The organism is Comamonas sp. SY3, assembly GCF_041730275.1.
Classification (GTDB): Bacteria; Pseudomonadota; Gammaproteobacteria; order Burkholderiales; family Burkholderiaceae_C; genus Comamonas; species Comamonas sediminis.
The window spans coordinates 1-50,430 of sequence record NZ_JBGTYN010000031.1 but is presented as its reverse complement, the minus strand read 5'-3'; the positions used below and the strand labels follow the sequence as shown (position 1 = coordinate 50,430).

Here is a 50,430-nt window from a genome sequence, read left to right as displayed (position 1 = left end):
ACGATGTTGCGAGACGGAGAGAGTCACTTCAAGATGGGTTCACCGCGCGCTTACGGGCATCCATCCCCCGGTACAACCAGTACTGGTGTAAAAGGTCGAACTTCTTGCCATCACGACGCCACGCCGCTATGGCATCGGCATCCACTTCGACGATCTCTAGGTGATCTCCACATCGTTCAAACCGAATAGAGTCGTCGTAGCTGAAGGCGTCAGCAGATCTATGCACAAATGCATTCAGTTCGACCTGTGCGCCAAGCAATGCAAGAAATGCCTGATAACAATCGTGTCGTGGCCTATCCGCAGACGGGAATAGAAATGGAATCAGATGCTGCCGCAATGATGAAGCGAGTGATGTTTCGCTCAATTGCAGGTCCGACTCATCGCAGCTGGCGAGTTTCCAGGCCAATATGTCGTCAATGGCATCCCATGCCTCTTGAACATCGGGCAAATTTGGTCGCGACCGACCATCAAGCAAATTTGGTATTTGGTGCTCAAAGGCGAACAGGCTGGCATAGATCAGCAAATCTAAAGGAGCGAGCTCACGCAAGGGGTTGCGTAGACGCGCCACTTCATCAAGCCGAACTTGGTGAGCTTCGCGGAATATGAGAAACACGCGCGTCAGTTCAGCGAGCGCCTCATGCTGATCCGCATCCAGCTTGCTGATCTCCAACCAACGCGGAGAGTCCTGTCGCATCACGAGGTCAGAATGGCGGGTAGCCCACATCAGCACATCGGGAGCGATGGCGGCAACCCGCGCCACAAGCTCGGGACAGGCAACTCGATCTTGCGCTAAGTATTGCGTTAAAGCTAAGCGAAGGGGCTCTTGGCTCCAAACATCAGCGGGTAAAGCCTTCAGGAACTCGGAGCTCCAGAGGGCTGTGTGTCGATCTCTACCACTCCACCTTTTCTTGCCCTGACCCATCGGCTTTCCGTCAAGAAATGCCATCGCTGCTTCGTCCGCTGCTGCTGAGATCGTCAAGCCTTTTTCGCGGGCTGCTGAGAACAATGTGTCGTAGTAGTGCTGGTTCATCACCTAATGCTATCTTGGCTTAGATCGCCGCTGTGAATCGAAAAACCCATTCTAGGCAGACATTGGACTGTTTTGTCCACGGGAAGATTTCTGCAGAAGCCTCGGATCAATGACTGCTCTGCGTATCAGCAGTCACGGGTACTTCAGAGTTGACTCACTGCAATCAGCCTTAAGCTGGCATCGAGATTGAAATGTGGTCGAAATGGTTTCTAGACGCCTCCTCTTCACACCACCCCTACGGGGTGAGTTTTCAAAATAAATATTTCTCAGCAATTTTGATTCGTCTGACGGATGTCAGAGTCACCGCCCGAGCACCCCCAGAAAAGACGCCATACCGATCCCTTGCATGTAGTCCAAAATTTTGCTCTCCTGTGCTTGCGAAGCAAGGCCAAGCATGCGATGCGGCTGGTTGTACTTCATCAGCGTTTGCTCCTGTCCCTTGACATCTTTAGCTTGTATCTCACCATATGTGATCACCGGCTGCCCTTCGGCATTAACTATCCACTGGAAGATTTCTGATGTGCCTTGGTACACAGGATGCCGTGCCATTGCTTCCTTTCTCAGAAGCTCTGTGTCATTCCGCTTTTGAGCGGTTAGGATGTCGTCTTCAGCGCTTTGTAGTTTTCGTTTTGCTTCGCGCCGACTTACCTCTAAACCCCTTTCATATTCTTCGATTTCGAACCGAAGGCCCATGATCTGGTCCCGTTGCAAAGATCGCTGCTCAGGTAGCGCTTGGATCCGCTCAATTGCTCGCTGCGCGCGTTCGATCAGATTTCTTTCATACGGAAAATCTTCTTCAATTCGCTTCGCCGCGCTTTCGCGATCTCTCATAGCGCTGACGACAGATTGTTCTGCAGCCTTCGTGATGCGCTGCAGATAGTCCTCTCTCATTTCTTTCTGAAAGTCTTCACCATCGATGATGGTGCATTTGTACTGCACCACCACGCGGCTCTTCCCATCCTTGAAACTATCCCAATCGATACTTTTACAAAGGGGCCGCTTGCCCAGACCGTTGGCAACTGTCGTGGTGCGAGCACCGTCGATAAAGCTGGACTTGACGATGTCAACGGGGCCCTTGCTGCAAGCAGAAAGAGCGATAGCGGAGCAAGCCACAACGAGGGTGAGATTTTTCATAGGTATGTGAAAGGTGAATGGGGCCACTGCCGCGGACCATGAAGCGAAGCCTTAGAGAGACTTCCAAGGGAAATAGCTGGCACGGATGAGGCTCATCCAGTCTCCCACGCACTGCGATAGGTCACTGTCGAGCCGAGCGGCATCGCATTGCCAGGCGCGGGCGTGATGCGGTAGGCGCACCCATAGCCCTTGAAGTCCTGACCCTCGGGTCCATGGATGGAGACCTCATTCGCTTTCAGACCTGCAGCACGTAGCCGCTTGTCGTACTCCATGTCGCACTGTCCTTCTTGCTGCGGGACCATGACCATGCCTGCGAGGAGAGTCGATGCTCCTGCCTTCGGTTCACTATTCGCTGCCACTTCTGCCGTTGGACACTTGGGGAACTCCAACTCGTCCCCAAAGCTGAAGAACTCGGGTTTGACAGCGTGCAGCGCCTGCGCGGCCACATTCCGGTATTTCTGAGGCTGGCAATTGAATCCCAGATCTCTCACCACCCAGTCTTCGGATTTCTTGGCCACCATGGCGTCAGCCCACCGCCCTGCTGCCTCCATGGCCGGATCCGTTGCCAATTCTGCAGTGATCATCACCTGCCTGAACTGCAATGCCCTGCTCCCTTGCTCTACCAGGTAGACATTGGGAACATAAGCATTGCCGCAGTCCCGAAAACAGTCCGCCAGGTACTGCCCTGAGCCCATGGCTTCATCAAACGCCCCAAAGGTCATTGCATTGAGTGGCTGCCGCTTTAACATGCCCAGCAATCCGCCAATATCCACATCACACCCCGGCGAGAGTGCCACCTGGACCGAGCGTATGGCTTTGTCCTGTCCATCACTCCCCAGCACCAGTTGGCAGCCTTGGACCATGTAGTGATGCCGGTGGTCTTCGGAACGAATGGCGGGTCCCGCCCTTTGCTGTACATAGGCCAAATTCATGCCGATGGCCTCCCAGGAGATCAGTTGGGTGAGCAAATCCGGCGTCGCTGGTGCTGGCTCTTTGGTGTCCTGGGAGCCAAAGACCGATTGGGCGCGTTCGACCAAAGAAGAGACGCGATCTCGTGCACGATCCGTGCACCCCACCAGAGCTACCGCCAGGAGTAGCGCGCCGCATGTTGTCAGTTTCATAGAGACGTCAGAGATGGATATTGGTGGTCAAAGGAGCCCGGCGAATCCAACGCACTACGGAAGATGGGAATCCGGTAAGCATGGCCACCACAGAGGTCGATCCGGTCTACCGAGGTGGTTTGCTGGATCAAGGGGGTCAGCCCTCCGCAATGACACCGATCATTCCGAACAAGACAAGCAGCGCGGCCACAAAGCCGACGGCTGCGCCGATGTTGGCACCACCCTGCCGAGCCAGTTCGATGCGGGCCTGCTCTGGCGCGTGGGATGCCAGGATCTGGTCCACCCGCTGATTCACATGCTGCTGGTACCAGGCATTGCCCTTCAGGCCAAAGCCGATCGCTATACCGAGGTTGATGCTGCTCGTAATAGAGCTGGGAACGCCAATGGCAAGTTCTGCAATCAGTTCAACAACCACTACGCTGATGAAGATCCAGGAATAGAGATACATCTTGCGATACCCCATCCAGCCAAAGCCGACCAGAAAGGCAGCCCAGTTCCAGGACAACTGGTGCTTGCGCTGCGCCGCCTCCTTCCACTTGCGCTCGAAGTAGCCATGGTTCTTGCCAACAAAGATGTGGATAGCCTCCTGGCGCGACAATGAAGAAGCTGGAGCAGATCGTGGTTGCACTGCCGGCGCAGAGGTCACGGCTGGAGGTTCAGCAGGAGCAGATGCAGGAGTGGATACCGCTACGGGTGCTTGTATGGCGTCAGCAGCAATTCCAGAAGCAATTTGCACTCCAACCCCACCAGCAGAAACGGACGGCGATGAAGATGTCGGAGTAGGAGCAGCAGCCGAGAGAACAGGCACCACATCAAAGTCCAACGGTGCCTCCTGAGGAGCTAACTGGATGATGCATTGGGCGCCCGTGCTCTCAATGGCCCGCTTGTACTTGTCAGCAACCTCTGCCGTCACACCCTTCTTGACCACACAGGACGGTTGCGACAGCAGGCGTCCGGCCTGCTCGGGCGTGCACTTGAACAGAGACGCCAGCTTTTGCGCCACCTGGTGGGCATCTGCTGCAGGGTGTCTTCCGCTCAGGACAACGTCGTATTTCTCTTGCATTTGTGACTCTTCCTCTTGTCGTTACTGGTGGCACCGTAGAAGGACATAACCGGCAGTGGTCTGGCCGCTACAGCGCCAGAAGCGAAGCAAACTCATCAAATCAGAACGCACCAAGGCCAGGGCTGGAGCAAGGAATGCATCCGGCAGTACTCTGTCAAGGGTGGCTCAGTGGGAGTGCCCCAGTGATGAGACTGGCAATGAAACTGCGATACAGCGACTCACAGATAGAAAGCCAAAGGCTGTTGCTGATCGTCCCGTCAGATCGATGCCCCTACCCATGATCAACTCAAATCAGAGCCGCAGTGCTTGCACTTCCTGGCTTTGACCAGAATGGGTTCTGCGCAATAAGGGCAGTCTTTGGTGGCTTGTGCCATGGGCTGGGCGATGGCGTGTGGACCGCCTTGCTGCGACTGTGTGCGCCCCAGGCCTCCAAAGATCATCTGGAACCAGAACTTCCAAAGCTTGATGAAGCCCCATACCAGGATGGGCAGAAAGATGATGAGGCCCAGGAAGATGCCTCCCCCGCCACCACCTGCCATGGCGATATTGGGCATCAACACCCAAGGCAACAGACGCTCCAAGCGCATGCGCGCACTCCTTTTCTTGGTATTCAGTACTCGGAGATGCCCCGCTGATGCCGGATTGGGTTTCTTTCCGCATTAATATGTGAAGCAAACTCCGTAGATGTAAATGTATCAGAAACCGATGCTAGGAGGGTGTCTGCCAAACCCACTCCTCCCACTCATCTTCCCGATCCCGACAACCTGCGCGATGTTTTTGCGTACTGGGTGCGTCTCAAACGGGTCGAGAAAGGCTGGTCGCAGGAGCGACTGGCACTGGAATGCGAATTGGACAGGACGTACGTATCAGCCGTGGAGCGATCGCGCTGGAATGTGTCGCTGGCCAATATCGAGCGCATTGCGCAAGCGCTGGACGTGAAGGCCTGGACATTGATCAAGCCGCCGGAGACGCACCGGTAGCACCGGCATTGCCATAGCCGCAAAAGAAAAAAAGAATCAGAAAGGATGGACCCGGCGCTAGCCGGGTTCATCCTTTTCTCTTCTCACGTCGCATGTTGCGAATGCTTGGGCACGATGGTCACAACCTCCACACACCGGCCTTGCAATCGCGCTCCGTCCACAGAGCAGAGAATGCATTGCCCAAGTGCGCCCCATAAGACACGAGCGCCAAACCCGCTACCCCACGGCGCGCTCCACGCGTGACTGGCAACCAGTGCGGCCCTGATGGTATGCCTGGGTCGGGATAAGCTACCCTCTACCGTTGCAGGCAACTCCATCATCTCCACACCCACCACCCAGACCCAGCAGACGGTGTCCTCCAACGTGCCACATTGCCTGCGATGCAATACCAGCTTGAGCAATGCACAACCACCATGCTCCAGAATTACTCCCAGACAATTCATCGACTCGGTTCCGGTGGCCGTGGCGCTCCGGATCTCACATACCGGAAACAGCTCTTTCCACCCACGACGGTCATCTTTGGGTGTGCTCAATGACGGAGAGACAGCAATGCTGCGAAGAGGTCGTTGCGTCATCACTGCCGCACAGCGCCTCAAGCACCATTCCAGGCCTCCCGGATTCGATACGCTGCCGCGATCCGTATCTGGAAACATGTAGCTCCAGCGCCTGCGCCCCGCCGGGCTCATTACCCTGTACTCCCACGGACCATCAAACCGGATGCCATGCATGTAGCGGTGGATGAGTCCCTTGTCTGCAGAGTCAGCCATGTTGCCTGCCCCCCCCTCTTTCGGGTTGACGCATCTCCTGCATATGCATCCCCTGCCCCGTGGGCTCTGCTGCCTGCGGATAGAACTCCTGAACGATCTCCGTCGCCTCCTGCTCCAGTTCCTCAAACAGGCCCAGCGCATAGCCTTCTCTGGCTGCTTGCTCCAGCGCTTCCTGGTCGTGACCGACCTTCTGCGCATATTCCGCAGCCTGCGCTGCCTGGCTGATGGCTGCGTCAAGCGGCATTCCATTGCGGATGCCCAGGTCCACGTAGTAGATGGGCGTGCGGTGCGACATGGCTGTGGACTTGGCGCGCAGGCGCAATTCCAGCGGGAGATATGCCAGCAATCCACCACTGGCCGCTTGCAGGTACTGCATGCGGGTCATCAAGGTGCGCAGGGAGTTGATGCCGGTGGTGCGCAGCACAAATGTGCTCATGGCGTCTGCCTGGTTGTCCGGATGGTCAATGCGCATGTGGAATCGGCCAAACGGTTTGCAGCCGCCTTCAATGGCCAAGGGACACAGGTCCGGGCCCTCGCAAGGGCCTGCCTCAATGCCCTTGGCTGTCATCCGCTTGCAGGTCCGTCCATCTCCCACACAGAGGGGCCGCGCCGTGGCCCGGTCGAACAAGGTGTAGTTGGCCCGCAGGTTCAGCGCCGGGTCGTTGAACAGCACGCGGATGGGGATACTGCGCAGCTTGGGTTTGGCAACGTGGGCATGGACTGGAGCATCGTTCCCGGCTGGATTGACAGCCTCCGCTATCGTTTTCTGCGCCGGGTTGGTACCTTGCTCGCCATCTCCCTGCGTGGCCTGAGATGAGTGTGTTGCTCGCGCCCGCCTAGCAAGCTTGTCCTGCAAGGTCTGCTTCGATTGCTGCATTGTACCTTCGAACTCTGGCGGCAGTGTCTGCAACTCCGTTACCTCCACGCCTGTTGTCATCAATGCCCGGTCGGTGATCTCCGTGCGCAAGATGGCATCCATGGGATGCAGTACCCAGCCTATGCGGCTTTGGACCTGGGTGGTGATGGTGAATTCGTCATCTTTCTGCGGCAATCGCTTGCCATTGCGCTCGATGACCTTGCCGATGGAGATGCGCCCCACCACAGGGGGCGTCATCATCAGTCCTTTGATCATGGTGTTTCTCCAGAAATGCAAAAGCCCCTTGCTCCAGAGAAGAAGCAAAGGGCGGATGGGTTGAATTGCTGACCGCTGATTGGCGATCGGATATTGGTGGCCAGTGATTACGGGGTGTTGAGCTGACTGCAAGTTCAGCCCAACTCCTGCAGTAGGAATCGCCGCGATCCGGCTTTGGCGCTCGTGTAGGCCTTGGCCAAATCCGGATGGTCTTTCTCGAATGCAGCGGTGTTGAAGGCCTTGCCGTCCTTGGAGCGCTTCCAGCTCACCGAGCCGCCGGGGAAGTTCGCGTACGACGCTGACCCCATGCGCTGCTGGATCTGGTGTTTCAGCAATGCTTCCTGGACCTCCCAGTCCTGCAGGAGCTTGCGAACATGAAGCAGCTTGGCAAATGCATGGCAAGCACTCTCGTCCTCGGACAGATCGACGGTGTCGCCACTGTCCTGCGAGTACAGGCTGCGCAGCGCAACTGCCGTGCTGTCCGACGCATCTGCGTCTGGCGCCTGTCCAGTCGCAACTCGTTCCCAGAATTGCGCCTCCAAGGCCATCAATTGGGTGATCATGGTCTCGTCCCGCTCGATGCGGTGGATTTGCAACTCCTGCCCGCAGATCAGGACGGCCACATCGGCGGCCTGCTTGCCTGTAACAGCCAGTTGGTGCATGACCTGCAGCTGGATGTATTCCGGAACGCCATCTCTCCAGAGCTTGGCACCGTTGATGCCTGCAGTCTTGGATTCCAAGATCTGGACATCAGAAGCTCCCACCACCTCCCGGTCGATATTGGCGAGCATCCAGGGAACCTGGGGGTGGCCCAGGACCGCATTGACCCGGCGCACCTTGTTGCCGGTGCGCTTGGTGTAGTGGGCGGCGACGATGGGTTCGAGCAAAGTGCCCCAGTACATGGGGCTGGTCTCTTCGTTGGGATCCACAACTGGGAGGAGATGGCCCTTGCCGGTCTTGTGCATCCACAACTCAAGTTGGGACTGGTAGGGATTGAGCCCTACGGCAGCGGCCGCATCGGAGCTACCGATGCCTTGGCGGCGTACATCCAGCCAGGTCTCGCGAGGCATGTCCCGGGTAGAAACGAGGCGCAGTGCAGGACGTCTGGCCTGTGAGGCCGGGATATGTGTAGAAACAGGTGTCGGCATGGTGCCTCCAGTGAAATGGGTGAAGAAATAGACAAAGAAACAGGCAAGGAAAGACCAAAGCAGGCGACTGCCCCCCTCCCCCTTCTTCAAGCCCCTGCCCTCAAATTCTCGAAAGCCCAAAGCACAAAGCCCTCATCGCAGTGGTGAGGGCCTATGGCGTTGGGAAGCTTTGAAGGAGAACTGAAGGGACCGAGGGAGAAGGCCAAGGGCCGAAGGGCAAAGGACGCGCCGCAAGCCCGTGGATTCAGGCCACCAGTTGCAAGGCATGCTCCAGTGCCCGCTGCTTGACCGCAGCCCCCACACCGAACCAGGCACTGTCTAGGCGGTTGTCCTGGCTGCGGGCCCGGCGTTCGTGGTCCACGTACTCGGTGATGGAACAGAGCAAACCCCAGGCCGTGCCCTGGGCCGCGGACAGGGTGGCACCGCGCCCATGGCCGTCAAAGAGCATCTGCGCCTTCTGCAAGGCCCGCTCGTTGGTGAGGCCCGTGGACTGCCCTGCTCCGCTGGAGCCCGGCTTGTCCGATGCGCACAGCACCTTCAGGAAGAAGTTCATGGCCTCGTGGCTCTTGACCTTGCGCTCTGCCAGGGTGCGCATCTGGTACATGAAGGAATCCCATTGGCCCACGGCAATGCCCAACTGGCGTTTGACGGCCTGGGCATCGAAGCGGGTGGAGTGGGAGACCTTCACGGCATTGGTTGCTCCCTGCAGGGCAATCGCCAGGGTGTTGTTGCAGACCACCCGCACGGTGGTGGGCATGGCGACCGTGGCCAGGGTGCCGTCACAGGAGGTCGCCAAGAGCAGATAACCGTTGACAACGTCATCGCCTTTGAGGGCCGCTGACTTACCGGTACGGGCCAAGGCCCAGAACTTGCGGCCCGCCTTGAGCACGCCAGCCGTCTCGAGCTCGTAGCCTGCGACCTCCGTGAGATCCCGGTAGAACTCCAGCACATCCCGGGGCTGCACCACCTGGTAGCGGTTGCTGACCACTGACAGGGGTGCCTTGGTGTCGCTGCGGTAGAGCACCTTCTGGTCGGGGAACTCCATGGGCTCGGCATACATGGAAGAAGACGCTTCCGAGTTGTCAGCCGCCAGATAGCGAACAGGTGTTTCGAGGATCTGCCACTGCATGCCTGCGGCCTGCGCCCAGACATCGAGGGATTGCTTGCGAGGCAGGTTATTGCCCAGTTGGTGCCAGGGGGCCTGCCCTGCGTAGGCCATGGTTTCGACGAGATGGGACATGGTGATCTCCTTGCATCAAGCCTTGAACGAATTGCCGCAGCTTTGGCATTCGTAGTTGTCCAGATAGGTCTCGTCGATCTGCTCGCCGATGCGGCCGCCGACTTCGTGACCCACGGTACCGCCGAGCACACCACCGATGATGGCGCCGAGCAAGGAACCGAGAACACCACCGACGGGGCCAGCCACAAACCCGACGGATGCGCCAGTGGTGGCACCTTGCATGGCACCTGCAATACCCGTGGCTGTACCAGCGGCAGAACCAACACGTTGGCCCAGCTCCTTGCCGATACCCTTGGCACGCACATTCAGAGAATGGCAGTGGGGACATTGGATAGACATAGAAACTCCTGACATAAAGAAAAGCGCCCCGGACTCGAAAGCCAGGGGCGCTAGATGGATGGAAGAGAGATGAAATCAATGCGAAACAGCTCGCTTTGCAGCAAACCGTTCCTGCATCACATCAGGGATATATGACTGAAGAGATTTGGGATCAGAGGAGCAGGGCTATTTCTTTAAACACGCTAGCCAGCAATGGCTCGCTTAGAGAACAGGCAAACCGAACGCTCCTAAAAAATGAGTAGAAAGTTCATATACGGCAAGCTACAGCGCAGAAAGATACGTGATACACGGTACCTCATCAATTTTTTATTGATACACGTGTTCTCCTGTGCTGCAGATGAATCCCGATACTCCGTTTCGTCAACAACCACTAACGGAGTTCAAAGTGAACCAATTTTCCCCAAATGAGCGCCCTTTCCGCGTTGTGCGCATGCAAAAAGTCAAGGAAATGACGGGACTTGCACACAGCACGCTTTTCGCAAAATATGACCCAACGAGCCCATGCTTTGATCCTACGTTTCCCAAACGTGTCCGGCTAGGTTTGCGCTCCGTAGGTTGGATTGAATCGGAAGTGGTGGACTGGGTTCAAAACTCCCGTGTCCACTAATGCGCCTATGCCTCATCGCTGCTGATCTATTTCTTGGCTAGAAATAGGTCACTGCCAACCTCAGCAATAGCATCTAGCGCACGTTCAGTTGTAAATAAACCAGCCACCCTTAATTTTCCACTCCAAATAGAAATGCACCCGATGACTCCTATGAGAATCGGGTGCAATGGGGGTTTTTATCCATTTATTTCCAAAAAGGCCAGAATCATGAAAAGCTACACAATCTCAAACAATGCCTCCCAAATAAGCATAGATACTTCTACTGTTTATATTGACGAGCCTGAGAAAATTACCAACTCGCTTGCTTCATTCAAACAAGCCATTCATGCCGTTCAATCCGAAATCCAGTCTCCGGTAGGCATGGTCTTTGGCTCAGCACTTTCCATGGCGGCTAGCTGCACTCAAGGCCTATTCGATGTCGCCTGTCCAGGCGGTGGCCGTAGCCCTACAAGCTTGTTCATTCTCACGATCGCCGAATCTGGTGAGCGCAAGACGTCTACGGATGCGAAGTTCATGCGCATTGTTTCCGATTTTGAGCAAGAGAAAAATGATGGTATTTGCTTAGAGCCTGCAGCGCATAAGGTTGAATACGACGTGTGGAAGTCCCAACGCAAGGCTTACCAAAAACTGCTCGACAGTGCAGTTGATCAGGGCAATGAAGCATCAATCTTGAACCACAAAACCAAGCTGCTCGCACACTATGAAAAGGAACCACGAACTACTCCAGCGCTTCGCATTATTTTTGAGGACACCACCATGTCGGCTCTACTGGAGAGCCTTGCTAATACCTCTCCCAATGCAGTTCTTAACTCCAGCGAAGGAGGAATTCTTTTTGAGAGGGCAAATTTGGGCTTTCTTCTTCGTGCCAATAAGGTGTGGGATGGTGGAGATGTCTTTGTAGACCGATCCTCAAAGCCAAGCTATACCGTGCGAAATGCACGCTTGACCATCTCCGCCATGATCCAGAAAAAAACATTTGAACATGCCCTCAAACGCAAAGAAAGTGGTGCACGCTCTTCTGGCTTTTTTGCCCGATTCCTCGTCACCGAGCCTGATTCGACACAGGGCACGCGTTTTAGTAATTTTGCACCTACTCAAGAGTCTCAGAAAACCAAAAACCAAGAGTACATTGACTGGCTCCGAAACCGAGCACTTGAGCTGCTGCATGAATCCTTGGAGACCGATGGTCAACCTAGAAAACTAGTTCACTTCTCACCTGCTGCTGCCAAAGTCTGGAAGAATTTCTATAACGAAGTTGAGTCAGCCCTCGCTCAAAACGGGGTTCTTTCAGACATCAAAGATTTTGCATCAAAGATTTCCAACAATATGTCCCGCATTGCTGCCGTATTGCATTGCTTCTGTGGTTTAAAGGGCGATATCAGTGCCGAGACTGCGCAGTTTTCTGCTGATCTTTGTAAGGTTTACATTGCAGAATTCAAGAAGCTATTCGGATTCAAAGATCCGATAGCAATCGCCCACTCGAATGCTACAAGGGTATACGAATTTCTTTGCAAAAATCACCAAAAATGGAAATATTACGGATTTCCAAAATCATGGCTACTTCGCCACGGACCATACGGCTGTCGCTCAAGCATTGAGCTTGATACTGCTTTGGGAATTTTGGAGAGTAAAAATTTAGTGCGTGTAGAAAGACAACACGGTGGACGTAGCAGCTGTAGTGTCATTCTCAACACCACGGGTTTCAATGGACAGATCTCAATCCCAAAGTTGAGTCCCCCAATGGAAGATGTCTGGAATAGTTTGCTCCAGAGTAAGACTCCCAACATTTCCCTGATCCAACTTCGCATCTGAGTTCACAAAGTGGCTGCTACACCTGCTACGTAGCAGGTGTAGCAGCCTTTTGCATTTGATAGAGCGATTCCCAAGCACGTCTATTGCTGAAGGATAGAAAAATTATAAAGACAGGAATCAGCATCATCTAGGATGTTTGTTTTACCGAGTGGATTTTAAAATGAAAATTCCACTTTATGGATGTACCCAGCAAGAATACCTATCACTATTAGTGACTTCACCCCAAGCAACAGTGTATGTTTAAGTATTATTAATAAATAAAATATTAATAAACAAGATCAAACTCAACTAACGAGATCAGTAAACAATCAACTCAATCGCATCAAAGGAGTGGTGAAATCAACTAAGCCAGTGAGCTCCTAGTGATTGGCACATCTACTCCCCAGCTGAACCCATCCAGTATAAGAAAATGAGAAAAAAATATTGAGATTTATAGAAAGCTTCGAAGGGTATGTCCTAATAACCGCAAGATACAACTCATGAAGCGTAATCCACTCAACACAAATCACCATCTGCATCATGAACCTTTCTATCAAGGACATGAAGTGCAAATCAATCATGGGCCATTAATTAAGGAAAATCTTGCGCGATCACTAAATTGCTTCGAAAAAGCATTAAGCAAATATCCCCGCGTATGCTCGATGCGATTCGATCTGCACATTCCCGACAACTATTTTTCAGCAGGATTAAATGACAATGACTTAATCAATAAATTCTTTTCATCTTTGCGCTCTCAAATCCAGAGCTCTCAAAGTAGAAGTCGGAAGTTGGGCAATCGCGTGCATGACACGGACGTACGATATACATGGGGTCGAGAAGTAAGTAGTACCGGAAGGGTTCACTACCATATAAACCTTCTATTGAATAACGATGCATATGCCCATATCGGGAAGTTCAATCTAGATAACGACAACATGTATAGCCGTATTCATAAAGCCTGGGCAAGTGCCTTAGGTGTTGTGATGAATGATCTGGTGGGATTGATTCACATTCCCCAAAATCCCACGTATTTGATCACAAAGGATGACGCTCAGTCTTTCGATGAAGCCTTCTTTCGATCCAGTTATTTGTGCAAGTTGGAAACCAAGGAGTTTGGGCACGGCTTCCACACTTTCGGATGCAGTAGGATATAGCAGCATTTAGACATAGAAGCACTACTTTTCACGCCAGCAGTGTTTTTCATTTGGTGGCTTTTAGTGCTTTAAGTTAATGAATTGCGATACTGCATTTCTATAAGCATCATCACTTTTCAGATATTTTTTAAAATTTCTATCAATATGCTCAATATCAAAATACTGCTGATCTACGTTGCTTTCCTGCATTAAATGATAGCGAATTTGAAAATCATTTTTAACTTCTCTTATTGCAGATGATATTGTTTTAAACCTCTCTCCGCGATGTTCATATTTCTCTGCCAGAAGCTCCAACAACACCTCTTTTACTTCTGCTTTATAATACAATCTTTCGGATTTTTTAGATTTGCGCTCAACAGTCTCCGCCTTGATTTTATTTTGTTCAAAATAGTGAGCTAGAGCATGCATCTTACCAATACTTATATACATATATCTCAGCAACACAAAGTAGTCTTCTTCGCAAATAAACCAAATTTTCTTTTTCTTTTTTTGTTTTTTATCGTCCTCTTTCTTTTCAGCTTCTTTTTCTTCTTTTGTTTTTTCGTCCTCAACTCCATTCAGGGAATCACCGAGGGTAAAGTAAGCTCGATAAAAACACTTTCTGTAGTAACGTATAAGCTCCAGCATCTCTCTGCATATACGCACTGCGTAGGACTTGGTTAAACAAAAATCCCTGAATACTCCGGACTCAAGCAAAAATTGAGATGTACGGATTCGCTCTATAAGAGCCATGCGGTCATCTTCAGAAAAAAAGACATTCAATTCTTTCTCTGTAAAGACTTGCAGTTCCATTAACTCAATACAAAGACTATTTACTTGATGTTTAATTTTAATTAATTTGTCATAGGGATCCGATGCATAGGGGTCCGCATTTTTTATGTTATCACCGTGAGAACTGACATCTGTATGGTTTACCTCTTCAATCTCGGCGCAGTATTCGACAACAGGGTCCAATGTAGCCTTCCCGATAACATCCGGCCGAGGCGATACAAGGCTTTCTATTGGAGGTTTGAAATTCATTTTTTACAGTATTATAAAGTTGATATTTCAATCAATTCATCGAAATAGCAAATCCTGGCCACAATGCAAATTCATACATCTATGCTGTCTTTAATGGTACTAGTTCAGCACCTTGCTTTAGGTGATCAAGATAATCTGCCCATTCACCCATCATCCGACGACGTTGATCCATGAATTCGGCGCGATCGTAAGCAGCTCCCAAAGGGCCAGATTTTCCATGCGCAAGTTGGGCCTCAATCACATCGGCATGGATGCCTGGTAAGCGCTCGATCATCATCGTACGAGCCATCGCTCGAAAGCCATGGGCGGTCATCTCTTCTCCACTGTATCCAAGGCGGCGCAACGCTGCGTTGATGGTCATATCTGACATAGGTCGCCCTTCACCCCTTGTCGAGGGGAACACAAACGTCCGGTACCCAGTGAGCGGCTGAATTTCTCGAAGAATCTCCACCGCCTGCGGAGCTAACGGAACAAAGTGAGGCCTTCCATTGAGCTTTTGCACTACCGTGCGCTTCATCGATGCCGATGGAATGGTAAGCATCCCAGCCTCAAGATTGATCCAGCTCCACTCCATTTTGCGGATATTGGCAGGCCGCTGAAAAAGTAACGCAGACAGTTGCAGTGCCGCTTTGGTGATCGGCTGACCGCTGTAGCTATCAAAAGCACGCAAGAGTTCGCCCACCTTCAAAGGCTCCAACACAGCAGGCATATGCTTGACGACAACTGGCTCCAGAGCCCCTTGTAGGTCAGGCATAGGGTTTCGCTCACAACGTCCCGTCTGAATGCCGTAGCGAAACACCTGTCCAGAATTCTGGCTCAGCGTATGGGCAGCATCTCGATTTCCCCGACGTTCTACCTTGCGAAGAGCATTCAACATCAGTGGGGCAGTGATGTCGATGAGTTGCATGCTACCCACATAGGGGAATATGTCTTTCTCTAGCCCACGTAGCCACTTGATGGCGTACTTTTCGCTCCACCCACCTTTTTTTACTCCATGGTACTCACGCGCCACTGCCTCAAAGGTGCTTTCGCCCGCCACAGCCCTCGCGGCTTTCTCCGCCTGCTTAGCAATGCTCGGATCAATGCTTTCCGCTAGCTTGATTCTTGCATCGTCTCGCCGACGTCTAGCTTGTGCGAGTGTGACCGCTGGATAGACACCAAGCGCCAATGTCTTTTGCTTACCGCCAAACCGGTAAGCCATGCGCCAATACTTGCCAGCGGCCATGATGTGCAAATACAAGCCCCCGCCATCGCTGTGCTTATCCCCTGCAGGCTTGCCGGAGTGCTTGGCCTGTTTCACGAAGGTGTCTGTGAGCGGCATTGTTGGTATGTGTCGTTGTTGGTATGAGAGATACCAGCAAAAATACCAACTTTGTCGCTAGATGTCCATAGACAAGGCAAGAGTACATTGGACAAAAAAAACCCGCAATGCTTGTAAACACGCGGGCTTGAGAGATTTCCTTGGACTACCTTGGATAGCAAAGTGGTGCGGCTGGCGGGGATCGAACCCACGACCCTTGGCTTCGGAGGCCAATACTCTATCCACTGAGCTACAGCCGCACAAGCTGCAGACGCAAGGCGCTGCAGATCAACCCGCTGATTATGGCATGGCTTGGATGCCCTGGCCGCTCAGTTGCCGCACAAGGGCCAGGGCGGCATCATGAGGGCGGCAGACCCCCAGTGCCTCAGCTCCCTGCAGGCAGCTTGCTGGGGCCAAAGCCCAGGCCGGCCAGATAGGCCTCTACGGCTTTCTCCCCCATGCTGCGCAGCGGAAAGTTGCCTTCATTGAGCACCCAGCCGTGGATGAGGCCCACAAACAAGGAATGCAGGCCCAGCGCCGCCTCTTGCGGCGTCATCTGCATCTGCACCTGGTCCTGAAGAGAAGCCTCCTCCAGATCGGCCGCAAATTTGCGTTGCGAACACGCGAAGCTCTCGACATGGCCTTCGCGTACGCTCTCGAGCTCGCCCACGTATTCGAGCTTGAACAGCGCCGTGTCAAACCCCTTGCGGCGGCGTTCGTCCCCATCCATACTGTCAAAAACTGCATAGATTGATCGACGAATTCGATCAAGTGGCGCCAGCTCGCCATATTTGTCGTCGCAAATTTCCTCAAAGGGCATGCAGATGCGATCGAGCATCGATGTAAAAACATCGACCTTGTCTTTGAAGTGCCAGTACACCGCCCCGCGCGTCGCACCCGCCCGCTGGGCGATTTCGTTGAGCGAGGCGCGCGCCACGCCCTTCTCGAAGAACACCTGTTCTGCCGCATCCAGCAGCTTGATGCGGGTTTCATCTGCCTCTGCTTTAGTCCGTCGGGCCATCGCTTGTTTTTCCGTTCTTGCAAGCACATGCCCCCTGTTTGTCAACCCAAAGGACATGCGTTATTTATCAAATTTCGACAATTATACATTTGCGCATGTATGTATAATCGCGCAGCAATTTCATGGGAATTGAGGATCATCCGCGTCCGGATGTGAGACAAGCCCTGCAGGGCCCCTGGGGCCTCCATCTTTACCATTTCTCACCTACCGAAGGGACTTTCATGCAGCAGATGTATGAAGCAAACCAATCTACCGGGAACCGCCCAGCCGCTACCAGCCCCCGCCGCAAGACCGGCGTGCTGGCCTTGACGCTGGTCGCCGCCCTGGTCTTGACTGCCTGCGGCAACAAGAAAGACGAACACGCAGCACCGCAAGGGGGCGCGCCCAAGCCTCCCGAGGTGAGCGTGCTGACGGTGAAGCTGGAGAGCATTCCCGTGGTCTCCGATCTGCCCGGCCGCCTGGAGCCCGTGCGTGTGGCCCAGGTCGGTGCCCGCGTCGCAGGTATCCTGCAAAAGCGCCTGTTCACCGAAGGCTCGGATGTGAAGGCCGGCCAGGTGCTGTTCCAGATCGATAATGCGCCCTACCGGGCCAACCTGGAAAGCGCACAGGCGACTCTCGCCCAGGCCCAGGCGACCCTGGCCCAGGCTGCATCCACCGCGCGCCGCTACAAGCCATTGGTCGAAGCCAATGCGATCAGCAAGCAGGAATACGACGTGGCCGTGGCCAACGAAAAGGCTGCCCAGGCCCAGGTCGCCGCAGGCAAGGCAGGCGTGACCAATGCCAACATCAACCTGGGCTATGCCTCGGTGACGGCACCGATCTCCGGCCGCATTGGCCGCTCGCTGGTGACCGAGGGCGCCCTGGTCGGCCAAAGCGGCGTGACCGAGCTGGCGGTGATTCAGCAGATCAACCCCCTGTATGTGAACGTGACGCAGTCTTCGTCGGAGATCCTGCGCATGCGCGAGGCGCTCAAGTCCGGCAAGCTGGCCAAGGCCGGTGACAACGCCGCCAAGGTCATCGTCTACACCGACGACGGCAAGCCCTACCCCCACCCCGGCAAGCTGCTGTTCACCGATCTGACGGTGGACCCTGCGACCGGCCAGGTCAGTGTGCGCGCTGAGCTGCCCAACCCCGAGAACCTGCTGCTGCCGGGCATGTATGTGCGCGTGCATATCCAGGAAGCCCAGGTGGAGAACGCCGTGCTGGTTCCGCAGCAGGCGGTGACCCGCAATGAAAAGGGCAACACGGTGATGGTCGTTGCCGCCGATGGTTCGGTCAGCCCGCGGCCCGTGCAGATCAGCCAGTCCAAGGGCACGAACTGGGTGGTGAGCGAAGGCCTCAAGGAAGGTGACCAGGTCATGGTCGATGGCTTCATCAAGCTGGGCATGGGTGCGACACACGTCACGCCGGTGCCATGGAAGAACCCGAGCGACAAGGCGGCATCACCAGCGGCCCCTGCGGCAGGGGCAGCGCCGCAGGCCGCAGCGCCGGCTGCGGACAAGCCCGCCGCTGCGGCCGACGCTGCAGGCAACGCCGCCGCCAGCAAATAAACAGGACACAGCGGAATGTCAAAGTTCTTTATTCACAGACCGATTTTTGCCTGGGTGATCGCGATCTTCGTGGTCCTCGCAGGTATCGTGTCCATTACCCGACTGCCGGTGGCGCAGTTCCCGAGCGTGGCACCGCCTACGATCACGGTGACGGCGACCTACCCTGGCGCAACCGCGCAAACGCTGACCGATTCGGTGCTGCAGCTGATCGAGCGGGAGATCAACGGTGCCGAAGGCCTGATGTACATGTCGTCGTCCGCCTCTGCCACGGGCAGTGGCGAGTTGACCGTGACTTTCGAGCCCGGCACCAACCCCGACCTGGCCCAGGTGGATGTGCAAAACCGGCTGGCACGCGCCACGCCGCGTCTGCCCAGCATCGTGCAATCGCTGGGGGTGCGCGTCGACAAGTCGATGAGCAACTTCCTGATGATTCTGACCTTCCAGTCGGACACCGGAGAGACCTCGCGTGACGAAATCTCCGATTACGTCAACCGCAACGTGGTGCCGGAAATCCAGCGCCTGAACGGCGTGGGCAAGGCCCAGCTGTTTGCGGCGGGCCGCGCGATGCGCGTCTGGGCCGATCCTGCCAAGCTGCAGGGCTACAACATGTCGATCGCGCAGATCAATGCGGCGATTGCCGCGCAGAACCAGCAGATCTCCGGCGGCGCGCTGGGCGATACGCCGAGCCTGCCGGGCACCATGATGAATGCCACCATCGTCGTGCCAGGTCAGCTGTCCACGCCCGAAGAGTTTGGCGAGGTGGTGCTGCGCTCCAACTCGGATGGCTCGACCGTGCGCCTCAAGGACGTGGCCCGGGTGGAACTGGGCTCCGAGAGCTATGCCACCAACTCGCGCCTGGACGGCAAACCCGCCGTGGCGCTGGCGGTGCAGCTGACCTCGACCGCGAACGCGATGGCGACCGCCAAGGAGGTCTACAGCAAGATGGACCAGCTCGAACCCTTCCTGCCTGCGGGCGTGAAGTGGGCCGCACCGTATGACACCTCGAAGTTCGTCAAGATCTCGATCGAAAAAGTGCTGCACACCTTGCTCGAAGCCATCGTGCTGGTGTTCATCGTGATGCTGATCTTCCTGCAGAACATCCGCTACACCCTGATCCCGACCATCGTCGTGCCCATTGCGCTGCTCGGGGCCTTTGCAGTGATGTACAGCGTGGGGCTGACGATCAACATTCTGTCGATGTTCGCGATGGTGCTGGTGATCGGTATCGTCGTGGACGATGCGATCGTGGTGGTGGAGAACGTCGAGCGGATCATGTCCGAAGAGGGCTTATCGCCCAAGGAAGCCACGATCAAGGCCATGGGCCAGATCCAGGGCGCCGTGGTCGGTATCACCGTGATTCTGGTGACCGTGTTCATCCCGCTGGCGATGTTCTCGGGCGCGACCGGCAACATCTACCGCCAGTTCTCGCTGGTGATGGCGATCTCGATCTTCTTCTCGGGCTTCTTCGCGCTGACCCTGACGCCAGCGCTGTGCGCCACGATGCTCAAGCCCATCCCCAAGGGCCATGCGCATGACAAGAAGACCGGCCTGCTGGGCCCCTTCTACAACTGGTTCAACCGCATGTTCGGCAAGGCCACCAAGGGCTACCAGAAGACCTTGGTTGGCGTCGTCAAGCGCACGTTCATGGCCTTCCTGGTCTACGCAGCGGTGATCGTCGGTGTGGTGTTTGGCTTCAAGGCGCTGCCAACGGCTTTCCTGCCGGTGGAAGACCAGGGCTATGTGATCTCCTTGGTGCAACTGCCCCCGGGTGCCACCCAGGAGCGCACCAGCGAAACCATGAAGCACCTCGAAGACTTTGCGCTGGCGCAGCCTGAGACGGCCAACATCGTGAGCATTCTGGGCTTCAGCTTTGCCGGTCAGGCACAGAACATGGGTCTGGCCTTCACCGTGTTCAAGGACTGGTCCGAGCGGACAAAGCCGGGCTCGGATGCCTCGTCGTTCGCCGGCCGCGCCATGGGCGCCATGATGAGCCTGCGTGACGGCTTCATCTACACCCTGGTGCCTCCGTCGATCTCCGAGCTGGGCAACAGCGATGGCTTTACCTTCCGTCTGCAGGACCGGGGCAACCACGGCCATGCCGAACTGCTCAAGGCCCGCAATGACCTGATCGCCAAGGCCAGCAAGAGCCCGATTCTGACCGGCATGCGCTTTGACGGTGTGGATGACGCGCCGCAATGGCAGGTCGATATCAACCGCAATGCGGTGTATGCGCAGAAGGTCAGTATGGGCGACATTGCCACGACCTTGTCGACGGCACTGGGCTCGAGCAACTCGACCGACTTCCCGAACAACGGCTACATGCAGCGCGTCACCATCCAGGCCGACGCGGCCACCCGCATGCAGCCCGAGGACGTGCTGAAGCTGACGGTGCCCAACGCAGACGGCAAGCTGGTCGAGCTGTCCACCTTGGTGACCGCCAAGTGGATCACCGGCCCGATGCAGATGTCGCGCTACAACGGCTATCCGTCGATGAGCATCACCGGCCAGGCCAAGCCCGGCTACACCACCGGTGACGCGATGGCGGAGATGGAGAAGCTGTCGGCAGAGCTGCCACAAGGCTTTGGCTACGAGTGGACCGGCCAGTCGCTGGACGAAAAGAAAGCCGGCTCGTCGGCGATGATCCTGTACGCGTTCTCGATCCTGGCGGTGTTCCTCTGCCTGGCAGCGCTGTACGAGAGCTGGAGCATTCCGCTGGCCGTGCTGCTGGTGGTGCCGCTGGGTGTGTTGGGCGCGGTGGCCGGTATGCACCTGCGCGGCATGCCCAATGACATCTACTTCCAGGTGGCGCTGATCACCGTGATCGGCTTGTCCGCGAAGAACGCCATCTTGATTGTGGAGTTCGCCAAGGACCTGCACGACCAGGGCATGAGTGCGCTGGATGCGGCACTCGAAGCCGGACACCTGCGCTTCCGCCCGATCCTGATGACCTCGCTGGCCTTCATCCTGGGTGTGGTGCCGCTGTACATTGCCTCGGGCGCCAGCGCCGTGAGTCAGCACGAGATCGGCACCGGCGTGTTCTGGGGCATGATCATCGGCACCTTCCTGGCCGTGTTCCTGGTGCCGGTGTTCTTTGTCGAGGTCTTCCGCCTGTTCGGCCGCAAGGGCGAGCAGGACAAGGGACCGCAAGGCAGCCCGCCCGCGCCGCATTCGCCTGACCGCGGACACGACGCTGTTCTGTCTGCCAATGTGGGGAAAGGAACCCACCATGAATAAGAAACTGATACCAACCGTCCTGGCTGCGGCCCTGCTGGCCTCGGGTTGCTCGCTGATTCCGTCGCTGGACAGGCCCGCCACCCCGGTGGCTGCGCAGTACCCGGTGGCCACCGAGCAGGCACAGCAAGCCGCTGCCGATATTCCCTGGCAGAACTTCTTCACCGATACGCGCCTGCAGCAGCTGATCCAGACCGCGCTGGACAACAACCGTGACCTGCGCGTGGCGGTGCTCAACATCGCCCAGGCCCGTGCGCTGTACCAGATCCAGGACGCCCAGCGCTTTCCGGAAGTGGGCGTCTCCGGCTCGGCCACGCGCCAGCGCAGCCAGATCACCGGCGGCTATGCCAATGCCTTCAGCGTGGGCGTCGGTATCCAGAGCTGGGAGATTGACTTCTTTGGCCGCATCAGCAGCCTCAAGGAGCAGGCCCTGGCCCAGTACCTGGCCACCGAAGAAGGCCGCAAGTCTGCCCAGATCAGTCTGGTGGCGGCAGTTGCCAATGCCTGGCTGACCCTGCAGGCCGACGAGGAGCTGATCGACATCTCGCGCCGTACCCTGGAGACGCGGGAGGAGTCGATCAAGCTGTCCAAGCTGCGCCTGGATGCCGGTGTGGCTTCGGAGCTGGACTACCGCCAGGCCCAGTCGCTGACGGAAAACGCCAAGGCCACCTTGGCCCAGCAACTGCGCCAGCGCGCGCTGGATGTCAACGCCCTGACCTTGCTGCTGGGCCAGACGCCGCCTGCCGAGCTGTTGACCAGCCTGCAGGGCAAGCGTCTGAGCGATCTGCCGGTGATGGCCGATGTGCCCGCAGGCCTGCCGTCGGACCTGATGCTGCGCCGCCCGGACCTGCGCCAGGCCGAACAGACCATGATCGCCGCCAACGCCAACATCGGCGCGGCGCGTGCGCTGTTCTACCCCGCCATCTCGTTGACCGCCAGCGCCGGCTTTGCCAGCTCCGAGCTGTCCGACCTGTTCGACTCCAAGTCCAAGGGTTTCACGATTGCGCCTTCGCTGTACCTGCCGATCTTCAATGCCGGCCGCAACCAGGCCAACCTGGAAGTGGCCGAAGTGCAGACCAAGATCGCTGCAGCGCAGTATGAAAAGGCCATCCAGACCGCGTTCCGCGAGGTGTCGGATGCCCTGGTCAGCCGCCAAACGCTGGCCGACCAGCTGCAATCGCAGCAGGCCCAGGTCGAGGCCGAGTCGGCACGCCTGAAGCTGTCGGACCTGCGCTACAAGAACGGCGTGGCCAGTTACCTGGACCTGCTCGATGCGCAGCGTTCGCTGTTCACGCTGGAGCAGGCCGTCGTGCAGGTGCGCCTGACCCAGCTGCAGAACCAGGTCGGTCTGTACAAGGCCCTGGGCGGCGGCTGGACCGAGCCCGCGCCGGGCGACACTGTCGCTCAGGCGGCGCCCACTGCTGGCAAACCATAGGTTCCTGCCCGCGACTGCGGCCCCACAATGGCTTGCCAGCCCCCTGGCAAGCCATTTTTTTATGCGCCGGCACCGCAGGTGTGGCAGTTTGCCTGCAGGTAGTAGCCCGGAGGCCCAGCCAAAAAACCCGTCGATATAATGATTTTGGCCTCTGCACGATGAACAACAAGCCCCCAGAGAATTTGAGGAAGCCATGAGCGACATCCAGCAAGAAGAAGCACATACAGGCCCCGTCAAATCACCCAAGCAATTTTTGTGGACGGTGATCTTTGCTTTTGTGATTCCGGTCTTCGCCATCATTGGACTCGTGACCTATGTGACCTCGGCCAACAAATCCGGCCCCGGCGCGGCCGATAACGCAGGCTCCATCGAAAGCCGGCTGCAGAAAGTAGGCTCGGTCGAAATACGTGATGCCAACCGCCCCCTCAAATCCGGCCAGGAGGTCTACCAGGCCCAATGCGCCGCCTGCCATGCCACCGGCGCTGCCGGTGCCCCCAAGTTTGAAGATGCCGCTGCCTGGGCGCCGCGCATCAAGACCGGCCTCGAAGCGCTGGTGCATTCGGCCATCGCCGGCAAGGGTGCGATGGCCCCGCAAGGCGGTGGTGACTTCGAAGACACCGAAATCGCCCGTGGCGTGGTGTACATGGCCAATGCCGCAGGCGCCAAGTTTGATGAGCCCCAGCGCCCTGCTGCTGCCAGCGCCGATGCAGGCAGTGCTGCCCCAACTGCCCCGGTTGCTGCAGCGCCCGCCGCTGCTGCCCCTGCAACTGCTACGGCAGCCGCTGCATCGGCACCTGCCGAGCCAGCAGCGGCTGCAGCCGCAGCACCTGCAGCCGCCCCTACCGCCAATGCAGCCGTCAACGGCAAGGCGCTGTATGACAAGGCCTGCTTTGTCTGCCATGCCGCTGGCGTGGCAGGGGCGCCCAAGTTCGGTGACAAGGCCGCCTGGGCGCCTTACATCGCCCAGGGCATCGACAGCATGGTGAAGATCGCCATCAGCGGCAAGGGCGCCATGCCCCCGCGCGGCGGCTCCAGCGCATCGGATGAAGAGATCCATGCCGCCGTGCAGTACATGGTCGAGCATGCGCAGTAAGCGGGCAGCCCACCGCGCACCTTAAGCGATCAAGCCTGGCCCGCCGCCTTCTGCGCGGCCGGTGAGCGCACAAAGCCATAGCGCTTTTCCAGCAGCACGCTGGCCACCTCGGTCGGCTCAGGCAGCAGGCCCTGCTCCAGCGCCTGCGACACATCCAGCACATCCTGCGTATGCACGATGCCCAGGCCCTGGCCGGTGTGCAGATAGACGGCACCTTGTTCATCGGCCAGCACCGCCTGCACCTGCGCAGGGGCAATTACCGCGCCGGTATGGGCATGCAGATGCAGGGTCTCGTCGCGCCACTGCGCGCGCCAGACCCAGGGGGTCGCCTCCAGCTCCACAAACACCTGCTGCGGGCCATTCTGGAAATACCAGCAGCCCTGGGCATCGGCGAGGTAGTTGCGTGCAATGAACTGCGCGAGCTTGTCATGCTCTACCCGCGACCCCTTGGCGCCCGGCAGGCCGCTGGTAAACGCCCCGGCGGCCTGCGCCTGTGCATCACGCAGCCACCAGTTGCCGCGCGCGTCCAGCGCCAGCCAGCCCCAGCAGGCGGGCACGTTCGGCCATTTGGCCATGGCTTGTTTCACGATATCGTCCATCCGCGCATCGTACTGCATGCCCCACCGTCCGCCATGCCAGCGCCTGGGCCGCCTCACCGTCAATAATCGCTGACAATGGACCGCTGCCAGATGGGTAACAATGGCGGCTCTGAAATGGCAAGGAGCCCTCATGAACGCATGGAAAAGATTTCTGGTGGTGGCAACGGCGGCGCTGGCACTGACGGGCTGCGGCTACAACGATTTCCAACGGCTGGACGAAGAGTCCACAGCCGCCTGGAGCGAGGTGTTGAGCCAGTACCAGCGCCGTGCGGATCTGGTGCCCAACATCGTGGCCTCCGTCAAGGGTGAGGCCAACTTCGAGCAAGACACGTTGACCAAGGTGATCGAGGCGCGGGCCAAGGCCACCTCGATCCAGGCGACGCCCGAGCTGGTGAACAACCCCGAGGCTTTCAACAAGTTCCAGCAGGCCCAGGGCGAGCTGTCCAGCGCGCTGTCGCGCCTGATGGTGGTGTCGGAGCGCTACCCCGAGCTCAAGGCCAACCAGGCTTTCCGCGATCTGCGCGTGACCCTGGAGGGCACGGAAAACCGCATCGCCGTTGCGCGTGACCGTTATATCGGCACTGTCAAGGCCTACAACATCAAGGCCCGCCAGTTCCCGACCAACTTGACCGCCAAGGTCTTTGGCTACCAGCCCAAGGCCAATTTCACGGTGCAGAACGAGGCCCAGATCTCCCAGCCGCCGACCGTGGACTTCTCGTCTGAGCGGAAGTAAGCACATGGCGTCGATGCCCGCCTGGCGCCCCCGGCTGGCCTGGCTGCTGGCCCTGGTGGCGGCCCTGTTGCTGCCCTGGTTCAGCACGCCGGCGCGGGCTGCCGTGCAGCCGGTGCCAGCGCTCAGCGCCCATGTGATCGACCAGACTGCCACGTTGAGCGCGCAGGAGCAGGCCCAGCTGGAAGCCCAGCTCACGGCGCTGGAGCGTGACACCGGCGCACAGGTGGTGGTGCTGATGGTCGCCAGCACCAGTCCCGAAGACATTGCTGCCTATGCGCACCGTGTGGCCAGCACCTGGATGATTGGCCGCAAGGACGTGGGCGATGGCCTGCTGGTGCTGGTGGCCAAGAACGACCGGCGCATGCGCATCGAGGTCGCCAAAACCCTGGAAGGCGCAATCCCCGATCTGCGCGCCGCGCGCATCATTGACGAGACGATGAAGCCGGCCTTCCAGGCTGGCAAGTTTGCCGTGGGCATTGGCGACAGCGTGGCCCAGATCAGCGCGCTGATCAAGGGCGAGGCGCTGCCGCCGCCCCGCACCACCGCCCCAAGCCGCAACCAGGCGTCATCGGCCTTGCCTGACGACCCGGCGCAGCTGCTGCTGTTCTTCTTCATCTTCGTGATGGTGGGCGGCAGCGTGTTGCGCAGCATGCTGGGCCGTGCGCTGGGCTCGCTCGCCACCGGTGGTGCCGCAGGCCTGGTAGCGGCATGGCTGACATCGAGCGTGCTGCTGGGCATTGGCGCTGGCGTTGCCGCCCTCTTTGTGGTTTTGCTTGCCGGCACCATGCGCGGAGGCAGCTCGATTGGCGGGGGTGGCGGAGGCTTTGGCGGCGGAGGCGGCTTTGGCGGGGGTGGATTTGGTGGCGGCGGCGGTGGGGGCGGCGGATTCAGCTCCGGCGGCGGCGGCAATTTTGGGGGCGGTGGCGCCTCGGGGAGTTGGTGATGGGCCATTGGTTGCAACGCTGGGGCAGGCAACTGCGCCACCGCTTTCTGGAGCGCGATGCCTCCCATGCCGTGCCTGACGACGCCCGGCAGCGCCTGGCCCAGGCCATCGCGGCCTCGGAGGCCAGGCACAGCGGCCAGATCCGCGTCTATGTGGAAAGCGCCCTGCCCTGGAGCTATATCCGCCGCGATGCGCCAGCGCGCGAGCGCGCGGTGATGCAGTTTGGCAAGCAGCGCGTCTGGGATACCGAGCACAACAATGGCGTGCTCATCTACCTGCTGCTGACCGACCATGCGATCGAGATCGTCGCCGACCGCGCGGTATCGCGCTGCGTGAGCGGCCCGCAATGGCAGGCGATGGTCGACAGCCTGGCCGCTGACCTGCGCAGCGGCCAGTATGAAAAAGCCCTGCTGGCGGCCATCGGCCAGGTATCGCGCCATTTGGAGCAGCAGTTTCCGCGCGGCGCCACGCCAACAGCGGCAGACAATGAACTGGATGACCAACCGCTGATCGGTTGAACACGGCGCACGGGAGGCGAACGTCTGCTTTCCAGCCAGAACGGGCAGCGTCTTTCCATGATCCGCAATCAATATCATTGAATCGGCATGTCGCCTGCCTCTCCCGTCTGCCTGCGCCATGTCCTCTGACACCCCCATTCTCGCCCGCAGCCCTGCTGCTGGATTGGCGGGCGCGGGCCGTCTGCCATCCATCGACGCGCTGCGCCGCCTGGTCATCCTCTTCATGCTGATCGACCATGTGCGCGAGACCTTCTACCCTGGGCCTCTGCCTGCTGCTGCGCGCTTTTGAGCGCCGGCCACAGATGCGCTGGCTGGCACCGCTGACCGTGGTTGGCGCCGTGCCCACGTTCTTTGATGTGCTGCACCTCTACTTCTCTACCCGGGCGCGCAGGCGATCTGGGGCAACAACGAACGCGAGGTGTTTGGCTTGGATGCCATGTGGATGGTGTGGATCACCCCGGTGGCCATGGGCGTTGCGCTCTACCCGGCCGTGAAGGCCTTTGCCGCCTTCCGGGCGCCCAGGCGCGATATCCGCTGGCTCAAGTACCTGCAAGTCGCTTTTTCAGCGGCCTTGTGCTGCTGGGCCTGCACCACCGAGGCAGTCCTTGCACTGCCCGTACAACGTGATCTCATGGCCCTCCACCAGAAAGCCCGGCGGCGCCATGCCCTTGAGATCGCCGGGGCAGGCGGGGATATCAAACACCCGGCGGCAGCTATTGCACTGGAAGTGGTGGTGGTGGTCATGCGTGGCCGGCTCGTACAGCGGCAGGCCACCGGGCAAGGTCACCACGCGCAGCAAACCCTCTTCCGTCATCGACTTGAGGTTGCGGTAGACGGTGGCAATGCCCAGTGCCGGCAGCGCCGCACCCGCAATCTCCAGCACCTCCTGGGGTGAGAGAGGACGGCCTTGCGATGCAAAGGCATCGGCGATGGCAGCACGCTGGCGGGTAGGACGTTGCATGGTCTGACAGGGGCGTTCCAGGGGAACGGCTAAGGCAATCGAGGTGCGCTCATCATAGCCGCTCAGGCCGCCGCCTGCAGGCACCGCGGCGGGCACCTGCAGGCCGGACAGTCGTGCATCGCCCACCCGCACCCGCATGCCGTCCCGCTGCGGCCACCCATCCAGCACCGGCGTAAAAAAACCACCGCATGCGGTGGTTTTTCTGTGGCAGTTGCGCAGACAGCGGATCAGCGCTTCTTGCGGTATTTTTGCAGGGCGGCAATCTGGGCTGCCATGACGGACAGCTCGGATTGGGCCTTGGCCAGGTCAAGCTCGCCCTTGGCGTTCTTGAGGGCTTCTTCAGCCTTTTGCTTGGCTTCAACCGCTTTTTGCTCGTCCAGGTCCTTGCCGCGCACAGCGGTGTCGGACAGCACGGTCACGCAGTCGGGTTGCACTTCGAGAATGCCACCAGCCACGAAGATGAACTCTTCGCCGCCGTCGGCCTTCTCAATGCGCACCGAACCCGGCTTGATGCGGGTGATCAACGGCGTGTGGCGGGCGTAGATACCGAGTTCGCCCATTTCACCAGGCAAAGCCACAAAGCGGGCTTCGCCGGAGAAGATGGATTCTTCAGCACTGACCACATCAACGTGGAAGGTGTTCATCTTGGATCCTCAGAGTGAAAAAGAAACTAGTTCGCGAGAAGAGGCTGCGTGCTGCAGCCCGTTCTGCAAAGCTTAGATCTTCTTCGCCTTCTCGATGGCTTCGTCGATCGTGCCAACCATGTAGAAGGCTTGCTCGGGCAGGTGGTCGCACTCGCCGTTGACGATCATCTTGAAGCCGCGGATGGTTTCCGACAGCGGCACGTACTTGCCTGGAGCGCCCGTGAACACTTCAGCAACGTGGAAAGGCTGCGACAGGAAACGCTGGATCTTACGAGCGCGGGCCACGACGAGCTTGTCTTCGGGAGCCAGTTCGTCCATACCCAGAATCGCAATGATGTCGCGCAGTTCGGTGTAGCGCTGCAGGGTACCCTGCACTTGGCGGGCTACCGAGTAGTGCTCTTCACCCACCACTTGGGGGTCCAGCTGGCGGCTGGTCGACGCCAGGGGGTCCACCGCAGGGTAGATACCCAGCGAAGCAATGTCACGCGACAGCGCCACGGTGGAGTCCAAGTGAGCGAAGGTCGTTGCTGGCGATGGATCGGTGTAATCGTCCGCTGGCACGTACACGGCCTGGATCGAGGTGATCGAACCCACCTTGGTCGAGGTGATACGCTCTTGCAGACGGCCCATTTCTTCGGCCAGCGTAGGCTGGTAGCCCACCGCCGACGGCATACGGCCCAGCAGTGCGGACACTTCGGTACCGGCCAGCGTGTAGCGGTAGATGTTGTCCACGAAGAACAGCACGTCCTTGCCTTCGTCACGGAACGCTTCAGCCATGGTCAGGCCGGTCAGCGCCACGCGCAGACGGTTTCCTGGTGGCTCGTTCATCTGGCCGTACACCATGGCAACCTTCGAGTCGTTCAGCGACTCCTGGTTCACCACACCGGCGTCCGACATTTCGTGGTAGAAGTCGTTACCTTCACGGGTACGCTCACCCACGCCGGCGAACACGGACAGACCGCTGTGCGCCTTGGCGATGTTGTTGATGAGCTCCATCATGTTCACGGTCTTGCCCACACCGGCACCACCGAACAGACCGACCTTACCGCCCTTGGCGAACGGGCACACCAGGTCAATCACCTTGATGCCGGTTTCCAGCAGTTCCTGTGCAGGGGCCAGCTCGTCATAAGCGGGGGCCTTGCGGTGGATGGAAGCGGTCAGCGCCTGGTCCACAGGACCACGTTCGTCGATGGGGTTACCCAGCACGTCCATGATGCGGCCAAGGGTTGCCTTGCCCACGGGCACGGTGATCGCCTTGCCGGTGTTGGTGACCATCAGGCCACGCTTGAGACCGTCCGACGAGCCCAGCGCAATGGTACGCACCACGCCGTCGCCCAGCTGCTGCTGCACTTCCAGCGTCAGGGCAGTGCCTTCGAGCTTCAGTGCGTCATACACGTTAGGCACGCTGCCGTGGGGGAACTCAACGTCCACCACCGCACCGATACATTGAACAATCTTGCCTTGTACTTGAGCCATTTGTTGCTCCAATATTGATTTCAGTCGAGCTGTATTACACAGCCGCGGCGCCTGCGACGATTTCCGACAACTCGGTCGTAATCGCAGCCTGACGCGTCTTGTTGTAGATCAGCTTCAACTCGTTGATGACGTTGCCGGCGTTGTCGGTGGCGGCCTTCATGGCCACCATGCGTGCAGACTGCTCGGAAGCCATGTTGTCTGCAACGGCCGAATAGATCAGCGATTCCGCATAACGCACGAGCAGCTCGTCGATCACACTTTGCGCATCGGGCTCGTAGATATAGTCCCAGCCGTGGGATGCAGCCGGTGCCGAGCCCTGGATCGCATCTTGCGACAGGGGCAGCAACTGCTCCACAACCGAGTCCTGCTTCATCGTATTGATGAACTTGGTGTAGCACAAATAGACCGCGCTCAGCTTGCCCTCAGCGTACTGGTCGAGCAAAACCTTGGCCGGGCCGATCAGCGCATCCAGATGCGGCGTATCGCCCAGGGCGGTAGCGTTGGCCACCACCTTGACACCGACGCGCGTCAGAAAGCCCAGACCCTTGCTGCCAATGGCCACGGCTTCCGTGCTGACACCAGCGGATTGCAGTTCCTTGAGCTTGTTCGTCACGGCACGCAGCACATTGGTGTTCATGCCGCCGCACAGGCCCTTGTCAGTCGTCACCACGATCACGCCCACCTTCTTGACGTCATTCGACACCATGAAGGGGTGAACATATTCGGGGTTTGCCTGGCTCAGGTGAGCTGCAATTGCGCGAATCTTTTCGCTGTATGGACGGGCTGCCTGCATCCGCTCCTGCGCCTTGCGCATTTTGGATGCGGCAACCATTTCCATGGCCTTGGTGATCTTCTTGGTGTTTTCCACCGATTTGATCTTGCCGCGTATTTCCTTGCCTGCTGCCATGATGACTCCTCGACCGGATTAAGCGAAGGACTTCTTGAATGCAGTGATGGCTGCAGTCAGTTCAGCTTCGTCCTTGCCTTCCTTGTCGAAAGCCTTCTTCTCGTTCAGACGGTCCACCAAGGCGCCGTAGCTGGTCTTGAGGAACTGGTGCAGACCCGATTCAAAGGACAGAACCTTCTTGACTTCGATGTCGTCCATGAAACCCTTGTTCACGGCAAACAGCGAAGCGGCCATCAGAGCGACGGGCAGCGGGCTGTACTGGGCTTGCTTGAGCAGCTCGGTCACGCGGGCACCGCGGTCCAGTTGCTTGCGGGTTGCATCGTCCAGGTCAGAGGCGAACTGTGCGAAAGCAGCCAGTTCACGGTACTGTGCCAGGTCGGTACGGATACCGCCGGACAGGCCCTTGATCAGCTTGGTCTGAGCGGAACCACCCACGCGGGACACAGAGATACCGGCGTTGATAGCGGGACGGATACCGGCGTTGAACAGGCTGGTTTCCAGGAAGATCTGGCCGTCGGTGATCGAGATCACGTTGGTAGGCACGAAGGCCGACACGTCACCGGCTTGGGTTTCGATGATGGGCAGAGCCGTCAGCGAACCCGTCTTACCCTTGACTTCACCCTTGGTGAAGGCTTCCACGTAGTCCGCGTTCACGCGGGCTGCGCGCTCGAGCAGGCGGCTGTGGAGATAGAACACGTCGCCAGGGAACGCTTCGCGGCCTGGTGGACGGCGCAGCAGCAGCGACACTTGGCGGTAAGCCACGGCTTGCTTGGACAGGTCGTCATACACGATCAGGGCGTCTTGGCCACGGTCGCGGAAGTACTCACCCATCGTGCAACCCGAGTAGGCCGACACGTACTGCATCGCAGCGGATTCAGACGCGGTAGCGGCCACGACGATGGTGTATTCCATCGCGCCGGCTTGCTCCAGAGCACGCACCACGTTCTTGACCGACGAAGCCTTCTGACCAATAGCCACGTACACGCAGGTAACGCCTTGGCCCTTTTGGTTGATGATGGCGTCGATCGCGACAGCGGTCTTGCCGGTCTGGCGGTCACCAATGATCAGCTCGCGCTGGCCACGGCCGACGGGCACCATCGCGTCGATGGACTTGATACCCGACTGCAGCGGCTGGTCCACGGATTGACGGGCGATAACACCAGGCGCAACCTTTTCGATCACGTCGGTCATCTTGGCGTTGATAGGACCCTTGCCGTCGATAGGCTGGCCCAGTGCGTTCACGACGCGACCCACCAGTTCCGGGCCCACGGGCACTTCCAGAATACGGCCGGTGCACTTGACGATGTCGCCTTCCGAGATGTGGGTGTATTCACCCAGAATCACGGCGCCAACAGAGTCACGCTCCAGGTTCAGAGCCAGACCGAAGGAAGGTTGACCGTCGGCGGTGGCTGGGAATTCCAGCATTTCACCAGCCATCACATCGGACAGGCCGTGCACGCGCACGATACCGTCGGTCACCGACACCACCGTACCTTGGTTACGGATATCGGAATTGCCTGACAGACCCTCAATGCGGCTCTTGATCAGTTCAGAAATTTCTGCGGGATTGAGTTGCATTACTCACTCCTTTTCATGGTTTAGCCGAATCCTCGAACTGCATTACGCAGTGAGGGTTGCTTTCATTTGTTCCAGACGGGCCTTGACCGAGGTGTCAAGCACCTCGTCACCCACCACAACGCGAACGCCGCCAATCAGCGACTCGTCCACGGTGGTGCTCAGATTCAGTGGGCGGCCAAAGCGTTTTTCCAGCACGGTGCCCAGCGCATTCAATGCGGAGTCATCCATGGGGAAGGCGCTGTACACCAGCGCATCGGACGAACCGTTGTTACGGTTCACCAGCGCGCGAAATTGCGAGGCCACTTCAGGCAGCGCATCCAGACGGCGGTTTTCCACCACCGTGCGCAGGAAGTTGCGCGCCAGGTCTGACAAGGCCCAACCGCGTGCCAGCGTCACACCGGCCATCACCTCGATCACCTGTTCGTTGGTGACGTTGGGATTGTCGGCCAGTTGGCGCATTTCCGGATCGGCGGCAATCGCCGCCAGTTCGTCCGTCCAAGACAGGGCGTCGCTCAAGCCGGCACCTTTGTCGGTGCAGGCCTTGAACAAGGCTTCAGCGTAAGGACGGGCAATGGTGGCGAGTTCTGCCATTTCGTTGCTTCCTTACAGCTCAGTCTTCAGGCGATTGAGCAAATCACTGTGTACCGCAGGATTGACTTCCTTGCGGAGAATCTGCTCAGCACCCTTGACAGCCAAAGCTGCAACTTGCTCGCGCAGCGATTCGCGCGCCTGGATCACTTGCTGCTCGGCGTCTGCACGGGCGGCGGCAATGATCTTGTTGCCTTCTTCGGTAGCACGGGCCTTGGCCTCTTCTACGATTGCTTGGGCACGACGGTCTGCGTCCGCGATACGCGACGCTGTCTCATTGCGGGTTGCGGAAAGTTCTTCCTCAACGCGCTTGTTCACAGCTGTCAACTCGGACTTTGCCTTATCGGCAGCAGCAAGACCATCGGCGATTTTCTTTGCTCGCTCATCCAACGCCTTGGCAATAGGTGGCCACACGAATTTCATCGTGAAGAGCACCAGAATCAAGAAGACAATGGCCTGAACGAACAGGGTCGCGTTAATACTCACGGCAACACCTTTCTATCTACGGCGTTGATCGGAGCTTAGGCCAGTTGGAATGGGTTGGCGAAAGCGAACAGCAGAGCGATAGCAACGCCGATCAGGAATGCAGCGTCGATCAGACCAGCCAAGATGAACATCTTGGTTTGCAGTTCGTTGATCAGCTCAGGCTGACGTGCCGACGATTCCAGGAACTTGCCGCCCATCAGAGCAATACCGATCGAAGCGCCGATAGCGCCCAGACCAACAATCAGACCACAAGCCAGAGCGACGAGACCGAGAACGTTTTCCATGATGACTCCTGAGAAAAAAAAGAAAGGTTAAGAGAAAAAGGAAAGGGAACAGTTAGTGAGCTTCATGTGCCTGGCCGAGGTAAATCAGCGTCAGCATCATGAAAATGAAGGCTTGCAGAGTAATCACCAGAATGTGGAAGATCGCCCAGATCGTGCCTGCAATGATGTGCCCCACGGGGAGCAACACACCAGAGAGCGACATAGCGGCTGCGCCACCCATCAGGGCAATCAGCATGAACACCAACTCACCAGCGTACATGTTGCCGAACAGTCGCATGCCGTGCGACACCGTCTTGGCAACGTATTCAATAATCTGCATCAGCAGATTGACAATGCCGAGGATCACGGCAAAGACAGGATTCTTGCTGGTACCAAAGGGAGCGGACACCAGTTCGTGCGCCCAGCCGCCCAGGCCCTTGATCTTGACGCTGTAGTACAGGCACAGGACCAGCACGGCAGTCGACAGACCCAGCGTGGTCGACAGATCGGCGGTGGGCACGACACGCAGATAAGCGTGGTGGTCACCGGTGGCACCTTGCCACAGCACCGGCAGCAGATCGACCGGCAGCATGTCCATCGCGTTCATCAGGAAAATCCAGACGAAGACGGTCAGGGCCAGCGGGGCAATGAACTTGCGCGATTGGGCGTTGTGGATATTGGCCTTGGCCTGGTTGTCCACCATCTCGACCAGCATCTCGACAGCCGCCTGGAAACGACCAGGGACGCCGGAGGTGGCCGAACGGGCTGCCAGCCACATCACGAAGATGCCCAGCAGGCCCAGGATCACGCTCACTGAGATCGAATCAAGGTTGACCACCGAGAAATCGATGATCGACTTTTGCTTGATATTCTGAAGATGCTGCAAGTGGTGAACGATGTATTCACTTGCAGTGGGTGCATTCGCTTCTGCGGCCATCGGACAACTCTTCTTCTCAATTACAAAATTTTTGCAGATCTGGTCAGCAGCCAAAGCGCCAACCAGTACGTCTTCATCACTACAACCAGACCCAACACCAGCGCCAACCAGTTGAGTCCCGGCACGACCAGGGGCGCCAGCAGCAGCAGCACCACGGTCAAAACCAATTTTGCGATCTCCAAACCAAAGAACCGGACCATCGCAAGATTCTCTTGCCCAGCCCCCAGATGCAGCCGCAACCCACGTGCAAAAAAGGCAGCAGGAATCACCACCGCCGCCGCACCGTATGCCACCGACCACATCCATCCGGCCCGCTGCGTCACCAGACCCACCAACACCGTGAGCACCACCCCGACGACCAGCTGCCACTTCACCACACGCACCACCGATACCGGCGGATGGCGCTGGCGCCACTCTGCTGCTTCTTGCGCAGTCAGGGGCTTGAAGTCCGGCTCTTCGGCCACATGTTCTTCTTGTGGAGCATCTGTTGTCATAGTGTTGGCTCCCGGGCAGAACAACCTAGCCAAAGCCTGCGATTATAAGGATAAACCCGTTGCAAACGGGAAGCGTTTTGTTGCGCGTCTGTTTTTTTGCGGCACACAAGCCTCCATTGCGCCCCTTTTCACGTCAGTTGCATCCGACAAATTCCACACCAGGAAGATGGCTTATCAGCTGATGGCACATCACTTGCAAGCTTCTGTTTTAATAGCAAAATGACTACCACTACACCTCCTGTTGACCCTGTCGATTCAGGCGCCGATCCCCGCAAAGATTCCCTGATCGAATACCCCTCAGACTTCCCGATTAAAGTGATGGGTCTCAACCAGGACGGCTTTGTCCACGCGGTCACCGCCATCGCCAAAGAACACGACCCCTTCTTCGACGCCAGCTCGGTAGAGCTGCGCCCCAGCAGCGGCGACAAGTACCTGGGCGTCACGATCACCGTGACGGCCACCAGCCGCGAACAGCTGGACAACCTCTACCGTGCGCTCACCTCCAGCCCCATGGTCAAGGTCGTACTGTAAGCGGGCCTTGTTGTCACCTTTGTGAACCTTGCCGGCCCTTGGTGGCCGATTTTTTGCGATGTACACCCGCTTTCTTGGCCAGGCCGATTACGCGCCCACGCTGCAAGCCATGCAGCAATTCACTGCCCAGCGTTCGCCGCAGACGCCCGATGAGCTGTGGATGTGTGAGCATGCGGCCACTTTCACGCAGGGCATTGCCGGCCTGCCCAGCCATTTGTTGCATACAGGCGACATTCCAGTGGTGCAGACCAACCGGGGCGGCCAGGTCACCTACCACGGTCCGGGGCAAGTGGTCGCTTACCCTCTGATTGATCTGCAGCGCGCGGGCTACTTCGTCAAGGAGTATGTGTTCCGCATTGAGGAAGCCGTGATCCGGACCCTGGCCACCTTGGGTGTGACTGGCCACCGCGTAGCAGGCGCTCCGGGCATCTACGTGCGCCTGGATGACCCCTTCTCCCACGTAATGCTGGCCCAGCGCCCGATGCAGCGCAGTGACGGCAGCCCCGCACCCGAGCCGGTGTTTGAAGGCCTGGGCAAGATCGCCGCCCTGGGCATCAAGATCAGCCGGCACTGCAGCTACCACGGCGTCGCGCTGAATGTAAAGATGGATCTGGAACCCTACCACCGCATCAACCCTTGCGGTTATGCCGGGCTGCAAACCGTCGATCTTTCTACAATCGGGGTTAACGCCGACTGGGAGGACGTCGCCAAGACCTTGGCGCAAGAGCTTTCCGCCCGCTTGGCGCCTGCCGGTTCTGCATAACCTGGTGCCGCAGCGCACGCCCTGTTCCCCACCAAGGGGCGGCGCAGCAGCCTCGGGCCGTTCTTGCTCTGAGCCTACGGCCCCTCCGGTTTTGTGCGTGCCTGTCGCACAGAACGCGGTGAAACAACTAAAGTGAGCAACATGAGCACCAATGAAGTCGTGCGCGAAGCACAGTCCGCTGCCACCTACAACCCGCTGGCCAAGCAAAAGGCTGCCGCCAAACTGGCGCGTATCCCCGTGAAGGTCCAGCAAGCCGAGGTGCTGAAAAAGCCGGAGTGGATCCGCGTCAAGGCGGGCAGCCCCACGACCCGCTTCTACGAGATCAAGGACATCCTGCGCCAGAACAATCTGCACACCGTCTGTGAAGAGGCCAGCTGCCCCAACATCGGCGAGTGCTTTGGCAAGGGCACGGCGACTTTCATGATCATGGGCGACAAGTGCACGCGCCGCTGCCCGTTCTGTGACGTGGGCCATGGCCGCCCCGACCCGCTGGATCTGAACGAGCCGCTGAACCTGGCACGCACCATTGCAGCTTTGCGCCTCAAGTATGTGGTGATCACCAGCGTGGACCGCGATGACCTGCGCGATGGCGGCTCGGGCCACTTTGTCGAGTGCATCAAGAACATCCGCGAGCTCTCGCCCACAACCCAGATCGAGATCCTGGTGCCGGACTTCCGGGGCCGTGACGACCGCGCGCTGGAGATCCTGAAGGCTGCGCCGCCCGATGTGATGAACCACAACCTGGAGACCGCACCGCGCCTGTACAAGGAGGCGCGCCCCGGCTCCGACTACCAGTTCAGCCTGAACCTGCTCAAGAAGTTCAAGGAACTGCACCCCACGGTGCCGACCAAGAGCGGCATCATGGTGGGCCTGGGCGAGACGGACGAGGAGATCCTGCAGGTGATGCGCGACATGCGCGCCCACAACATCGACATGCTGACCATCGGCCAGTACCTGGCCCCGTCGAACAGCCACCTGCCGGTGCGCCGCTATGTGCACCCCGACACCTTCAAGATGTTTGAAGAAGAGGCCTACAAGATGGGCTTCACCCACGCCGCCGTCGGTGCGATGGTGCGCTCCAGCTACCATGCCGACCAGCAGGCACACGCTGCAGGCGTCTAAACCCTGAGTGCTCTCCACCAAGAGGCTGCCCCTGGCAACACAGGGGCAGCCTCTTTGCTTTGGAGCACGCTACCGGAGCGCAGCCTTAACCCAGCGCCGCGCTGCTGCCCACCACCACCGCATACAGGTCACCAATGGTGGCCATTGCGCCCTGGTGCAGTTGCGCGGCAGAGACTGCGCCGGCGGCCGATTGCAGCGGACGGGTGGCGCAGGCATTGGCGACAACGGTGGCGCGCTTGCCGCGCAGGAAGGCACCTTCGGCGGTGAAGGTGACGCACATATGGCTCATGAAGCCGATGATCACCAGCTGCTCGTTGCCTGCCGCTTCCACATGCTGGGCCAGGTCGGTGTTGTGGAAGGAGTTGGGAGCCTTCTTGACGACAACCGGCTCACCGGCCAGCGGCGCAACGCTGGCATGGATCTGGCCGATCTCGGCGCGGATGTCATAAGGCGAGCCCTCGCCGCCGTCGTGCATCACATGGATCACCTTGGCGCCTGCAGCGCGGGCCTGGGCCAGCAGCCGCGATGCGGCATCGAGTGCGGCTTGCCAGCCATCGAGTTCCATGACGCCACGGGTGTAGGTGTTCTGGTAGTCGACCAGAATCAGGGTCGACTGGGCCAGAACGGCTGGCTTGGCATCGAGTTGGTTGAGTTCGCGTAAAGTGCTGGTGTGCATGGTGGTTGCCTTGTGGGGTTGGGAGACCGCCACCCGCAATGGTGGCGCCATGGATGCATCTTAGGCACAGCCCCTGCGGCGGACAATGCCGTCTTAGCCGCAAAAACCGACACCCGCCCCGAACGAGAGACCGCATGCCGCATCCAGAACGCCTGATCGTGATCGTGTTGTTTGACCGGGTGGACCTGCTCGACATCACCGGTCCGCCCGAGGTGTTTGCGCTGCTGCAGCGCGAGATGGAGCGGCCCTGCGGCTACCAGGTGCTGCTGGCGGCGGAATCGCTGGAGCCGGTGACCACGGCCGCTGGCGTGCGCGTGCTGCCCGACATTCGCCTGGACAGCCTGCAGCACCAGGCGATTGATACCTTGATCGTGCCCGGCTCGGTCGAGACCGACGCCCAGGGCCGCGTGCAGGCATTGGCCGATCCGGCCGTGGTGCGGTGGGTGCAGACCCTGTCGGCGCAGTCCCGGCGCGTGGCCTCGGTCTGTGTGGGCGCCCATATCCTGGCGGCTGCCGGCCTGCTGGAGGGCAAGGAGGCCACGACGCACTGGTCCACCGCTGCACAACTGGCCCAGGACCACCCCGGCATCCGTGTCGATGCCGACCGCATCTACATCCAGCAGGGCCGCATCTGGACCGGCGCCGGCCTGACCACCTGCCTGGACCTGGCGCTGGCCCTGGTGGCCGAGGATTTTGGCAATCCCTTGGCGATGCGCGTGGCGCGCCAGCTGGTGATGTTCCTGAGACGCACTGGCGGCCAAAGCCAGTTCAGCGTGATGCTCGAGCCGCTGTCGAGCACCCGCCGCATGGAAGACCTGCGCCAGTACATTGCGCAGCACCTGGGCCAGCCGCTGTCGATGGCGGACCTGGCTGAGCAGATGCATGTGAGCGACCGGCAGCTGGCCCGCATCTTCAAGACCGAGCTGGGCATGACACCGGCGGCCTACCTGGAAGCTGCGCGGGTGGAGGCGGCCCGCCAGCAGCTGGAGGCCACCGATGCCTCCCTGGAGCAGGTGGCCGGGACCTGCGGCTTCAAGACCACCGATACGCTGCACCGCGCTTTTCGCCGCCAGCTGGGCACCACGCCGGGCCAGTACCGCAGCCGCTTTCGCACGCCGGCAGAGTAAGCGCTGCGAAGGCTTCAGCTCTCCAGCAGATCCGCCGGGTTCTCGGCATCCACCACCTGCTGGGCCCAGCCCACCAGGCGCCGCGTGTCGGCGCGCAGCACCTGCTGCTTGATGGCCAGGATCTGCGCGGGCTGCATCGAGAAGCTGCGCAGCCCCAGGCCCAGCAGCAGGCGGGTCATGGCGGTATCGCCCGCCATTTCACCGCAGACGCAGACATCCTTGCCCGCCGCATTGGCCGCCTGGATGACCTCGGCCACCAGGCGCAGCACGGCGGGGTGAAAGGGGTCGTAGAGCTGCGATACCGCCTCGTCGGCCCGGTCAATGGCCAAGGTGTACTGGATCAGGTCATTCGTGCCGATCGACAGGAAATCGAAGTACTTCAAAAAGGTGCGCACCGTCAGCGCCGCAGCCGGTATCTCGATCATCGCGCCCAGCTTGACCATGCCCTGGGGCACTTGGCGCTCGCGCAGCTCCTGCGAGGCCTGCTCCACCAGTGCCAGTGTCTGCTTGATCTCGCTCACATGGGCCAGCATCGGGAACAGCAACTGCACCGGGCCATGGGCCGCCGCGCGCAGGATGGCACGCAACTGCGTGCGGAACATGTCCGGGTCGGCCAGGCTGAAGCGGATGGCGCGCAGGCCCAGTGCCGGGTTGAGGTAGTAGTCCTTGGGCTGGGCCTTGTCCAGCGGCTTGTCGGCACCCACGTCCAAGGTGCGGATCGTGACCGGCATGCCCTGCATGCCTTCGAGCGCCTCGCGGTAGGCGCGGTACTGTTCTTCTTCATCGGGTACCTTGCCACTGCGCCCCATGAAGAGAAATTCGGTCCGGAACAACCCCACGCCCACGGCGCCGGCCTTCACGGCGGCCGGGCCATCACCGGGCTGCTCGATGTTGGCCAGCAGCTCGACGCGCTCACCATCGAGGGTGATCGACGGCGTATCGCGCAGGCGCGAGAGGCGCTCGCGCTCCAGCCGCATCTGGCGCTGCTTGAAACGGTACTCCTCCAGCAGGATGGGCGACGGGTCGACAATCACCTCACCGGCATCGCCGTCGATGATGACCCAGTCATCGGCGCGGATGAGCTGGCTGGCCGTGCGTGCACCCACGACGGCCGGAATGTCCATGCTGCGCGCAACGATGGCGGTATGGCTGGTCTTGCCGCCCACCGCCGTGACAAAGCCGGCAAACACGCTTTGCTTAAACTGCAGCATGTCGGCGGGCGAGAGGTCATTGGCGATCAGCACCATCGGCGCATCGCGCTCATCGGCCACCCAGTCGTGCTGCCCCGCCTGCCCGCCCGGCGGCGTGCTGACCGGTGCGGCCACCGGGCTGGAGACACCGCGCATATGGCGCAGCACCCGCTCCACCACCTGTTCCAGGTCGCCTTTGCGCTCACGCAGGTACTCGTCGTCCATCTCGTCGAACTGGCGGCACAGCAGCTCCAGCTGCGCGGTCAGCGCCCATTCGGCGTTGTAGAGGCGTTCGCTGATCAGCTGGCGCACGCCCGAGGACAGCATGTCATCCTGCACCAGCATCAGGTGCACATCCAAGAGCGGCTCCAGCTCCTGCGGGGCATCGACGCCCAGGTCGCCGCGCAGGCGCTGCAGCTCTTCGATTACCGCCAGCCGTCCCTTGCGCACGCGCTCGATCTCGCGCGCCACCTGGTCGGGCTCGATCAGGTAATGGGTGACCTCCAGGTGGCTGGACGCTGCCATGACTGCCCGGCCAATGGCAATCCCCCGGGCCACTGCGATTCCATGGATGGCAAATGTCATGCGGAACTTCCTCTTCGCTGGCGCGCTGGTGCGCCAAGCTGATTTATACGCCTGTCTCAGAAGACTGTACAAGCACGGGGCCGGTAAAGCGCGGGGCAAAGGTAGGCGTTCAGGCAAAGCGCGGCGCATACCTGTGCAACGCGGGCCGCTGCCCAGCAGCGGCAGGCAGCAGAGCGCCTGGCGCGACAAGCAAGCCTGCGCTGCGCCGCTGCAGACGCCGGGCGGCGCCTTATTCGCCTTCGCCGAACTTGTCGTTGATGAGGGCCAGCAGCGCATCCATTGCCTGCTGCTCATCGGCGCCATCGGTTTCGATGGTCACCTCGGTGCCGATACCAGCGGCCAGCATCATCACACCCATGATGCTTTTGGCGTTGACGCGGCGTTCGCCCCGCGTGATCCAGACCTCGCAGGCAAAGCTGCCGGCGAGCTTGGTGAGCTTGGCCGACGCGCGGGCGTGCAGGCCCAGTTTATTGCTGATGGTGACTGCGGTCTTGATCATGTGCTCGGATATTCTGGTTCTGTGGCGTGGTCTGCGTCACCTGCATGATGCCCTGGCTGCCCCCTGCGATGGCCCGGGCCACGAGGCTGTCGAGCGCTTCCTGGCGATAGCACAGCGCGCGCAGCAGCATCGGCAGGTTGACACCGGCCACCAGCCGGGTGGATGCACGGCGCTTGGCCAATTCCTGGGCAATATTATGCGGGGTCGCACCGAACACGTCGCTGAGCACCAGCACCGGGCCGCTGTGGCTGTGGTCGAGCATGGCCTGCGCCTCCTCCAGGCAGGCCACCGGATCGGCGCTGGCAGGCACATCCAGCGCCATCAGGTGCTCGCCGCTGTCGGGGAACACATGCGCGGCGCATTGCGCCAGCGCCTGGGCCAGCGGTGCATGGGCGATCAACAGTATCCGGTTGCTCATCAAATCAAAATACAAGAAGTTCTGTGAAGAGGCGCCCCACTGGCGGCGATACCGGCCCAGCCGCGCCCTCTGCCAGTGTAGCGATTTTGCGGCACTGCAACATTGGTAGTGTTGCTTAGCCCAACGCCCGGGCTGGCGCGCTCCCACCCTAACGCAGTTGCAGCCCTTTGACAAAGCTCTGCAGCGCCCCGTCCGCCAAAGGCGCAGCGGACAGCACCAGGGCCTGGTAGACCCGCACCTGCGGCCCTTCGGTGCGCGCAAACCAGCGCGCATTCGCATACACCGCCTGGCCCGTGCCGTTGCGGCCCTGCCACTGCACCTGGCGTGCCTGCGGCAGCTCCAACGTACCGGGCAACACCAGGTTCTGTCCCGGCAGCGGCTGCCAGGCATCGGCCATCTGCAGCTGCTGGTGCAACGCCTTTTGCCAGTCCGCCATCACCGCGGATGCATCCTGCGGCAGTGCCAGGGCCACATGGGCCAGTGCATAGGTCGCCCCCTCGGCCTGGCAGCCCACCATCGACACCGCCAAGGTCTGTGTGCCCCAGACCACATCGCGCACTGCACGGTCAGGCTTGCAGGGCAGCAGCAGGTCCAGCGGCGCATCGGCCAGGGCCACGACGCGCCAGTTCAGCGCCGGGCTGCAGGCGGCCAGCAGCAACGCGGTGGAGAGGATCAGGCAGCGGGCCAGGGGCATCCGGCCATTATGGGCACCGCACTGCGATGGTCAAGCCAGACGCGCAGGTAGGGCCGTTGCGCTGCGCCTGCCTGCAGCCAGGGTCGCATAATGGCCACAACGCCGAACTTTCGGCACGGCTTTGACTCCGAGCACCATGTCCAGAAAAACCACCACCACCGTCTTTACCGCGCTGGCCATCGCTGCGGCGCTGGGCATCGGTGCCTTTGTCTACCAGGGCACCGGGAAGGCGGCCGCACCCGAGAGCCGCTTTGTGCTGCTCAACGGCAGCACCCAGACCACCGCTGACATGAAGGGCAAGGTCACCCTGGTGAACTTCTGGGCCACCAGCTGCACCACTTGCGTCGCGGAGATGCCCGAGATCGTCAAGACCTACGACAAGTACAAGGACCGGGGCTACGACACGCTGGCGGTGGCCATGCATTACGACCCACCGAGCTATGTCGTCAACTTTGCCCAGTCGCGCAAGCTGCCGTTCAAGGTCGCGATCGACAACACCGGCCAGATTGCGAAGGACTGGGGCGACATCCAGCTCACCCCGACGACCTTTGTCGTCAACAAGCAGGGCCAGGTGGTCAAACGCTATGTGGGTGCGCCCAACTTCGATGAGCTGCACAAGCTGATCGACAAGCTGCTGGCCGAGACCTGAACCAGTGCCGAGCCAGCCGCCTGCCACCGGGAAAACCGCCTTCGACAGGCGGTTTTTCGATGGTGACTGCGATGGCGCGGGCGCTACACTGCGCATTCCTTGACTAAGCGCCGCCGCTGTGGACCGACCTGAGATAACGCTCCTGCACCCCACCACACCGGAAGAGCTTGCGGTGACCCGCGAGATCTTCCGGGAATATGCCCAATCACTGGATATTGATCTGGGTTTCCAGGGTTTTGAGGATGAACTGGCCGACTTGCCCGGCGAATATGGCGAGCCCCGGGGCGACCTTGTACTCGCCCTGGTCGAGGGTTCCGTCGCCGGTTGCTGCGCACTGCGGCCGCTGGATGATGTGGACTACAGCAATGCCTGCGAGATGAAGCGCCTCTACGTGCGCAAGGCCTTCCGCGGCTTTGGCCTGGGCCGCCAGCTGGTCGACTACACGATGGCCAGCGCCATCCGGCTGGGCTATGACTGCATCCTGCTCGATACGCTGGACAGCATGGAGTCGGCGCGCGCGCTCTACGCCGATTTCGGCTTTGAAGAGATTCCGCCCTACTACCACAACCCCGTCGCTGGCACGCATTACCTGAAGGCGGACGTCCATCCCTGACGACCGTGCGCGCGCCGCACCGCAGCGCAGGCTGCGCGATGGACCAGCGGCCACAAAAAAAGCACGCCTGGGCGTGCTTTTGTGCGTTCAGACCCGGCCCTGCAGCGCCTAGCGGCAACGCAGCGGCCCGGATGGGGCTCAAGCCTGCTTGGCTTGGGCCAGGATGGTGTCGGCATCGCTGACCGTGAACTGGCCAGGGGCTTCCACGTTCAGCTGCACGACCTTGCCGTCCTTGACCAGCATCGAGTAGCGGTTGCTGCGCAGGCCCAGGCCCTTGCCGTTCAGGTCCAGGGTCAGGCCGGTGGCCTTGGCAAAGGCGGCATCGCCGTCGCCAATCATGCGCACCTTGCCTTCGGTGTGCTGGTCCTTGCCCCAGGCGCCCATCACAAAGGCGTCGTTGACCGACAGGCACCAGATTTCGTCCACGCCGGCGGCCTTGAAGGCCTCGGCCTTTTCCACGTAACCGGGCAAATGCTTGGCAGAGCAGGTCGGCGTGAATGCACCGGGCACCGCAAACAAAGCGATGGTCTTGCCAGCCGCTTCCTTGGTCACATCAAAGGCATTGGGGCCCAGGCTGCAGCCATTGCCTTCCACTGCCACAAACTCGCTCAGGGTTGCAGCGGGAAGCGAATCGCCAACTTTGATCATGGTGTACTCCTTGAAAATTGCCCATCAGGCAGAGAACCCGCAGGCCGGGCGGCCAAAACGGGCATAAAAAAACGACCCACAGATTGTGGGTCGTTTTTGAAGTTACGTTGGTACAAGTCGCAAAAGACTTAAACCAAAGCAGCCTTTTGCACCAAGCGGGTAGCGACCCAGTTCTTGGTCTTGGAGAGCGGACGGCTCTCGGTGATCTCGATGGTATCGCCCGTGTTGTACTCGCCCTTTTCGTCGTGGGCGTGGTACTTGCTGGACTTGATCATGATCTTGTCGTAGATGGGGTGCTTCACGCGGCGTTCTACCAGAACGGTCACGGTCTTTTCACGCTTATCGCTGACCACCTTGCCAATCAAGGTGCGCTTGAGGGATTTTTTAGCTTCCGTCATGTCGGCTCCTATTACTTGGCGGCTTGCTTTTCAGCAAGAATGGTCTTGGCACGTGCCACATCGCGGCGGGTAGCCTTGATGGTGGCGGTGTTACCCAGTTGTTGCGTTGCCTTTTGCATGCGCAGACCAAAGTGGGCCTTTTGCAAGGACTTGATCTCGGCTTCCAGGCCAGCAACGTCTTTTTGGCGCAGTTCAGCAGCTTTCGTCATATCGATTTCTCCTGAATTTAAGCGCCAAGCTGACGGGTAACGAACGTGGTGCGCAGCGGCAGCTTGGCAGCAGCCAGGCGGAACGCTTCGCGGGCCAGTTCTTCGGGCACGCCAACGATTTCGAACACCATCTTACCGGGCTGAATTTCAGCCACGTAGTACTCTGGGTTGCCCTTACCGTTACCCATACGGACTTCGGCTGGCTTGGTCGAGATTGGCTTGTCAGGGAACACGCGGATCCAGATACGGCCGCCACGCTTGACGTGACGGGAGATTGCACGACGTGCAGCCTCGATCTGGCGGGCCGTCAGGCGGCCACGGTCCGTGCATTTCAGGCCGAAATCACCGAACGCTACCGTGTTGCCACGGGTTGCGATACCAGTGTTGCGACCCTTTTGCTCCTTGCGGTATTTGCGGCGAGCAGGTTGCAGCATAGTTATTCTCCTTTACCGTCCGCTGCTGTAGCGGGCGCGTCAGTCTTGCGAACGCGCTTAACGGAATCAGCACCAGCGCCGGCGGGCTTGTCGCTACCGTCTGCAGGAGCCGTGTTACCACCAGCGGGGCGACGAGGGCCACGCGATGGACGATCGCCATTGCGGTTGTCACGACGAGGACCACGTGGACGACGCTCTTCTTCAGGACGTGGCGTTTCTGCGGCTGGCAGATCGTTACGACCCAGAGTGTCACCCTTGTAGACCCACACCTTCACGCCGATCACACCGTAGGTGGTCTTGGCTTCGGAGGTGCCGTAATCGATGTCGGCGCGCAGGGTGTGCAGTGGCACACGGCCTTCGCGGTACCACTCGGTACGTGCGATTTCGATACCGTTCAGACGGCCCGACGACATGATCTTGATACCTTGAGCGCCCAGACGCATCGCGTTCTGCATCGCACGCTTCATGGCGCGACGGAACTGGATACGCTTTTCGAGCTGCTGGGTGATCGAGTCAGCGATCAGCTGGGCATCGATTTCAGGCTTGCGCACTTCTTCGATGTTCACAGCGACTGGCACGCCCAGGCGAGCAGCGAGTTCCTTCTTCAGGGCCTCGATGTCTTCACCCTTCTTGCCGATCACCACACCAGGACGAGCCGAGTAAATGGTGATACGGGCGTTCTTGGCAGGACGCTCGATCAGAACGCGTGCCACGGCAGCGTTCTTCAGCTTCTCTTTCAGGTACTCACGAACCTTGATGTCTTCGGCCAGCATGCCGGCGAAATCACGGTTGCTTGCGTACCAGCGGCTAGACCAGTTACGGCTGACCGCCAGACGGAAGCCGGTAGGATGGATTTTTTGTCCCATGTTCTTCCTTTAGGCCTCAGTTACCCACGGTCACATAAATGTGGCAGGTAGGCTTGCTGATGCGGTTGCCGCGGCCCTTGGCGCGAGCGGTAAAACGCTTGAGCGTGGTGCCTTGCTCAACGAAGATGGTCTTGACCTTCAGTTCGTCGATGTCAGCGCCGTCGTTGTGCTCAGCGTTGGCGATAGCGGACTCCAGAACCTTCTTGACGATCACAGCAGCTTTTTTCTGCGTGAATTCGAGAATGTTCAGAGCTTGGTCAACCTTCTTGCCGCGAATCAGATCCGCAACCAGACGGCCTTTGTCAACCGACAGGCGAACGCCGCGGAGGACTGCACGTGTTTCAGACATGGTCTACTCCTTATCGTTTCGCTTTTTTATCAGCGGGGTGACCCTTGAAGGTGCGCGTCAGGGCGAATTCGCCGAGCTTGTGGCCCACCATCTGGTCGGTTACATATACCGGTACGTGTTGCTTGCCGTTGTGCACGGCGATGGTCAGACCGATGAAATCGGGCAGAACCATGGAGCGACGCGACCAGGTCTTCACTGGTTTCTTGTCCTTGGTGGCGATGGCCTTTTCGACCTTTGCCAGCAAGTGATGGTCAACAAACGGACCCTTTTTAAGAGAACGAGTCATTTGCTACCCCTTACTTCTTACGGCGCGACACGATCATGGTCTGTGTGCGCTTGTTGTTACGGGTACGGTAGCCCTTCGTCAGATTGCCCCATGGGTCAACTGCGTGACGGCCTTCACCGGTCTTGCCTTCACCACCACCGTGTGGGTGATCGACAGGGTTCATCACCACACCGCGGACGGTAGGACGAATACCCATCCAACGCTTGACACCGGCCTTGCCCAGTTGGCGCAGGCTGTGTTCTTCGTTGGCGACTTCACCGATGGTTGCACGGCATTCGATATGGATCTTGCGAACTTCGCCCGAACGCATACGCACTTGGGCGTAAACGCCTTCGCGAGCCAGCAGGGTAGCCGAGGTACCAGCGGAACGGGCGATTTGTGCGCCAGCGCCGATCTTCAGCTCGATGCAGTGAATGGTCGAACCCACAGGGATGTTGCGGATCGGCAGGGTGTTACCCACGCGGATCGGTGCTTCAGAGCCACTGATGATGGTTGCGCCCACTTCCAGGTTACGCGGAGCGATCACATAGCGACGCTCGCCGTCTGCGTAGCACACCAGAGCGATGTGAGCGGTACGGTTTGGATCGTATTCAATACGCTCAACCTTGGCGGGGATACCGTCCTTGGTGCGCTTGAAGTCCACCACACGGTAGTGGTGCTTGTGACCACCGCCCTTGTGACGGGTAGTGATGTGACCGTTGTTGTTGCGGCCTGCCTTTTGGAACTGAGGTTCCAGCAGAGGAGCGAAACCTTCGCCCTTGTGCAGATGGCCACGGGTCACCTTCACCACATGGCGCTGGCCGGGCGAAGTTGGTTTGAGCTTAATAACAGCCATGATTACGCAGCCTCCCCAGAGAGGTTCAGCTCTTGACCTGGCTTGAGCAGCACATAAGCCTTGCGAACGTTGTCGCGGCGGCCAATGGTCTTGCCAAAGCGCTTGGTCTTGCCCTTGGTGTTCACCACAGACACGCCCTTCACTTCGACCTTGAACAGCAGCTCAACAGCGGCCTTGATCTCGGGCTTGGTGGCGTTCTGCAGCACCTTGAATGTCACAGCGTTGGACTTTTCAGCAACCAGCGTGGCCTTTTCGGACACGATAGGAGCGACCAGCACTTGCATCAGACGACCTTCGTCGAACTTGCGTTCGGCGGGAGTAGGGTTCACACGGCTCATGCGAACATCTCCTTGAGTTTGTCGAGAGCGCCCTTGGTAACGAGCACTTTCTTGAATTGCACCAGCGACACTGGATCAGCGTAACGTGGCTCGACCACGAACACATTCTTCAGATTGCGCGAAGCGAGGTACAGGTTTTCGTCCACTTCGTCGGCGATCACCATCACCGAGTCCAGGTTCATGGACTTGAACTTGTCAGCCAGCACCTTGGTCTTGGGCGAATCAACCGTCAGCGAATCAACCACAGCCAGGCGGCCTTCACGGGCCAGCTGCGAGAAGATGGATGCCATACCGGCACGGTACATCTTCTTGTTGATCTTCTGCGTGAAGTTTTCATCAGGCAGATTCGGGAAGATGCGACCGCCGCCACGCCACAGAGGCGAAGACGACATACCAGCACGTGCACGGCCAGTACCCTTTTGTTTGAAAGGCTTGGCGGTGGTGTGACGGACTTGTTCGCGGTCCTTTTGAGCGCGTGTGCCTTGACGGCCGTTGGCGCGGTAAGCAACGATGATCTGGTGAATCAGGTCTTCATTGAAATCGCGACCAAACACGGTCTCAGGAGCGTCCACTTGGGAGGCTGCCTTACCTTGTTCGTTCAGGAGTTCGAGCTTCATTAGTTCGCTCCTTTAGCAGCTGCCTTGACAGCAGGACGCACGGTCACGAAGCCATTCTTCGAACCGGGGATTGCGCCCTTGATCAGCAGCAGTTGACGGGCTTCGTCGATGCGAACCACGTCGAGATTCTGGGTAGTCACGGTCTCATCGCCCATGTGACCGGTCATGCGCTTACCGGGGAACACGCGACCTGGGTCTTGTGCCATACCGATCGAGCCGGGAACATTGTGCGAACGGCTGTTACCGTGAGAAGCACGTTGCGACTTGAAGTTGTGACGCTTGATGGTACCGGCGTAGCCCTTACCGATCGAGGTACCTTGCACGTCGACCTTTTGGCCCACTGCGAAGATCTCGGTCACTGGCAAGGATGCACCTGCGGCGTACTTGCCGGCGGTGTCAGCTTCAACGCGGAATTCCTGGGTGATTTCACCAGCTTCCACGCCTGCCTTGGCCAGGTGGCCAGCGGCTGGCTTGGTCACGCGCGAAGCGCGGCGTTGACCAAAGGTGACCTGCAGGGCCACGTAGCCGTCGTTCTCTTGGGTTTTGACCTGGGTCACGCGGTTGTTAGACACATCCACCACGGTGACAGGCACTGCATCGCCGTCATCCGTGAACAGGCGCATCATGCCTACCTTACGGCCCAGCAACCCGAGGGAGTTGCTTTGACTCATTTGTTGCTCCAAAACTTCCGCCACCGAAACTGCAATTGGCTCGGTGTTGCCCCTGGGTTTGACGCCATCGGCACGAAAGAAGGTTAATAAAAACTTCGCCTCTTACCACCAAAATGCCAGGCAAATTGAATGTATAGATCACGAAGCCATAAATTCTAACGCGAACTTCCCAAATAGGCAAGTTCGCGTCAGAAAGGACAAGCAGCCACACCCGGAGGTGTGGCTTTAAGGCCTTATTGCAGTTTGATTTCGACGTCCACGCCGGCAGCCAGGTCCAGCTTCATCAGCGCGTCAACGGTCTTGTCGGTAGGATCGACAATGTCCATCAGGCGTTGGTGGGTGCGGATTTCCAGCTGGTCACGCGAGGTCTTGTTCACGTGGGGCGAACGCAGAATGTCGAAACGCTTCATGCGGGTTGGCAGGGGCACGGGACCCTTGACAATCGCGCCGGTGCGCTTGGCGGTTTCAACGATTTCAGCAGCGGACTGGTCGATCAACTTGTAATCGAAAGCCTTCAGGCGGATGCGAATTTTTTGCTTGGACATGGTTAATTCCCAGTTGTTCTAAGAATTAAGCAATGATCTTGGCAACCACGCCAGCGCCCACGGTACGGCCGCCTTCGCGGATAG

General features: G+C 59.1%; 58 protein-coding genes and 1 tRNA gene. 18 read left to right on the top strand and 41 right to left on the bottom strand.

Annotation, left to right across the window (positions count from 1 at the left end; genetic code table 11):
• Positions 1 to 28: 28 nt before the first annotated feature.
• From ACCQ08_RS24325 to ACCQ08_RS24305, 5 genes are all read right to left on the bottom strand, one after another.
• Complete coding sequence (locus tag ACCQ08_RS24325; RefSeq protein WP_373451220.1) at positions 29 to 1,030, bottom strand: hypothetical protein; 1,002 nt, start codon at positions 1,028 to 1,030, stop codon at positions 29 to 31.
• A gap of 300 nt (positions 1,031 to 1,330) precedes the next feature.
• A complete protein-coding gene (locus tag ACCQ08_RS24320; RefSeq protein ID WP_373451219.1) occupies positions 1,331 to 2,164 on the bottom strand; it encodes a hypothetical protein in 834 nt (277 codons plus the stop codon).
• 92 nt (positions 2,165 to 2,256) lie between these two features.
• Positions 2,257 to 3,285, bottom strand: coding sequence for a hypothetical protein (locus ACCQ08_RS24315; RefSeq protein WP_373451218.1), 1,029 nt, complete (start codon positions 3,283 to 3,285; stop codon positions 2,257 to 2,259).
• A 136-nt stretch (positions 3,286 to 3,421) separates the two neighbouring features.
• Positions 3,422 to 4,348: a DUF2628 domain-containing protein gene (locus ACCQ08_RS24310; protein WP_084635808.1), complete on the bottom strand. Its 927-nt coding sequence runs from the start codon at positions 4,346 to 4,348 to the stop codon at positions 3,422 to 3,424.
• 281 nt (positions 4,349 to 4,629) lie between these two features.
• Complete coding sequence (locus tag ACCQ08_RS24305; protein WP_052330003.1) at positions 4,630 to 4,935, bottom strand: hypothetical protein; 306 nt, start codon at positions 4,933 to 4,935, stop codon at positions 4,630 to 4,632.
• A 129-nt stretch (positions 4,936 to 5,064) separates the two neighbouring features.
• Between ACCQ08_RS24305 and ACCQ08_RS24300 the strand changes: the two genes are divergently transcribed.
• The gene (locus tag ACCQ08_RS24300) at positions 5,065 to 5,328 is read left to right on the top strand and encodes a helix-turn-helix domain-containing protein (protein ID WP_021027136.1); all 264 of its coding nucleotides are present in this window, start codon (positions 5,065 to 5,067) and stop codon (positions 5,326 to 5,328) included.
• Positions 5,329 to 6,087: 759 nt separating this feature from the next.
• Here the strand turns inward: ACCQ08_RS24300 and ACCQ08_RS24295 are convergent.
• The 4 genes from ACCQ08_RS24295 to ACCQ08_RS24280 all read right to left on the bottom strand — a co-directional run bounded on the left by ACCQ08_RS24295 (position 6,088) and on the right by ACCQ08_RS24280 (position 9,954).
• On the bottom strand, positions 6,088 to 7,227 hold the full coding sequence (locus tag ACCQ08_RS24295; protein ID WP_021027137.1) for a hypothetical protein: 1,140 nt from the start codon (positions 7,225 to 7,227) through the stop codon (positions 6,088 to 6,090).
• A 134-nt stretch (positions 7,228 to 7,361) separates the two neighbouring features.
• Positions 7,362 to 8,375, bottom strand: a complete 1,014-nt coding sequence (locus ACCQ08_RS24290; protein ID WP_373451217.1) for a YqaJ viral recombinase family protein — start codon at positions 8,373 to 8,375, stop codon at positions 7,362 to 7,364.
• 244 nt (positions 8,376 to 8,619) lie between these two features.
• Positions 8,620 to 9,615: a DUF932 domain-containing protein gene (locus tag ACCQ08_RS24285; RefSeq protein ID WP_021027139.1), complete on the bottom strand. Its 996-nt coding sequence runs from the start codon at positions 9,613 to 9,615 to the stop codon at positions 8,620 to 8,622.
• A 15-nt stretch (positions 9,616 to 9,630) separates the two neighbouring features.
• On the bottom strand, positions 9,631 to 9,954 hold the full coding sequence (locus tag ACCQ08_RS24280) for a membrane protein (RefSeq protein WP_021027140.1): 324 nt from the start codon (positions 9,952 to 9,954) through the stop codon (positions 9,631 to 9,633).
• A gap of 337 nt (positions 9,955 to 10,291) precedes the next feature.
• On the opposite strand from ACCQ08_RS24280, the gene ACCQ08_RS24275 reads away from it, so the two are divergent.
• The 3 genes from ACCQ08_RS24275 to ACCQ08_RS24265 all read left to right on the top strand — a co-directional run bounded on the left by ACCQ08_RS24275 (position 10,292) and on the right by ACCQ08_RS24265 (position 13,506).
• A complete protein-coding gene (locus ACCQ08_RS24275; RefSeq protein ID WP_084635810.1) occupies positions 10,292 to 10,561 on the top strand; it encodes an AlpA family phage regulatory protein in 270 nt (89 codons plus the stop codon).
• A 207-nt stretch (positions 10,562 to 10,768) separates the two neighbouring features.
• Positions 10,769 to 12,373, top strand: a complete 1,605-nt coding sequence (locus ACCQ08_RS24270; RefSeq protein WP_158400539.1) for a YfjI family protein — start codon at positions 10,769 to 10,771, stop codon at positions 12,371 to 12,373.
• A 479-nt stretch (positions 12,374 to 12,852) separates the two neighbouring features.
• Positions 12,853 to 13,506 carry an inovirus Gp2 family protein gene (locus ACCQ08_RS24265; RefSeq protein WP_043340216.1) on the top strand — a complete coding sequence of 218 codons (654 nt, stop codon included), beginning with the start codon at positions 12,853 to 12,855 and terminating at the stop codon, positions 13,504 to 13,506.
• Between the two features lie 60 nt (positions 13,507 to 13,566).
• Here ACCQ08_RS24265 and ACCQ08_RS24260 read toward each other — a convergent pair whose 3' ends face one another.
• The 4 genes from ACCQ08_RS24260 to ACCQ08_RS24245 form a co-directional block, all read right to left on the bottom strand.
• Complete coding sequence (locus tag ACCQ08_RS24260; RefSeq protein ID WP_148293167.1) at positions 13,567 to 14,526, bottom strand: hypothetical protein; 960 nt, start codon at positions 14,524 to 14,526, stop codon at positions 13,567 to 13,569.
• Positions 14,527 to 14,605: 79 nt separating this feature from the next.
• A complete protein-coding gene (locus ACCQ08_RS24255; protein WP_021027145.1) occupies positions 14,606 to 15,847 on the bottom strand; it encodes an integrase arm-type DNA-binding domain-containing protein in 1,242 nt (413 codons plus the stop codon).
• A 163-nt stretch (positions 15,848 to 16,010) separates the two neighbouring features.
• Positions 16,011 to 16,086: transfer RNA gene (locus ACCQ08_RS24250), tRNA-Arg, on the bottom strand.
• 125 nt (positions 16,087 to 16,211) lie between these two features.
• Positions 16,212 to 16,847: a TetR family transcriptional regulator gene (locus ACCQ08_RS24245; protein WP_373451216.1), complete on the bottom strand. Its 636-nt coding sequence runs from the start codon at positions 16,845 to 16,847 to the stop codon at positions 16,212 to 16,214.
• 230 nt (positions 16,848 to 17,077) lie between these two features.
• Here ACCQ08_RS24245 and ACCQ08_RS24240 point away from each other — a divergent pair, with 230 nt between their 5' ends.
• The 4 genes from ACCQ08_RS24240 (at position 17,078) to ACCQ08_RS24225 (ending at position 24,156) form a co-directional block, all read left to right on the top strand.
• On the top strand, positions 17,078 to 18,397 hold the full coding sequence (locus ACCQ08_RS24240) for an efflux RND transporter periplasmic adaptor subunit (RefSeq protein WP_239812824.1): 1,320 nt from the start codon (positions 17,078 to 17,080) through the stop codon (positions 18,395 to 18,397).
• A gap of 15 nt (positions 18,398 to 18,412) precedes the next feature.
• On the top strand, positions 18,413 to 21,631 hold the full coding sequence (locus tag ACCQ08_RS24235) for an efflux RND transporter permease subunit (RefSeq protein ID WP_373451215.1): 3,219 nt from the start codon (positions 18,413 to 18,415) through the stop codon (positions 21,629 to 21,631).
• A complete protein-coding gene (locus ACCQ08_RS24230; protein WP_239810336.1) occupies positions 21,624 to 23,063 on the top strand; it encodes an efflux transporter outer membrane subunit in 1,440 nt (479 codons plus the stop codon). Before ACCQ08_RS24235 ends, ACCQ08_RS24230 begins: the two co-directional genes overlap by 8 nt.
• A 193-nt stretch (positions 23,064 to 23,256) precedes the next feature.
• The gene (locus ACCQ08_RS24225; RefSeq protein ID WP_373451214.1) at positions 23,257 to 24,156 is read left to right on the top strand and encodes a cytochrome c5 family protein; all 900 of its coding nucleotides are present in this window, start codon (positions 23,257 to 23,259) and stop codon (positions 24,154 to 24,156) included.
• A gap of 29 nt (positions 24,157 to 24,185) precedes the next feature.
• Here the strand turns inward: ACCQ08_RS24225 and ACCQ08_RS24220 are convergent, their stop codons facing one another.
• Positions 24,186 to 24,755 (bottom strand): DUF2946 family protein, encoded by a 570-nt coding sequence (locus tag ACCQ08_RS24220; protein WP_369461310.1) that lies wholly within the window; start codon positions 24,753 to 24,755, stop codon positions 24,186 to 24,188.
• A gap of 130 nt (positions 24,756 to 24,885) precedes the next feature.
• Between ACCQ08_RS24220 and ACCQ08_RS24215 the strand changes: the two genes are divergently transcribed.
• From ACCQ08_RS24215 to ACCQ08_RS24200, 4 genes are all read left to right on the top strand, one after another.
• Positions 24,886 to 25,488, top strand: a complete 603-nt coding sequence (locus tag ACCQ08_RS24215) for a LemA family protein (protein ID WP_239810333.1) — start codon at positions 24,886 to 24,888, stop codon at positions 25,486 to 25,488.
• A 4-nt stretch (positions 25,489 to 25,492) separates the two neighbouring features.
• A complete protein-coding gene (locus tag ACCQ08_RS24210) occupies positions 25,493 to 26,431 on the top strand; it encodes a YgcG family protein (protein WP_373451213.1) in 939 nt (312 codons plus the stop codon).
• The gene (locus ACCQ08_RS24205) at positions 26,431 to 26,949 is read left to right on the top strand and encodes a TPM domain-containing protein (RefSeq protein WP_373451212.1); all 519 of its coding nucleotides are present in this window, start codon (positions 26,431 to 26,433) and stop codon (positions 26,947 to 26,949) included. Before ACCQ08_RS24210 ends, ACCQ08_RS24205 begins: the two co-directional genes overlap by 1 nt.
• 118 nt (positions 26,950 to 27,067) lie before the next feature.
• On the top strand, positions 27,068 to 27,238 hold the full coding sequence (locus tag ACCQ08_RS24200) for a hypothetical protein (protein WP_373451211.1): 171 nt from the start codon (positions 27,068 to 27,070) through the stop codon (positions 27,236 to 27,238).
• Positions 27,239 to 27,511: 273 nt separating this feature from the next.
• Here ACCQ08_RS24200 and ACCQ08_RS24195 read toward each other — a convergent pair whose 3' ends face one another.
• The 10 genes from ACCQ08_RS24195 to ACCQ08_RS24150 all read right to left on the bottom strand — a co-directional run bounded on the left by ACCQ08_RS24195 (position 27,512) and on the right by ACCQ08_RS24150 (position 35,283).
• Positions 27,512 to 27,910 (bottom strand): transcriptional repressor, encoded by a 399-nt coding sequence (locus ACCQ08_RS24195; RefSeq protein ID WP_312418023.1) that lies wholly within the window; start codon positions 27,908 to 27,910, stop codon positions 27,512 to 27,514.
• Positions 27,911 to 28,137: 227 nt separating this feature from the next.
• Positions 28,138 to 28,554, bottom strand: coding sequence for a F0F1 ATP synthase subunit epsilon (locus tag ACCQ08_RS24190; protein WP_021025621.1), 417 nt, complete (start codon positions 28,552 to 28,554; stop codon positions 28,138 to 28,140).
• Positions 28,555 to 28,626: 72 nt separating this feature from the next.
• The gene (gene atpD / locus ACCQ08_RS24185; RefSeq protein ID WP_239810327.1) at positions 28,627 to 30,030 is read right to left on the bottom strand and encodes a F0F1 ATP synthase subunit beta; all 1,404 of its coding nucleotides are present in this window, start codon (positions 30,028 to 30,030) and stop codon (positions 28,627 to 28,629) included.
• A 34-nt stretch (positions 30,031 to 30,064) separates the two neighbouring features.
• A complete protein-coding gene (atpG, locus tag ACCQ08_RS24180; protein WP_239810326.1) occupies positions 30,065 to 30,937 on the bottom strand; it encodes a F0F1 ATP synthase subunit gamma in 873 nt (290 codons plus the stop codon).
• 18 nt (positions 30,938 to 30,955) lie between these two features.
• Positions 30,956 to 32,515, bottom strand: coding sequence for a F0F1 ATP synthase subunit alpha (gene atpA / locus ACCQ08_RS24175; RefSeq protein ID WP_230775531.1), 1,560 nt, complete (start codon positions 32,513 to 32,515; stop codon positions 30,956 to 30,958).
• A gap of 42 nt (positions 32,516 to 32,557) precedes the next feature.
• Positions 32,558 to 33,106, bottom strand: coding sequence for a F0F1 ATP synthase subunit delta (locus ACCQ08_RS24170; RefSeq protein WP_239810325.1), 549 nt, complete (start codon positions 33,104 to 33,106; stop codon positions 32,558 to 32,560).
• A gap of 12 nt (positions 33,107 to 33,118) precedes the next feature.
• Positions 33,119 to 33,589, bottom strand: a complete 471-nt coding sequence (locus ACCQ08_RS24165) for a F0F1 ATP synthase subunit B (protein ID WP_021025616.1) — start codon at positions 33,587 to 33,589, stop codon at positions 33,119 to 33,121.
• A 35-nt stretch (positions 33,590 to 33,624) separates the two neighbouring features.
• Entirely contained in the window at positions 33,625 to 33,873 is a 249-nt protein-coding gene (gene atpE / locus ACCQ08_RS24160) for a F0F1 ATP synthase subunit C (RefSeq protein ID WP_021025615.1), read from the bottom strand.
• A 52-nt stretch (positions 33,874 to 33,925) separates the two neighbouring features.
• Positions 33,926 to 34,789, bottom strand: coding sequence for a F0F1 ATP synthase subunit A (gene atpB, locus ACCQ08_RS24155; protein ID WP_239810324.1), 864 nt, complete (start codon positions 34,787 to 34,789; stop codon positions 33,926 to 33,928).
• A gap of 20 nt (positions 34,790 to 34,809) precedes the next feature.
• Positions 34,810 to 35,283, bottom strand: coding sequence for an ATP synthase subunit I (locus tag ACCQ08_RS24150; RefSeq protein ID WP_239810323.1), 474 nt, complete (start codon positions 35,281 to 35,283; stop codon positions 34,810 to 34,812).
• A gap of 219 nt (positions 35,284 to 35,502) precedes the next feature.
• On the opposite strand from ACCQ08_RS24150, the gene ACCQ08_RS24145 reads away from it, so the two are divergent.
• From ACCQ08_RS24145 to lipA, 3 genes are all read left to right on the top strand, one after another.
• Positions 35,503 to 35,814, top strand: coding sequence for a YbeD family protein (locus ACCQ08_RS24145; protein WP_230775527.1), 312 nt, complete (start codon positions 35,503 to 35,505; stop codon positions 35,812 to 35,814).
• A 58-nt stretch (positions 35,815 to 35,872) separates the two neighbouring features.
• Positions 35,873 to 36,577 (top strand): lipoyl(octanoyl) transferase LipB, encoded by a 705-nt coding sequence (gene lipB, locus ACCQ08_RS24140; protein ID WP_373451210.1) that lies wholly within the window; start codon positions 35,873 to 35,875, stop codon positions 36,575 to 36,577.
• Positions 36,578 to 36,718: 141 nt separating this feature from the next.
• Positions 36,719 to 37,699 carry a lipoyl synthase gene (gene lipA / locus ACCQ08_RS24135; RefSeq protein ID WP_239810320.1) on the top strand — a complete coding sequence of 327 codons (981 nt, stop codon included), beginning with the start codon at positions 36,719 to 36,721 and terminating at the stop codon, positions 37,697 to 37,699.
• A gap of 85 nt (positions 37,700 to 37,784) precedes the next feature.
• Here the strand turns inward: lipA and ACCQ08_RS24130 are convergent, their stop codons facing one another.
• A complete protein-coding gene (locus ACCQ08_RS24130) occupies positions 37,785 to 38,426 on the bottom strand; it encodes a cysteine hydrolase family protein (protein ID WP_373451209.1) in 642 nt (213 codons plus the stop codon).
• 83 nt (positions 38,427 to 38,509) lie between these two features.
• Here ACCQ08_RS24130 and ACCQ08_RS24125 point away from each other — a divergent pair, with 83 nt between their 5' ends.
• Positions 38,510 to 39,502, top strand: coding sequence for a GlxA family transcriptional regulator (locus tag ACCQ08_RS24125; RefSeq protein ID WP_373451208.1), 993 nt, complete (start codon positions 38,510 to 38,512; stop codon positions 39,500 to 39,502).
• Positions 39,503 to 39,516: 14 nt separating this feature from the next.
• Here the strand turns inward: ACCQ08_RS24125 and ptsP are convergent, their stop codons facing one another.
• The 4 genes from ptsP to ACCQ08_RS24105 form a co-directional block, all read right to left on the bottom strand.
• A complete protein-coding gene (gene ptsP, locus ACCQ08_RS24120; protein WP_312531527.1) occupies positions 39,517 to 41,277 on the bottom strand; it encodes a phosphoenolpyruvate--protein phosphotransferase in 1,761 nt (586 codons plus the stop codon).
• 229 nt (positions 41,278 to 41,506) lie between these two features.
• Positions 41,507 to 41,776 carry an HPr family phosphocarrier protein gene (locus ACCQ08_RS24115; RefSeq protein WP_116926826.1) on the bottom strand — a complete coding sequence of 90 codons (270 nt, stop codon included), beginning with the start codon at positions 41,774 to 41,776 and terminating at the stop codon, positions 41,507 to 41,509.
• Complete coding sequence (locus tag ACCQ08_RS24110) at positions 41,745 to 42,194, bottom strand: PTS sugar transporter subunit IIA (protein ID WP_239810316.1); 450 nt, start codon at positions 42,192 to 42,194, stop codon at positions 41,745 to 41,747. Before ACCQ08_RS24110 ends, ACCQ08_RS24115 begins: the two co-directional genes overlap by 32 nt.
• A gap of 148 nt (positions 42,195 to 42,342) precedes the next feature.
• The gene (locus ACCQ08_RS24105) at positions 42,343 to 42,888 is read right to left on the bottom strand and encodes a hypothetical protein (RefSeq protein WP_373451207.1); all 546 of its coding nucleotides are present in this window, start codon (positions 42,886 to 42,888) and stop codon (positions 42,343 to 42,345) included.
• A gap of 136 nt (positions 42,889 to 43,024) precedes the next feature.
• Here ACCQ08_RS24105 and ACCQ08_RS24100 point away from each other — a divergent pair, with 136 nt between their 5' ends.
• On the top strand, positions 43,025 to 43,537 hold the full coding sequence (locus ACCQ08_RS24100) for a TlpA disulfide reductase family protein (RefSeq protein WP_239810314.1): 513 nt from the start codon (positions 43,025 to 43,027) through the stop codon (positions 43,535 to 43,537).
• A 118-nt stretch (positions 43,538 to 43,655) separates the two neighbouring features.
• The gene (locus tag ACCQ08_RS24095) at positions 43,656 to 44,150 is read left to right on the top strand and encodes a GNAT family N-acetyltransferase (protein ID WP_239810313.1); all 495 of its coding nucleotides are present in this window, start codon (positions 43,656 to 43,658) and stop codon (positions 44,148 to 44,150) included.
• 138 nt (positions 44,151 to 44,288) lie between these two features.
• On the opposite strand, the gene ACCQ08_RS24090 is transcribed toward ACCQ08_RS24095, so the two are convergent.
• From ACCQ08_RS24090 to rpsJ, 12 genes are all read right to left on the bottom strand, one after another.
• Entirely contained in the window at positions 44,289 to 44,798 is a 510-nt protein-coding gene (locus ACCQ08_RS24090) for a peroxiredoxin (protein WP_239810312.1), read from the bottom strand.
• Between the two features lie 128 nt (positions 44,799 to 44,926).
• Entirely contained in the window at positions 44,927 to 45,196 is a 270-nt protein-coding gene (gene rpsQ / locus ACCQ08_RS24085) for a 30S ribosomal protein S17 (RefSeq protein ID WP_021025601.1), read from the bottom strand.
• Between the two features lie 11 nt (positions 45,197 to 45,207).
• The gene (gene rpmC, locus ACCQ08_RS24080; RefSeq protein WP_021025600.1) at positions 45,208 to 45,405 is read right to left on the bottom strand and encodes a 50S ribosomal protein L29; all 198 of its coding nucleotides are present in this window, start codon (positions 45,403 to 45,405) and stop codon (positions 45,208 to 45,210) included.
• A gap of 17 nt (positions 45,406 to 45,422) precedes the next feature.
• Entirely contained in the window at positions 45,423 to 45,839 is a 417-nt protein-coding gene (gene rplP, locus ACCQ08_RS24075) for a 50S ribosomal protein L16 (protein ID WP_021025599.1), read from the bottom strand.
• A gap of 2 nt (positions 45,840 to 45,841) precedes the next feature.
• A complete protein-coding gene (rpsC, locus tag ACCQ08_RS24070) occupies positions 45,842 to 46,705 on the bottom strand; it encodes a 30S ribosomal protein S3 (protein WP_021025598.1) in 864 nt (287 codons plus the stop codon).
• A 16-nt stretch (positions 46,706 to 46,721) separates the two neighbouring features.
• Positions 46,722 to 47,054: a 50S ribosomal protein L22 gene (gene rplV / locus ACCQ08_RS24065; protein ID WP_021025597.1), complete on the bottom strand. Its 333-nt coding sequence runs from the start codon at positions 47,052 to 47,054 to the stop codon at positions 46,722 to 46,724.
• Between the two features lie 10 nt (positions 47,055 to 47,064).
• Complete coding sequence (gene rpsS / locus ACCQ08_RS24060; protein WP_027010580.1) at positions 47,065 to 47,340, bottom strand: 30S ribosomal protein S19; 276 nt, start codon at positions 47,338 to 47,340, stop codon at positions 47,065 to 47,067.
• A gap of 10 nt (positions 47,341 to 47,350) precedes the next feature.
• Entirely contained in the window at positions 47,351 to 48,175 is an 825-nt protein-coding gene (gene rplB, locus ACCQ08_RS24055; protein ID WP_021025595.1) for a 50S ribosomal protein L2, read from the bottom strand.
• A 2-nt stretch (positions 48,176 to 48,177) separates the two neighbouring features.
• On the bottom strand, positions 48,178 to 48,513 hold the full coding sequence (gene rplW / locus ACCQ08_RS24050; protein WP_021025594.1) for a 50S ribosomal protein L23: 336 nt from the start codon (positions 48,511 to 48,513) through the stop codon (positions 48,178 to 48,180).
• Positions 48,510 to 49,130 (bottom strand): 50S ribosomal protein L4, encoded by a 621-nt coding sequence (rplD, locus tag ACCQ08_RS24045; RefSeq protein ID WP_021025593.1) that lies wholly within the window; start codon positions 49,128 to 49,130, stop codon positions 48,510 to 48,512. Before rplD ends, rplW begins: the two co-directional genes overlap by 4 nt.
• On the bottom strand, positions 49,130 to 49,801 hold the full coding sequence (gene rplC / locus ACCQ08_RS24040) for a 50S ribosomal protein L3 (RefSeq protein ID WP_021025592.1): 672 nt from the start codon (positions 49,799 to 49,801) through the stop codon (positions 49,130 to 49,132). Before rplC ends, rplD begins: the two co-directional genes overlap by 1 nt.
• Before the next feature lie 233 nt (positions 49,802 to 50,034).
• Positions 50,035 to 50,346 (bottom strand): 30S ribosomal protein S10, encoded by a 312-nt coding sequence (rpsJ, locus tag ACCQ08_RS24035; protein WP_021025591.1) that lies wholly within the window; start codon positions 50,344 to 50,346, stop codon positions 50,035 to 50,037.
• Positions 50,347 to 50,430: the final 84 nt, after the last annotated feature.

Coding starts and splice junctions, on each gene's coding strand:
- atpE (WP_021025615.1), bottom strand. CDS start 33,873: ATGGAAAACGTTCTCGGTCTCGTCGCTCTGGCTTGTGGTCTGATTGTT.
- ACCQ08_RS24210 (WP_373451213.1), top strand. CDS start 25,493: ATGGCGTCGATGCCCGCCTGGCGCCCCCGGCTGGCCTGGCTGCTGGCC.
- ACCQ08_RS24115 (WP_116926826.1), bottom strand. CDS start 41,776: ATGATCAAGACCGCAGTCACCATCAGCAATAAACTGGGCCTGCACGCC.
- ACCQ08_RS24200 (WP_373451211.1), top strand. CDS start 27,068: ATGTCCTCTGACACCCCCATTCTCGCCCGCAGCCCTGCTGCTGGATTG.
- ACCQ08_RS24205 (WP_373451212.1), top strand. CDS start 26,431: ATGGGCCATTGGTTGCAACGCTGGGGCAGGCAACTGCGCCACCGCTTT.
- rplV (WP_021025597.1), bottom strand. CDS start 47,054: ATGTCTGAAACACGTGCAGTCCTCCGCGGCGTTCGCCTGTCGGTTGAC.
- rplB (WP_021025595.1), bottom strand. CDS start 48,175: ATGGCTGTTATTAAGCTCAAACCAACTTCGCCCGGCCAGCGCCATGTG.
- ACCQ08_RS24230 (WP_239810336.1), top strand. CDS start 21,624: ATGAATAAGAAACTGATACCAACCGTCCTGGCTGCGGCCCTGCTGGCC.
- atpB (WP_239810324.1), bottom strand. CDS start 34,789: ATGGCCGCAGAAGCGAATGCACCCACTGCAAGTGAATACATCGTTCAC.
- ACCQ08_RS24225 (WP_373451214.1), top strand. CDS start 23,257: ATGAGCGACATCCAGCAAGAAGAAGCACATACAGGCCCCGTCAAATCA.
- rplD (WP_021025593.1), bottom strand. CDS start 49,130: ATGAAGCTCGAACTCCTGAACGAACAAGGTAAGGCAGCCTCCCAAGTG.
- ACCQ08_RS24215 (WP_239810333.1), top strand. CDS start 24,886: ATGAACGCATGGAAAAGATTTCTGGTGGTGGCAACGGCGGCGCTGGCA.
- ACCQ08_RS24285 (WP_021027139.1), bottom strand. CDS start 9,615: ATGTCCCATCTCGTCGAAACCATGGCCTACGCAGGGCAGGCCCCCTGG.
- ACCQ08_RS24275 (WP_084635810.1), top strand. CDS start 10,292: ATGAATCCCGATACTCCGTTTCGTCAACAACCACTAACGGAGTTCAAA.
- ACCQ08_RS24280 (WP_021027140.1), bottom strand. CDS start 9,954: ATGTCTATCCAATGTCCCCACTGCCATTCTCTGAATGTGCGTGCCAAG.
- ACCQ08_RS24320 (WP_373451219.1), bottom strand. CDS start 2,164: ATGAAAAATCTCACCCTCGTTGTGGCTTGCTCCGCTATCGCTCTTTCT.
- rplP (WP_021025599.1), bottom strand. CDS start 45,839: ATGCTGCAACCTGCTCGCCGCAAATACCGCAAGGAGCAAAAGGGTCGC.
- ACCQ08_RS24240 (WP_239812824.1), top strand. CDS start 17,078: ATGTATGAAGCAAACCAATCTACCGGGAACCGCCCAGCCGCTACCAGC.
- rplW (WP_021025594.1), bottom strand. CDS start 48,513: ATGAGCCGTGTGAACCCTACTCCCGCCGAACGCAAGTTCGACGAAGGT.
- rpsJ (WP_021025591.1), bottom strand. CDS start 50,346: ATGTCCAAGCAAAAAATTCGCATCCGCCTGAAGGCTTTCGATTACAAG.
- ACCQ08_RS24105 (WP_373451207.1), bottom strand. CDS start 42,888: ATGCCCCTGGCCCGCTGCCTGATCCTCTCCACCGCGTTGCTGCTGGCC.
- ACCQ08_RS24110 (WP_239810316.1), bottom strand. CDS start 42,194: ATGAGCAACCGGATACTGTTGATCGCCCATGCACCGCTGGCCCAGGCG.
- ACCQ08_RS24255 (WP_021027145.1), bottom strand. CDS start 15,847: ATGCCGCTCACAGACACCTTCGTGAAACAGGCCAAGCACTCCGGCAAG.
- ACCQ08_RS24235 (WP_373451215.1), top strand. CDS start 18,413: ATGTCAAAGTTCTTTATTCACAGACCGATTTTTGCCTGGGTGATCGCG.
- ACCQ08_RS24150 (WP_239810323.1), bottom strand. CDS start 35,283: ATGACAACAGATGCTCCACAAGAAGAACATGTGGCCGAAGAGCCGGAC.
- lipB (WP_373451210.1), top strand. CDS start 35,873: ATGTACACCCGCTTTCTTGGCCAGGCCGATTACGCGCCCACGCTGCAA.
- ACCQ08_RS24190 (WP_021025621.1), bottom strand. CDS start 28,554: ATGAACACCTTCCACGTTGATGTGGTCAGTGCTGAAGAATCCATCTTC.
- ACCQ08_RS24100 (WP_239810314.1), top strand. CDS start 43,025: ATGTCCAGAAAAACCACCACCACCGTCTTTACCGCGCTGGCCATCGCT.
- atpG (WP_239810326.1), bottom strand. CDS start 30,937: ATGGCAGCAGGCAAGGAAATACGCGGCAAGATCAAATCGGTGGAAAAC.
- rpsS (WP_027010580.1), bottom strand. CDS start 47,340: ATGACTCGTTCTCTTAAAAAGGGTCCGTTTGTTGACCATCACTTGCTG.
- ACCQ08_RS24305 (WP_052330003.1), bottom strand. CDS start 4,935: ATGCGCTTGGAGCGTCTGTTGCCTTGGGTGTTGATGCCCAATATCGCC.
- ptsP (WP_312531527.1), bottom strand. CDS start 41,277: ATGACATTTGCCATCCATGGAATCGCAGTGGCCCGGGGGATTGCCATT.
- ACCQ08_RS24315 (WP_373451218.1), bottom strand. CDS start 3,285: ATGAAACTGACAACATGCGGCGCGCTACTCCTGGCGGTAGCTCTGGTG.
- ACCQ08_RS24260 (WP_148293167.1), bottom strand. CDS start 14,526: ATGAATTTCAAACCTCCAATAGAAAGCCTTGTATCGCCTCGGCCGGAT.
- ACCQ08_RS24325 (WP_373451220.1), bottom strand. CDS start 1,030: ATGAACCAGCACTACTACGACACATTGTTCTCAGCAGCCCGCGAAAAA.
- rpmC (WP_021025600.1), bottom strand. CDS start 45,405: ATGACGAAAGCTGCTGAACTGCGCCAAAAAGACGTTGCTGGCCTGGAA.
- rpsC (WP_021025598.1), bottom strand. CDS start 46,705: ATGGGACAAAAAATCCATCCTACCGGCTTCCGTCTGGCGGTCAGCCGT.
- ACCQ08_RS24245 (WP_373451216.1), bottom strand. CDS start 16,847: ATGGCCCGACGGACTAAAGCAGAGGCAGATGAAACCCGCATCAAGCTG.
- atpA (WP_230775531.1), bottom strand. CDS start 32,515: ATGCAACTCAATCCCGCAGAAATTTCTGAACTGATCAAGAGCCGCATT.
- ACCQ08_RS24125 (WP_373451208.1), top strand. CDS start 38,510: ATGCCGCATCCAGAACGCCTGATCGTGATCGTGTTGTTTGACCGGGTG.
- ACCQ08_RS24145 (WP_230775527.1), top strand. CDS start 35,503: ATGACTACCACTACACCTCCTGTTGACCCTGTCGATTCAGGCGCCGAT.
- ACCQ08_RS24130 (WP_373451209.1), bottom strand. CDS start 38,426: ATGGCGCCACCATTGCGGGTGGCGGTCTCCCAACCCCACAAGGCAACC.
- ACCQ08_RS24295 (WP_021027137.1), bottom strand. CDS start 7,227: ATGATCAAAGGACTGATGATGACGCCCCCTGTGGTGGGGCGCATCTCC.
- ACCQ08_RS24090 (WP_239810312.1), bottom strand. CDS start 44,798: ATGATCAAAGTTGGCGATTCGCTTCCCGCTGCAACCCTGAGCGAGTTT.
- ACCQ08_RS24195 (WP_312418023.1), bottom strand. CDS start 27,910: ATGCAACGTCCTACCCGCCAGCGTGCTGCCATCGCCGATGCCTTTGCA.
- lipA (WP_239810320.1), top strand. CDS start 36,719: ATGAGCACCAATGAAGTCGTGCGCGAAGCACAGTCCGCTGCCACCTAC.
- rpsQ (WP_021025601.1), bottom strand. CDS start 45,196: ATGACGGAAGCTAAAAAATCCCTCAAGCGCACCTTGATTGGCAAGGTG.
- ACCQ08_RS24310 (WP_084635808.1), bottom strand. CDS start 4,348: ATGCAAGAGAAATACGACGTTGTCCTGAGCGGAAGACACCCTGCAGCA.
- ACCQ08_RS24220 (WP_369461310.1), bottom strand. CDS start 24,755: ATGGACGATATCGTGAAACAAGCCATGGCCAAATGGCCGAACGTGCCC.
- ACCQ08_RS24270 (WP_158400539.1), top strand. CDS start 10,769: ATGAAAAGCTACACAATCTCAAACAATGCCTCCCAAATAAGCATAGAT.
- ACCQ08_RS24290 (WP_373451217.1), bottom strand. CDS start 8,375: ATGCCGACACCTGTTTCTACACATATCCCGGCCTCACAGGCCAGACGT.
- rplC (WP_021025592.1), bottom strand. CDS start 49,801: ATGAGTCAAAGCAACTCCCTCGGGTTGCTGGGCCGTAAGGTAGGCATG.
- ACCQ08_RS24170 (WP_239810325.1), bottom strand. CDS start 33,106: ATGGCAGAACTCGCCACCATTGCCCGTCCTTACGCTGAAGCCTTGTTC.
- atpD (WP_239810327.1), bottom strand. CDS start 30,030: ATGGCTCAAGTACAAGGCAAGATTGTTCAATGTATCGGTGCGGTGGTG.
- ACCQ08_RS24265 (WP_043340216.1), top strand. CDS start 12,853: ATGAAGCGTAATCCACTCAACACAAATCACCATCTGCATCATGAACCT.